Source organism: Ascidiaceihabitans donghaensis, assembly GCF_900302465.1.
In the GTDB taxonomy this organism is placed as follows: Bacteria; Pseudomonadota; Alphaproteobacteria; order Rhodobacterales; family Rhodobacteraceae; genus Ascidiaceihabitans; species Ascidiaceihabitans donghaensis.
In genome coordinates, this window is record NZ_OMOR01000003.1 from 57,672 (window position 1) to 115,342 (window position 57,671).

42 protein-coding genes (2 of these 42 cut by a window edge) are annotated in these 57,671 nt (G+C 57.3%); 18 read left to right on the forward strand and 24 right to left on the reverse strand.

The annotated features are described in order from the left end of the window. The 4 genes in view from ASD8599_RS19495 to ASD8599_RS19510 are tightly spaced (at most 19 nt apart) and all read left to right on the forward strand, a layout consistent with a single transcriptional unit that may run on beyond the window. On the forward strand, positions 1-504 hold the 3' portion of the coding sequence (locus tag ASD8599_RS19495; protein WP_108830453.1) for a MotA/TolQ/ExbB proton channel family protein. The gene continues 126 nt to the left of window position 1, outside the view; only the last 504 of its 630 coding nucleotides appear in the window; its start codon lies beyond the left edge, outside the window; it ends in the stop codon at positions 502-504. Between the two features lie 19 nt (positions 505-523). Continuing rightward, positions 524-970, forward strand: coding sequence for an ExbD/TolR family protein (locus tag ASD8599_RS19500; RefSeq protein ID WP_108830454.1), 447 nt, complete (start codon positions 524-526; stop codon positions 968-970). Between the two features lies 1 nt (position 971). Beyond that, a complete protein-coding gene (locus ASD8599_RS19505) occupies positions 972-1,376 on the forward strand; it encodes an ExbD/TolR family protein (protein ID WP_108830455.1) in 405 nt (134 codons plus the stop codon). After that, entirely contained in the window at positions 1,373-2,641 is a 1,269-nt protein-coding gene (locus ASD8599_RS19510) for a hypothetical protein (protein ID WP_108830456.1), read from the forward strand. The genes ASD8599_RS19505 and ASD8599_RS19510 overlap by 4 nt, the downstream gene beginning before the upstream one ends. Positions 2,642-2,674: 33 nt before the next feature. On the opposite strand, the gene ASD8599_RS19515 is transcribed toward ASD8599_RS19510, so the two are convergent. The 10 genes from ASD8599_RS19515 to ASD8599_RS19560 all read right to left on the reverse strand — a co-directional run bounded on the left by ASD8599_RS19515 (position 2,675) and on the right by ASD8599_RS19560 (position 23,606). Beyond that, the gene (locus ASD8599_RS19515; protein WP_108830457.1) at positions 2,675-4,900 is read right to left on the reverse strand and encodes a serine/threonine-protein kinase; all 2,226 of its coding nucleotides are present in this window, start codon (positions 4,898-4,900) and stop codon (positions 2,675-2,677) included. Positions 4,901-4,902: 2 nt separating this feature from the next. Beyond that, a complete protein-coding gene (locus tag ASD8599_RS19520; protein WP_108830458.1) occupies positions 4,903-5,661 on the reverse strand; it encodes a PP2C family protein-serine/threonine phosphatase in 759 nt (252 codons plus the stop codon). Continuing rightward, positions 5,658-6,428 carry a type VI secretion system-associated protein TagF gene (tagF, locus tag ASD8599_RS19525; RefSeq protein ID WP_181364571.1) on the reverse strand — a complete coding sequence of 257 codons (771 nt, stop codon included), beginning with the start codon at positions 6,426-6,428 and terminating at the stop codon, positions 5,658-5,660. Before tagF ends, ASD8599_RS19520 begins: the two co-directional genes overlap by 4 nt. 7 nt (positions 6,429-6,435) lie before the next feature. Further along, positions 6,436-10,065, reverse strand: coding sequence for a type VI secretion system membrane subunit TssM (gene tssM, locus ASD8599_RS19530; protein ID WP_108830460.1), 3,630 nt, complete (start codon positions 10,063-10,065; stop codon positions 6,436-6,438). A gap of 8 nt (positions 10,066-10,073) precedes the next feature. Then, positions 10,074-11,864, reverse strand: coding sequence for a type IVB secretion system protein IcmH/DotU (icmH, locus tag ASD8599_RS19535; protein ID WP_245926168.1), 1,791 nt, complete (start codon positions 11,862-11,864; stop codon positions 10,074-10,076). Further along, positions 11,864-13,195, reverse strand: a complete 1,332-nt coding sequence (gene tssK, locus ASD8599_RS19540; protein WP_108830498.1) for a type VI secretion system baseplate subunit TssK — start codon at positions 13,193-13,195, stop codon at positions 11,864-11,866. The genes icmH and tssK overlap by 1 nt, the downstream gene beginning before the upstream one ends. A 436-nt stretch (positions 13,196-13,631) precedes the next feature. Beyond that, the gene (locus ASD8599_RS19545) at positions 13,632-13,943 is read right to left on the reverse strand and encodes a type II toxin-antitoxin system RelE/ParE family toxin (protein WP_181364572.1); all 312 of its coding nucleotides are present in this window, start codon (positions 13,941-13,943) and stop codon (positions 13,632-13,634) included. Then, positions 13,918-14,178 (reverse strand): type II toxin-antitoxin system ParD family antitoxin, encoded by a 261-nt coding sequence (locus ASD8599_RS19550; protein ID WP_108830462.1) that lies wholly within the window; start codon positions 14,176-14,178, stop codon positions 13,918-13,920. The genes ASD8599_RS19545 and ASD8599_RS19550 overlap by 26 nt, the downstream gene beginning before the upstream one ends. 112 nt (positions 14,179-14,290) lie before the next feature. After that, positions 14,291-22,240, reverse strand: a complete 7,950-nt coding sequence (locus ASD8599_RS19555) for a beta strand repeat-containing protein (protein ID WP_181364573.1) — start codon at positions 22,238-22,240, stop codon at positions 14,291-14,293. A 172-nt stretch (positions 22,241-22,412) separates the two neighbouring features. Then, complete coding sequence (locus ASD8599_RS19560) at positions 22,413-23,606, reverse strand: replication initiation protein (protein WP_108830464.1); 1,194 nt, start codon at positions 23,604-23,606, stop codon at positions 22,413-22,415. Positions 23,607-24,076: 470 nt separating this feature from the next. Here ASD8599_RS19560 and ASD8599_RS19565 point away from each other — a divergent pair, with 470 nt between their 5' ends. Together ASD8599_RS19565 and ASD8599_RS19570 are read left to right on the forward strand one after the other, a co-directional pair. Then, positions 24,077-25,522 carry an AAA family ATPase gene (locus ASD8599_RS19565; RefSeq protein ID WP_108830465.1) on the forward strand — a complete coding sequence of 482 codons (1,446 nt, stop codon included), beginning with the start codon at positions 24,077-24,079 and terminating at the stop codon, positions 25,520-25,522. Next, positions 25,515-26,606: a ParB N-terminal domain-containing protein gene (locus ASD8599_RS19570; protein WP_108830466.1), complete on the forward strand. Its 1,092-nt coding sequence runs from the start codon at positions 25,515-25,517 to the stop codon at positions 26,604-26,606. The genes ASD8599_RS19565 and ASD8599_RS19570 overlap by 8 nt, the downstream gene beginning before the upstream one ends. A gap of 119 nt (positions 26,607-26,725) precedes the next feature. Here the strand turns inward: ASD8599_RS19570 and ASD8599_RS19575 are convergent, their stop codons facing one another. The 3 genes from ASD8599_RS19575 to ASD8599_RS19585 form a co-directional block, all read right to left on the reverse strand. After that, positions 26,726-26,983, reverse strand: coding sequence for a PAAR domain-containing protein (locus ASD8599_RS19575; RefSeq protein ID WP_108830467.1), 258 nt, complete (start codon positions 26,981-26,983; stop codon positions 26,726-26,728). Positions 26,984-27,039: 56 nt separating this feature from the next. Further along, positions 27,040-29,097 carry a type VI secretion system Vgr family protein gene (locus ASD8599_RS19580; RefSeq protein ID WP_108830468.1) on the reverse strand — a complete coding sequence of 686 codons (2,058 nt, stop codon included), beginning with the start codon at positions 29,095-29,097 and terminating at the stop codon, positions 27,040-27,042. A gap of 219 nt (positions 29,098-29,316) precedes the next feature. Beyond that, positions 29,317-29,538, reverse strand: a complete 222-nt coding sequence (locus ASD8599_RS19585) for a hypothetical protein (RefSeq protein ID WP_108830469.1) — start codon at positions 29,536-29,538, stop codon at positions 29,317-29,319. On the opposite strand from ASD8599_RS19585, the gene ASD8599_RS19590 reads away from it, so the two are divergent. Together ASD8599_RS19590 and ASD8599_RS19595 are read left to right on the forward strand one after the other, a co-directional pair. Further along, complete coding sequence (locus ASD8599_RS19590; protein ID WP_108830470.1) at positions 29,530-38,781, forward strand: DUF7933 domain-containing protein; 9,252 nt, start codon at positions 29,530-29,532, stop codon at positions 38,779-38,781. The two genes, ASD8599_RS19585 and ASD8599_RS19590, sit on opposite strands and share 9 nt — an antisense overlap. Positions 38,782-39,069: 288 nt before the next feature. Beyond that, a complete protein-coding gene (locus ASD8599_RS19595) occupies positions 39,070-39,894 on the forward strand; it encodes a bifunctional allantoicase/(S)-ureidoglycine aminohydrolase (RefSeq protein WP_108830471.1) in 825 nt (274 codons plus the stop codon). Between the two features lie 16 nt (positions 39,895-39,910). Here the strand turns inward: ASD8599_RS19595 and bhcR are convergent, their stop codons facing one another. After that, positions 39,911-40,759, reverse strand: a complete 849-nt coding sequence (gene bhcR / locus ASD8599_RS19600) for an HTH-type transcriptional regulator BhcR (RefSeq protein WP_108830499.1) — start codon at positions 40,757-40,759, stop codon at positions 39,911-39,913. Positions 40,760-40,928: 169 nt separating this feature from the next. Between bhcR and bhcA the strand changes: the two genes are divergently transcribed. From bhcA to bhcD, 4 genes are all read left to right on the forward strand, one after another. After that, positions 40,929-42,119, forward strand: coding sequence for an L-aspartate--glyoxylate aminotransferase BhcA (gene bhcA, locus ASD8599_RS19605; RefSeq protein ID WP_108830472.1), 1,191 nt, complete (start codon positions 40,929-40,931; stop codon positions 42,117-42,119). Continuing rightward, positions 42,119-43,084, forward strand: coding sequence for a beta-hydroxyaspartate dehydratase BhcB (gene bhcB, locus ASD8599_RS19610; RefSeq protein ID WP_108830473.1), 966 nt, complete (start codon positions 42,119-42,121; stop codon positions 43,082-43,084). Before bhcA ends, bhcB begins: the two co-directional genes overlap by 1 nt. Before the next feature lie 14 nt (positions 43,085-43,098). After that, positions 43,099-44,262, forward strand: coding sequence for a 3-hydroxy-D-aspartate aldolase BhcC (bhcC, locus tag ASD8599_RS19615; protein ID WP_108830474.1), 1,164 nt, complete (start codon positions 43,099-43,101; stop codon positions 44,260-44,262). Between the two features lie 97 nt (positions 44,263-44,359). Then, a complete protein-coding gene (bhcD, locus tag ASD8599_RS19620; protein ID WP_108830475.1) occupies positions 44,360-45,325 on the forward strand; it encodes an iminosuccinate reductase BhcD in 966 nt (321 codons plus the stop codon). Positions 45,326-45,404: 79 nt separating this feature from the next. Here the strand turns inward: bhcD and ASD8599_RS19625 are convergent, their stop codons facing one another. The 3 genes from ASD8599_RS19625 to puuE are packed head-to-tail and all read right to left on the reverse strand — an operon-like array spanning position 45,405 to position 48,812. Further along, positions 45,405-46,838, reverse strand: a complete 1,434-nt coding sequence (locus ASD8599_RS19625) for a uracil-xanthine permease family protein (RefSeq protein WP_108830476.1) — start codon at positions 46,836-46,838, stop codon at positions 45,405-45,407. 55 nt (positions 46,839-46,893) lie between these two features. Then, on the reverse strand, positions 46,894-47,379 hold the full coding sequence (locus ASD8599_RS19630) for an ureidoglycolate lyase (RefSeq protein WP_108830477.1): 486 nt from the start codon (positions 47,377-47,379) through the stop codon (positions 46,894-46,896). Next, entirely contained in the window at positions 47,376-48,812 is a 1,437-nt protein-coding gene (gene puuE, locus ASD8599_RS19635) for an allantoinase PuuE (protein WP_108830478.1), read from the reverse strand. The genes ASD8599_RS19630 and puuE overlap by 4 nt, the downstream gene beginning before the upstream one ends. A gap of 145 nt (positions 48,813-48,957) precedes the next feature. Here puuE and uraH point away from each other — a divergent pair, with 145 nt between their 5' ends. After that, entirely contained in the window at positions 48,958-49,311 is a 354-nt protein-coding gene (uraH, locus tag ASD8599_RS19640; protein WP_108830479.1) for a hydroxyisourate hydrolase, read from the forward strand. A gap of 5 nt (positions 49,312-49,316) precedes the next feature. Here the strand turns inward: uraH and ASD8599_RS19645 are convergent, their stop codons facing one another. Then, entirely contained in the window at positions 49,317-50,228 is a 912-nt protein-coding gene (locus ASD8599_RS19645) for a LysR family transcriptional regulator (RefSeq protein WP_108830480.1), read from the reverse strand. A gap of 99 nt (positions 50,229-50,327) precedes the next feature. Here ASD8599_RS19645 and ASD8599_RS19650 point away from each other — a divergent pair, with 99 nt between their 5' ends. Further along, positions 50,328-51,566: a urate hydroxylase PuuD gene (locus ASD8599_RS19650; protein WP_108830481.1), complete on the forward strand. Its 1,239-nt coding sequence runs from the start codon at positions 50,328-50,330 to the stop codon at positions 51,564-51,566. A gap of 9 nt (positions 51,567-51,575) precedes the next feature. Next, positions 51,576-52,394, forward strand: coding sequence for an aspartate dehydrogenase (locus ASD8599_RS19655; protein ID WP_108830482.1), 819 nt, complete (start codon positions 51,576-51,578; stop codon positions 52,392-52,394). A gap of 28 nt (positions 52,395-52,422) precedes the next feature. Here ASD8599_RS19655 and ASD8599_RS19660 read toward each other — a convergent pair whose 3' ends face one another. Then, positions 52,423-53,565, reverse strand: coding sequence for an alanine racemase (locus tag ASD8599_RS19660; RefSeq protein WP_108830483.1), 1,143 nt, complete (start codon positions 53,563-53,565; stop codon positions 52,423-52,425). 167 nt (positions 53,566-53,732) lie between these two features. Here ASD8599_RS19660 and ASD8599_RS19665 point away from each other — a divergent pair, with 167 nt between their 5' ends. Together ASD8599_RS19665 and ASD8599_RS19670 are read left to right on the forward strand one after the other, a co-directional pair. Further along, positions 53,733-54,128 (forward strand): c-type cytochrome, encoded by a 396-nt coding sequence (locus ASD8599_RS19665; RefSeq protein ID WP_108830484.1) that lies wholly within the window; start codon positions 53,733-53,735, stop codon positions 54,126-54,128. 71 nt (positions 54,129-54,199) lie between these two features. Further along, complete coding sequence (locus ASD8599_RS19670) at positions 54,200-54,628, forward strand: c-type cytochrome (RefSeq protein WP_108830485.1); 429 nt, start codon at positions 54,200-54,202, stop codon at positions 54,626-54,628. Positions 54,629-54,661: 33 nt separating this feature from the next. Here ASD8599_RS19670 and ASD8599_RS19675 read toward each other — a convergent pair whose 3' ends face one another. From ASD8599_RS19675 to ASD8599_RS19690, 4 genes are all read right to left on the reverse strand, one after another. Continuing rightward, positions 54,662-55,099 carry a DUF6691 family protein gene (locus ASD8599_RS19675; protein ID WP_108830486.1) on the reverse strand — a complete coding sequence of 146 codons (438 nt, stop codon included), beginning with the start codon at positions 55,097-55,099 and terminating at the stop codon, positions 54,662-54,664. Between the two features lie 3 nt (positions 55,100-55,102). After that, positions 55,103-55,534, reverse strand: a complete 432-nt coding sequence (locus tag ASD8599_RS19680; protein ID WP_108830487.1) for a YeeE/YedE family protein — start codon at positions 55,532-55,534, stop codon at positions 55,103-55,105. 3 nt (positions 55,535-55,537) lie between these two features. Next, positions 55,538-55,750, reverse strand: coding sequence for a YgaP family membrane protein (locus ASD8599_RS19685; protein ID WP_108830488.1), 213 nt, complete (start codon positions 55,748-55,750; stop codon positions 55,538-55,540). A gap of 96 nt (positions 55,751-55,846) precedes the next feature. Next, a complete protein-coding gene (locus tag ASD8599_RS19690) occupies positions 55,847-56,515 on the reverse strand; it encodes a Crp/Fnr family transcriptional regulator (RefSeq protein ID WP_108830489.1) in 669 nt (222 codons plus the stop codon). Between the two features lie 96 nt (positions 56,516-56,611). Between ASD8599_RS19690 and ASD8599_RS19695 the strand changes: the two genes are divergently transcribed. After that, a complete protein-coding gene (locus ASD8599_RS19695; protein WP_108830490.1) occupies positions 56,612-57,328 on the forward strand; it encodes a VIT1/CCC1 transporter family protein in 717 nt (238 codons plus the stop codon). Between the two features lie 56 nt (positions 57,329-57,384). Here ASD8599_RS19695 and ASD8599_RS19700 read toward each other — a convergent pair whose 3' ends face one another. Continuing rightward, positions 57,385-57,671, reverse strand: the 3' portion of a protein-coding gene (locus tag ASD8599_RS19700; RefSeq protein ID WP_108830491.1) for a hypothetical protein. It continues 130 nt past the right edge of the window; 287 of the gene's 417 nt are visible here — the last part of the coding sequence; its start codon lies beyond the right edge, outside the window — the gene reads right to left on this strand; it ends in the stop codon at positions 57,385-57,387.

Consider the following 57,671-nt stretch of genomic DNA (forward strand, 5'->3'; position numbering starts at 1 on the left):
AAAACCGCCGAAGCGATCATCGACAGCTGGTTGAACGGGCGCCCCGAAGAAGCGATGCGGGCTGCAAGCGAACGCGAAACCGTGCTGGCGCGGGTTTTGCAGGCGGTGCTGTCGGGGTTGCGGGCGCGCCCATCGGATTTCAGCTACGCCGAAGAACTGGGGCGGCAAACGGCGCTTGTGGAACTGTCGGCGATGTCCACACGGATGCGATTGCTGGAAGCGGTTGTGCAAGCGGCACCTATGCTGGGTCTGCTTGGTACTGTGATCGGGATGATCGACGCCTTTGGCACATTGGCATCCGCCCAAGGCGCTGTTGATCCCGCGCTGTTGGCAGGGGGCATCTGGACAGCGTTGACAACAACCGCCGTGGGCCTTGCCGTGGCACTGGTCGCGTTCTTCATCGCCAACATTTTCGAAAGCCGGATCGAGGGCGAACGACAATCCATCGAAACCCTCATATCGGCGGCCATTCATGGGCGTGTAGACACCTCGGCCCCACGCTAATCGGCGTCGGGCGCGAGATATGACACAGTCACGCATAGAACTGCCGGGGGCCAGAAAACGGTCTTACGTCTTTGCATTGACGCCTTTGGCCGATGCGATGTTTCAGCTGTTGATTTTCTTCATGCTGACCTCATCGCTGACGCCCTATTCCTTGCTGACCTTGGCCAGCGGTCCAGGCACTGCATCGGGCGACACCCAAGAACAGGTGCAAGAAGAACCAAGTGGCGCAGACAGCGATCCGGCAGCCACATGGACTGTCGAAGATGGTCAGGTTCTGGCAAATGGTCAGGCCTTCGGGTTCGACAGCCTGCCGCAACTGGCCGAAATTCTGGTGGCGGCCGACACCCCGCGCGTCATGCTGATCTCGTCCCCCCGCGCCCGGGTTCAAGACCTTGTGACGGTGCTGGAGATTCTGGCAGCCGCACAAATCACATCCGTGCAAATCGTATCCATGGGGGGGCCGTGACATGACCCGTCCCCTGCCCCGCCCCAAGAAAGCCACGCAACTTGATGTGTCTTTGGCCATCGTCAACATCGTGCTTTTGCTGATCTTTTTCTTTTTGGCAACGGGGCGTCTGCTGAACCCGGTTGGCCCTGATCTGGAGCTTGCGGAAACCTCTGAACTGCCGCTGGACCAACTGCCATCCCCTATTTTGGTGGTGGCGTCAGATGGCACATGGGAATTGGACGGCAACCCGCTGGCCCCTGATTTTCTGGATATTGCTTTGCAAAGCATGCCCCAGCCCGTGGTTTTGCATGTGTTGATCAACCGCGCGGCTCCTGCCAATGCGCTGATTGGCATCCTCAACCGTCCTGAACTGGTCGAAACCGAAGTGAAACTGGTCACGCTGCACAGGCGGAGCGGCCAATGATTCTTCAACCTCACCGCGAACGCACCTCAAGCTGGTTGATTGCGCTGTCCATGTCGACAGCTGTGCATGCCGGCGCCTTTGTTTACGCCTTTGATTTGCTGCCCTTTGGTGTGGCCCCTCCCCCGATTCCTGCGGCCTTTCCACAGATCGAAATCACCAACGTGGTCATGCAGCCTGAAACGCCGCTGGCCACCCCCGAGGTCGAAACCCCCGAACCGGTCGATCCGTCAGCAGCCGAGGCTTTGCAACCAGAAGCGCTTGCTGCTGTAGAACCCGATCCTGTGGAAGCGGTTGAACCAGAAACCGCAGCCCCTGTTGACGAAGCCGAACAATCCGATCTGGAACCCGAAGCTTTGGCAGCGGTAGAGCCCGAAGACACAGCAACAGCCATTGAACCGGAAGACACAACCGCAGCCCTTGAACCCGAGAACCTGAGCCCGGTTTTACCCGAGGACGGCGCAGTTTTGCAGGGGGCTACTGTGGCCCCAACCACCCCCATCGCGCCTGAACGGATTGCAGCGGTGGCGCCCGCAGCCGGCGAAGCGGTTGGCGTTGTCACAACGGCCCCGCGTGTTGGTGCCGTGAACGCCATTCCTGACAGACCCACCCCGACCCCGGTGGCACAACCGGCTGCAGAACCGCCCTCTCCCGAGGATCTGGCCCTGCTTGAGGTCATCGACCGTATTCGCACACGTTTTGGCGATCGCTGTCTGGTGGCTTTGCCCCAGTCGGGGGGCGCAACCCCCAGCGTTGTTTTGGTGTCCGATCAGGACCGCACCATGGCCACCTTTGAACGCGAGGTTCTAAGCGACCCGAACCTGCCTGTTGATGTGCAAAACCTGCTGGTGGACGCCCGCCAATGTGCCGCGGTGGAATTTGCCCGCGCCCGCGCCGCCTATCCGCTGTTCAAGGTTGATCTGCAACTGCGCAGCCGCGATGTGGCATCCGGAGAACGCTTGATCGGCACCATCGGGAACGTCGGCGGGCGCTACACATCCTTGTTGCTGGTAGATGACAACGGCGTGGTTCAGGACTTGCGCCGCTTTACGCGGTTTGTGGGGTCCAGCGCCGAATTTGACATCCCCGTCACCCGTGACGGATCCGCCCGCGACACCAGCCAGCTTCTTGTTGTGCTGACCACCCCGGGCCGTCCGGAAACAGTCACCAACCTGTCAGGCCGCTTGGCAGAGGACTTTTTCGGGCCGCTGGACACGGAACTTGGAACACAGGGCCAAATCGCCATCCTGCCTTTCTTTGTCAGATAGGGCAGCCAAGGCAAACGCCGCCCCCCGCAGTTTTCAGTTCGGTTGCAGTTCAAAAAACCCTGTGCCAGCCGCTGCTGTGCCACCATTTTTGGCAATTTCCTGCAATAACAAAGGCATGACTTTTTGCACATCGTCACCGTCTTTGATCGCCGCCAGCGTCAACAAAGGGTCGTTGGACGCCAAAGCGATCAGCATTTGCGGCGCGGCCTCTGACCCTTCGCCAAGGCTCATTCCGAATTCGAAGGTTTGGGACCCGTCGGGTTGCGCCTGCAGTCTGGGCGACAGGTTGTAAACGCCACCCGCAGCACTCACGATGCTAAGCCACACAGTCCGACCGCGCACATCACGCACGCGCCCCAGAACAGTACCGCCACTTTGCACCGCATCAGTGTCCAGCGTCACCACAGGTTCCACCGCTTCACGCCCCTGCAGGGCCCGCGCAAAGTCCAGCGCTGCACATTGGCTGTCGTTGATCTGGCGGTTCACCGTCGCAGGTTCCGCGCCAAATTTTTCGCCATAGGCTTGCGGCAATTGCGCCAATGCCCCTTCGATGGCTGCAAAAACCTCAAGCTTGCCGGAATTTTCACCCGATGTGATCCGCGTGGCAAAGGTGCAGGCCGATCCCGCATTGTAGCCTGCCAAAAACCCTTGGCGCGTGTCTGCATCGGGCGCAGGCATCGCCGCTGCCGCAGTTTCGGTTTCCGTGGGCTCTGTTGCGGTTTCCACCACTTCGGCACTGTCGAACATGCCTGATTGCCACGCGCCTATGCCCGCTCCTGCAACGACCAATGCCAGCACCGCCGCAATCAGCCCCGTTTTGCTTTTGGGCGCATCAGCTGTGGTCGGCGCCATCGTTTGCTGGGGCGGAATGGTCTGTGAAAATGGAACTTCCGTAGAACCGGCCCCAAAGGGGCTTTGCGACACGTCACCCGTCCCGATACCAATCCCCGTTTGCGTCATCGGGGCCTGCGTCTGTGGAAAACTGGTGTGTTGGGTAGAGCCGGGCGGTTGCTGCAGCCCGGTTTGGGCACCGAACCCGCCCGTCTGGATAGGCGCACCCGTTTGTTGCGGGGCCATAGTACCGGGCGTCATTGTGCCAGGGGCCATGGTCCCCGGCGGCATAGATCCCGCGATCATGGTTTGATCCATGTCACCGCCACCCGGTAAAGGTGCCGCACCTGTGTAGCGCGCTGGTATCGCTTGGCTGCCTTCCACCATCGCGGCCACGTCACTCATGCGGGCGGGGCGGAACTGCGGATCAGGTTCAAGCATATGCGCCAGAAGCGGCTGCAATTCGGGATAAATATCACTGAGATCAGGAATGGTGCGGCGCGCGTTCACGGCCTCGACAACGGACGATCCCATGTCGATGGGCGTGCCCCGCACCGCCGCTGCAATCAACAAGCCAAGCCCATAAATGTCGGTGCGCGGACTGATGACACTGTCAAAGTGACCCAGTTGTTCAGGCGAGATATATTTGAACTTGCCCGCCAGCTGGCCGTGCAAGGTGCCTTCGGTCATTTCAGTGGATTTGGCGATGCCAAAATCGATCAAAACCGCATTGTCGACGTTCCCTTCCGGCAACATCACATTGTCTGGCGACAGGTCACGGTGGGTGACTTCACGCGCGTGCGCCTTGTCGAGACCCTTGGCCAATCGCACCAGCAAACGCAGGGATTGATCCAGCGAAATGGGGCCGCTTTTGGCGACCATATCCGACAACGGCACCCCGTCGATGAAATCCATAATCAGGCAGTAACGGCCCAATTCGGGATCAGGGATAAAGTTGAAATAACGTACAATGGCCTCGTCGGCCAGTTGGCTTAAAATACGGGCTTCGCGTTTGAAAAGGGTCAGAACCTTTTCGTCTTTGGACAGCGATGGCAGCACAATCTTGATGGCCACAGGGTCGCCAGTGTAGATGTGTTCGCCGCGATAAACTTCGCCCATCCCGCCGGCGCTGATCAGTTGCTGCACCTTGTAGTTGTTGTTGATGACGGCGCCAATAATGGCGTCGGCTTCAGAATCCGCAGGGGTTTCTTCAGGGGCGGCGTCCTGCGCCGGAGCTTGGGTTTCCGCATTTCCGGCTGCAACTTCGGCAGGCTGTTCGGGGTCCTGAGGCGCGTCCTCGGCAGGGCTTGCCGCCGGTACAGGCGGAATTGGCACTGGCGGAACGGGCAAAGGTGTATTGATGCCAGCGATACGGGTTTTGTCGTCGTCGTCCTCAGGTGGGGGCGCGGTGTTGTCGGGGCCAGACATGGCTACACCCCACCATCTTGCGCCATGCACTGCATGACAACGCAGGTGACGTTGTCCTTGGCGCCGCGGTCCAACGTCACGGTGATCAATTCATTGCAAACATCTTGCGTGGCCTCGCCAGAACCAATGCCTTCGAGATGGTCGTGGATGTCGCTGTCGGACAGGTGTTCCGTCAATCCGTCAGAGCACAGCAAAAACACGTCACCGTCTTGCAACTGCCCTTCGATGATGTCGCAGCGTGGATCGTCCCAGACCCCCACGGCACGGGTGATGACGTTTTTGCGGGGCCATGTTTCGGCTTCGGCCTCTGAAATGGCACCGTTGGACAGCAGTTCCTGTACTTCGGTGTGATCCGTGGTTTGCTGCACAAGCTGGCCGTCGCGCAGAAGATAGATGCGGCTGTCACCGGACCACACACAGGCGTAGGTGTCTTCAAAGGTCAAAAGCGCCACAACTGTCGATCCAACCGTGCCGCCCTGCTGCACAGAAGGATGGGCGCGGATGGTGTCGTGGGCGCGGGTCAGGCGCTCCATAAAGCGGGCAGTCAGGTCTTGCAAAGACGATGACATACCGACAGAGGCGACTTCATGTGTAATGGCCTGCGACGCGAAATCACCCGCGTCATGGCCGCCCATGCCGTCCGCGACAACCCACACGCCAAAGTCCTGACGGGTCATCAGGCTGTCTTCGTTGTGATCGCGCACGCGGCCTTGGTCTGTGGCTTTGCCTGTGCTGAAGCGGAAATATTCGTTCTCGATCATGTGTCCTCGTCCCCTGTTACCAGGTCGGTTTCTTGTTGTTCTGTATCTTGTATGGCGCTTTCGGCCACGGGGTCAGCCACGTGTCCAGGCTGTGGCTCGGGTGCGCCTACGCCTGTGATCATCCACGCCAGCGCATCGGGGCCGGGCATGCCCGCCGCCCCCATAAAGGCCGTGGCACGCACACCGGGCACACCCGCTGACCACCAATAGCTGCGGTGGGACACCGCGCGGACATGATCCACCGGCCCCGCGGCCTTCAAAAGTGCAGTGGGATCAGGTTCGGGGTTCACAGCCCAATAAAACGCGGGTTCGGGGTCTTGCGCCGCTGCAGGATGCCCGCCAGCCGCAGGTATCAATGCCCCCAAGCTATCTGGCACAATCCCGAGGGCTGCCCCTGCCATCTGTTCAGCAGCCGCATAGAACGTCTGGTCGTGGTCCAAAACAGGCGGGCTTTGCGATGCGCCACCCTGATCCACCAGCGTCAAGGGAAACCGCCGCCCCACCTTATCGCGGCTGGGACAAATGACCCCGCGCACAGGCCACGGTGTGTCCAGCACCGACGGGCCGATCCAAAAGCGGATGGGTTGCATCGCATCATAAACCGGCTGCCAATCGTCGCCCACATATTGACGGATGTGGCTAAGGCTTGGGACCAACCAGCTTTCAAACGCCGATTGCATGACACCCGACATCCCGTGGCTGACAAAATCCCCAAAGGCAGGGTGTTTGCCGAACCAACCCAAGTGGGGAAAGATATGACCCGTCATGACGCGATCAGTCCAGGCTGGCGGGGCATTTGAAGTCCCGCAATTCGCGCATGGTAAAAGGGTTGGCGATGGCGTTGATCGTGAAATCATAGGTAATGTTGCGCCCGCCGATGGTGTAGGTGGCCCGCAACGTATCGCCCCGTTGGTTCCGTGCCGACGCAGAGCGCAGAAATTCGATGAACGTCCAGCTTGATCCACGCAACTGCAACCCGCTGTCGCGGTCCAGCGTTGGCGTCAGTTCCAACACTGTCGCTTTGCCCGGTCCCGGCCACACAACCGTTTTGGGGCTGTCGCCGCGCACTGTCGGGATCTCCATATCGTTGATCGTCAGCTTGGCGCTGTCGATGGTCGGATGGCTGTCCACATGGGCCACCGTGATTTCGACCTGTGGCGCTGTCCCGCCTGCGAAAAAGGCTTGGCGGATGCGTTCTGCACGCTCAAACTGCCGCAGGGTGGATGTGGACAGGCGCGACGCAAGTGGGCGGTCCTGCACATACCGCAGCCCCTCGGATGTGCGTTCCACATGTTCGTTCAGATAGGTCGCAAAGAAGCTGTCCATATCCCCGCCCGGCCCGAAGAACTTGGTGAAGTTGTCCATGGACACCGACCGCTGCGCATTCGCAAAGGGATAGGATGATGTGATGGTCTGGCGGCAGAAGAACGTGATCTGATCGGTCAGCGCACGGTTCATCGTGGCCAGATTTGCGTCGGATGCCCCTTTTTGGAAATCGCTTTCCGCCTCGTTGATCAGCCCCGCCAAAGTGGGCGGCATCTGACTGTTGTATTGTGTGAGGTTGGACAAAAGCTGCGGCATCATCACCGCCGATTGGCCCGGATTGCTGACAGACAGGCGCAGGTTGTTCCAGACTTGGCCCAGATTGCCCAGCACCGCGTCAATAGCGCGTTGACCGGATGGACCTTCCAGCAGCTCATGCCACATGACGAATTCTTCTTCGATGCGCTCGATGGGGCGCGTGATGGAATCGCCGCCTCCCCCGCCGCCGCCGATGATCGCACCACCTGCACCGCCGCCTTTGCCCAAAACCGCATCCATCAAAATACGCTGAACGCCAGAGGACCGGGACCGCACGCGACCAATCACCGAATTGGACACGCTGGCCCCAACGGACCCCGCGTCGGTGTTCAGCGCGGCACCCCCCGCCAGCATTTCAGGTGTGAGCCCTTCCATGCCTTCAAATTCACGGGTCAGTTTGGTTTCCGCATCGACTTCGCGCACCAGCATCAAGATAGGCGAGGCCGAAGCGGAGGCCGCCGCCCCAAGCGCATTGTAGCGCGGCTTGTCGGCGGCCATAGACGCCAATGCCAGATTGTCGAACAACCCGTCCCACGCCTTTTTGAAATCGGCGCGGTAACGTTCCTGCAAGGCGCGGTCGAGACGGTTGATCTGGTCGTCGATTTCCGTGCGTTGGCCTTCGTCGTCGCTTTCTTCACCCAAGACCCATTGGTCGTCGCGCAAGCGTTGGGCCACGACTTCAAGCTGCGGGAAGAAATAGGACCAGAAGCCTTCGTAAGTGAAAATGCCATCCACTTTCAACGCGCTCAGGTCGCTGCCGTCTTTGGCTTCAAACACCAGTGACGATGTTGATCCGGTGCGTTCTGTCAGCACCCAATCACGCAGGCCCGCGCCCTTGGCGCCGTCCATCACAAGCGCATAGGCCTGATCCACGATAGGCAGTTGCACGATGGCGGCACGGGCAGTTGTTACGGTTTTGCCATCGGTGGACACCAGCAGACCCCGCGCATCATCCAGTTCCAGCATGGCAGTCAAATGGTCGTTCAACTGGTCGCGTGTGTTGATGCCGTCACGGCCCTGAAAGGCTGCACGCCACAACTGGTCAAAATAGGATTTGATGGCCTCGTCGTTGTCGCCTTTGCCCTGACCACCCAGCGACATATACACTTTCAAGGCGCGGTAAATTTCGGTCGTTTCACCAGAATTGATGATGTAGGGCATTTGCTGTTCCAGCGCCAACATCATGCGCGGCCGCAACATTTTCTCAAGCGCGTCAGAGTATGACTTTTCCGCCGCCGCTTGCAGACGGTTCCGTTGACCCAGCCCCAGCCCTTCCCAGACTGTCGCGTCTTCACTGTCGCCGTAACCTGCGGGCATGTCACGGATGTCGTTCAAAAACGGCAGGATCGGATCAAGCTGGATGTCGCCAATCAGCTCGCGATTGATTTCGGTGACGGCTTCGCGTTCGTAGGTGTCAGCTTCTTTCTCGGCGATTTCGACCAGCGATGCGTTCTGCCAATAACTGTACCCAAGCGCACCCAACAATCCCAAAGTGCCCAAGACAATTGTGCCGATGGCCAAGCCGCGGAAAATAGCAGTGCGGCGGATGGCCTTGCGGTCATGGCTAACCCAATCGCGTTCTTCAAAGATCACCTTCTTCAGCAGATCATGGATGAAAAAGCTTTTGCCTTTGCCGGACATAAACGACGACGCAAACCCGCCGCCACCTTCGCCAATGCGGCTCATGGCGCCAAGGACCTGATCGATGGGCGTGCCTTCCTGCGTGCCAGAGGTGAAATAAAACCCGCGCAGCATGGCGTTGGTTTTGTAGCGTGTCGGTTCAAACACGCGGCGCAGGAATTCACTGACGTTGTCGCGCATCAGGGCCATCTGCCCCGGCAAACCAAAGATGGAAATGCGTGCGATGCCGTCAGGTTCTTCGGTCAAGCGGTCAATGACCTCGTCAGACATCCGCGCCACAAGCGCATCAAATTCGTCAGCGACCCCTTCGTGGGTCAGCGCCTTGCGGTCTTTGGTCTGGAACGTAACACCCCAAACGCCATTGCGGCGCGCCATGGAAAAGCTGGAAAAGAACTCGCGGAAACCCGAAATAAGATCCGCCTTGGTGAAAAGAACATAAACCGGGAAATCAATCTTGAGGGTCTCGTGAACCTCCGCCAGACGCGCGCGCACCGTTTCCGCGTGCCGCGCCAGCGTTTCCTCATTGGCCGTCATCATGTCTTCGACAGAGAAAGCCAGAATCACGCCATTGATCGGCTGATTGGGACGGCTTTTCTTGAGCAAATCAAGGAAGGATTGCCAGCTGGCTTCATCTGCCGCCGCGTCGCTGTCCTGTGTCGTGTAGCGCCCCGCCGTGTCGATCATGATCGCATCTTCGGCAAACCACCAATCGCAGAACCGCGTGCCGCCAAAGCCTTCAAGGCCAGCCGCCGCATCACCCGCCAAAGGAAATTCGATTCCGGAATTGACCAAAGCCGTCGTTTTGCCGGCACCGGGGGGGCCGATAATCACATACCAGGGCAGATCATACAGATAGGTCGAACCGCCCGACTTTTTCAGGGTCGCCAAAGCGCCTTGCATCCGTTCTGCCAGAACCGCACCATCGCCTGTGGGCTCTTCCGGCATGATGGCGTCTTCCAGAAGGTCCGCCGCCTTTTTGCGCCGCCGCCAGCGTATGAACCAGATCGTGCCAAAGACCGCGACCAGAATGCCGATAATCAGCAAACGGAACCAGACCGTTGCAATAAACAGGATCGGCGTCATGGGCGGGATCACCCAAATCGCAACGATCAAAGCAAGGAAACAAAACACCAGTAACGTGGTGCGCAACCATGGCCGTTCAGCCAGTTTCAACTTCGGCATACGCAGTCTCAAAATGAGCCCTCCCGGGCAATCAGAACATCAACGCGGCGGTTTTGCGCGCGCCCTTCTGCAGTGTCGTTGGTGGCGATGGGTTCGGCTTCGCCTTTGCCTTGCACAGTGACACGGCTGGGGTCTGTCAGCGTGCTGCGCAACACTGTTGCAGCAGCTTCAGCGCGCGCCACCGAAAGGGCTTCGTTTTTGGCAAAAGACCCTTGGGCATCGGTGTGACCAATGACCAGTATCGGCCCCGGTTCTTCGTTCAAAACTTCGGTAAGACGCGCGGCCAATGGCACAAATTCGTCGCTGACGCGGCTGCTGCCAACCCCGAACAACAGCTTGTTACCGACACGCACATAGATGTATTCACCCTGCTGGCCGACTTCGACTTGTTTGGCGCTGATTTCCAAAGCCAAGCCTTCCTGAATGCGTTCCAACTGACTGGACTCTGCCACGAAAACAGGTCCTGCCGTGCGTTCCAGTACAACGTTAAACTGCGTCGGATGCATTTCGCGCAATTGCGTGGCGACTTCGGACCCTTCGCCGTTGACCAATGTGGACAGCGTGACAAAGAAGCCTACCAGAATAGCGGCCGCCATTCCTGCAATGGCCCAGATCGGCACCACGCCAAAGCGGCGCTTGCCACCAAAGATCACCGGCAGCCAGCGCACCGACATGTCTTCGTCGGGGCGCTGTTTCACGCGACGCAGGGTTTCGTAGATGGCGTTTCTGATCCGCGCCAGCTCCACGGACCCGTTGGGCATGGTGCGATATTGCCCTTCAAAGCCCAGCGACAAGCACGTCAGCATCAGTTCCAACAGCTGATAGCGTTGGCCCGGCGCTTGCATCGCTTTGCCTGCTTCCTCGAAGAAACCCACACCGGAATCGCGTTTCTGGAAGAACCGCGCAACCATCGAATACTGGATCCACATGCCACGGTCCGCGCCGGGCAGGTTTTGCACAATGTCGTCGGCAGTGCCACACAGCGCGTATTTCGCCACCAAAGCTTCGTGCGGGTCCACGCCCGCGGCCACCGCGTTGCGTTCAAAAGCGTCGATTTCGCGGGTCACGTGCTCCATCAGCGGGGCCGCTTCCATTTCGACCATGCCGGTGCGCAAACGCCCGAACAGGATCAACAGGTTTGCGGCAGCCGCCACCAAGGGGTTCGATGATCCGCCTTTGCCAAGCCCTGTCGCCTGCAACGCCTGATGCAGGGAAATACGCGGCGTCGCGGCAGGTTGTTGCTGCGGCTGGGCTTGTTGCTGCGGCATCTCGGGAAAAAAGCCTTGGGCATTTGGCCCGCCGGGTGATCCGATGGCGGATGTGCCAATAGCGCTGGGTTGCGCAGGTGCGGCTTGCGGCAAAGCGCCGCCAAGCCATGTGTTGCCACCCGCTGGTGGTTGCGGCGCGGCGGCAGGTTGTGGCGCAAAGGCAGGGGGGTGTTGGGGCGGCGCATCAAAGGGGGAGGCCCCCGTCGTAGGTGCCACACGCCCCGGCTGTGCGTAGGGTGACGGTTGTGGCGCGGGTTGTGGGATGGGGGCCGGTTGCGGGATCGGTGCCTGAGCGGGCGGCACAGGCAACGCGCCCCCAATGACCGTGCGATCATTGTCAGCAGGCGGTGCGCCAAACGGCGATGCACCGGGTGCCGGCGGTTGCCCCAAAGGCTGGCCCGGCATCCCGCCCGCGTTGTCGAAGGGGCTGCTGCTGGCGGGCGCTTGTCCGCCCGGCCCTGATGGGTTGCGCAATTGGCTGGGGTCCGGCAGCTTGCCTCCAAACACCGTTTTGTCGTTGTCGTCAGACATCACAATTTCTCCGGTATCGCCCACAGTTCAAGTTTTAGTTCCGGCCAGTCGCCTGCAAAATGCATCCCGATCGCAGGGGCGGTGGAAAATTCCTTCCACAGCGGCGTGTTCTTATCGAGCAGGAAATACACGTTCGTCGCCACAACGCGGATCTGACGCGGCGGGTTGGGCAAATGTTCCAGCCCGATGCCGGGCAGGTTGTTTTTCACAATCTCGGACATGCGCGTGTTGGGGCCAACCTTGGCCAGTTGCGGGAACTGCTGCTGCACTTGGGTGCGTGGCTTGCCGGTTTCCACCTCGATCACAAAAGTCGCTTCGCGGAACAGATTACGGTCCGCAACCTCGGCCAAGAACGAGTTCTGACGCACTTGGTTCAGGTTCAAACGCACGGCACGGCCCACATCGCGCGACAGCAAATGCTGGATGTCATTGACGATGGGCGCGATGGTGCCTTTGGGATCGGTATGATCGTAGGGTGGATATTCGGGCGCCATACGCGTTGTGTTGTTAAACGTCGAAAGCTCACCTGCGATGCCGATGAACTTGCGATATAATTCTTCTGGGTGGACAGCGTGCAACGCATTCATGTGGCGCAGAATACCAATTTCGCGGTTCAGCGTCATCAGCATCAGATAATCCAACGCCTGCATGCCACCACCGGCAGAGGGGTCAGCCGCAAAGCGCGCAAGGTTTTGCAGCTTGGCTTCAATCCAGCCGATGACATTGGTCAGATAGCCCTGCAACGTAGGGTGCGCGGCCAACACCAGCCCGGCGGGGGGGACCGTTTCATCAAAGGTGATCACGCCATCACGGATTTCGGCAATGCGGGCCAAACGGATGTTCTGATAGCCGGGCTTCGGGGTCTTGCGCACCGAAAGCTCAAGACGGGGCACGGCGATTTCCAGATCATGTTCGATGCGCATGGCGGACGCATTGTTGACGACTTTTTCAGAGGCCAGCATGAAACGCGATGTGGCGCCTTCTTCATCAAGACCCACGTCCTGACCGTTTTGCGACGGTTCTGGAAGGGTCAACCAAACGAACAAACCAGCGGCGTCTTCGGCAACTTCAACTGGCATGGGCAACGGATCGTTGGTGGGGGCGTCAAAGGCCAAACCATCGGCCATGATGCCTGCGACACGGCGCAGCCCGATTTTGGATTGTTTGGCCTGATCGGTGTCCAGTGCCAATGCCGTAATGCCCCAAGGGTAAGGGGTCAAAACCTGCGTGCGCGCTTCAATCAACTGTTCCAGATAGCGGTCTGCCTGCTGCAAATGCTGGGGTTGCAGGAACAACCCTTCTTTCCAAGCGACTTTGCTGAACAATGACATTGGTTTCCAATCTTCAATCTTACAGTCGAAAGGCACAAAAGGGCGTCCAAACGAAGACACCCAAAGGCATGCGCCTTTTCACAAATTCAGTTAACGCAATCTTGCGGCCCCTGCCCGCCGGGGTCAACCCAAAGGGGTGGGTTAGCATCGGAAATCGGCACGATACATCCGCTTAGGCTCAGGACCCACTAATTCTACATCGTCAGCGACAATTTCACAAAACTTCAGCGGTTTGGGACGTGCAGGGAATAGTGGTTCTATTTAAAAACGGCCCAAGACGCTGAAAGGAAGTGAAATCGTCACCCTGCGGGTTCGCCGGATTTTCTCTCTCACTGTGTCACATCTGCTTGAAATAGAACCACTATTCCTGCGCAGACCCGCCTTGTCAGAGAAAAAATCTGGTGAACTGACGATGCAGAATTAGTGGGTCCTGAGCCTAAAGATGCTGCGCAAACTCCATACGGCTGTGCAAAATCCGCAAAACCTGAACATGACCATCCGCGTCGCGGCGAAAAAAGATGATGTGTTTGTTGCAAGGACACGACAGCACACCGGGCTTGATGTCGTTGCGCGGGCGTTCATACAAGATGCCGTCGGCGATGTTTGCGAATGTGGTCGCGATGGCATTCAGATACGTATTTCGTTGCGCGATGCCCCATGTCGTTTGTGTGTAGCGACCGATGCCTTTCAAATCTTCACGCGCCATAGGCGTCAGTGTCAGCTTAGGCACGCTTTCGGGCTTCTTCATCCAGCTCGCTCAAAACACCGTCCAGATCAAACGGCACGGTTTCCCCCCGGTCGGCTTGTGCCCATGCAGGGTCGATAGCATCGCGCAATTTCTGCAGCTTGACGGCGTGTGTTTCTTCGGCGGCGATCTTGTCACGCAAAGCTTCGCGGATGACTTCGGAGGCGTTGTTGTACAGGCCGGAGTTTACTTTTTCGCGGACGTAATGATCCAGGCGATCCGTCAGGGATACATGCATTGAAGAACTCCTTTACGAGACAACAGAGCGCAAAGGATACAAAGATTGTCAAAGTTTGTAAATCAGAGGTGCTTCAAGGCCGGCACATGATGCCCGGCCTTGGAGTTTTGCATCAGAACTGGAAGCGGATTTGTCCGGTCAACGCGGCACTGTTCAATGTGCTGGACCCACGCAGGTCAGCACGGACAGACGCGTTAAACTGGCGCAATGGCTTGCCTGTTTCGGATTTGTCGAAAACTTTGATGTAGTTCATGCCAAAGCTGATTTCCGCATAATCCCCGATCGTTGACGACGTCAGCGGGTTCACCGTTGGCACGCCACGACGGTCGGTAAAGGTCGTGCCCAGATCGTCAGACAGATCGGCATAGTACGTGCCTGTCGCAAAGTAGTTGCGCGCGGATTTGCCATCGTCGGCCACAGACACTTTGGAAACCGTGCTGCCCAGGAACAGGATTTGCGACAGGTGATCGTCGATTTCCAAAGTCGAGGTATCTGCAAACAGAACATCGCTGGTTTCAGAATCGGTCAGCGAGAAGCCAATCGTCGGCACCACGTTCCACCCATCCGCTTTCAGCGGAATGGAATAGCTGACCGCACCGGAAACCGTTGTGCTTTTCACGTCAAACGGAACATCCGTCAAACCCAGACCCGCAAAGCCGTTCAAGCCGACGTTTGTCAGTTTGAAGTCGGTTTGTTCAGACCGCACCTGCAAATCCATCGTCCAGCGATCTTTAGATGCTGTGATGTAGGCCCCTGCATAGCGTTGGTCGAAGTCCGCCGTTGTCACGCTAACCGCGCTGTTGGAAAACAGCCCTGTCACCGGATCAAGCGCAAAGACAGGCTGTGTGCTTGTCCCGCTGTTGATGCCTGCGATCCCGCCAAAGGCCAGATCCCAACCGCTGTAGTGACCCTGGAAGCAGCCAAAGTCGCCGCCAACCTGCAAACCATAGTAGTTGGCGCTTAGGTCACTTGGGGTCGTCAAGCCGCTGGTGAGGTCCGTGGTTGTGCCTTCTGCATCAGCTGTACCGCCCGTGGCCCGTGTCCAAACCCCGTACCCGCATTTGTCTTCTGTCGGCAGCGCCAGACCGGACACAAACGGGCTTGTTGGACGGTTTACAACCGCGCCGATCAAGGACTGTGACAAGGCCACGTTGCCCGCAATGCCGCTTACGCCCGGGTTCACCGCATCTTGCAAGACCAAGTCTCCGAAGGTCGGTGATCCGCCCGTGGTGTCTTTGGTCAGGAAGAAGATTGTCAACGTGTCGAAGGGCAGAATGGATGCCGGATCAAGGCTAAACGTATAGTCGTTGGCCGCCCCAAGGGACCCGTCCACATCAATCAAAACGATGTCATTGGTTTGCGCCCCAAGGCCTGTGCCCAGATCGTTGATCACGATGTTGTAGTTGCCAGACACTGCGCCGCTTGCCGTGATGATATCGGCTTGTGTGCCTGCCCCACCAGCGCCTGCGCTAAAGTCTACGTCAAACGCCAGCGTGCCGCCGTTGCCAGTCAACCCGCCTGTGATGCTCATGGCGTCGCCGGCTGTGCCATTTTGCAACGACATGGTGCCAGCCCCGATGTTCACGTTGCCGCCCACGGACGCGCCATTGGCCACGTTGATGATGCCATCGTTGCCACCGGTTGTGACGTTGTTGAGGTTTCCGGCCAACGTGCCCCCAAAGGTCAAGGTACCGCCTTGGTTGTTGAAGTTGGCCGTTGTGATCGTTTGACCCGCTGCAATCGTTGTATCCAATGTGGTGTTGATCGCCGTTGTCACCGTCACATCGTTCACAAAGTTCAACGCACCGTTCGTGGCATTCAGCGTGCCTGTGATCGTGCTGCCGGTCAGCGTTGTTGTGCCTTGGCTTGTCACGTTGCCCGCGATGTCACCCAGCACATTCAATTCAGACCCGACGCCGGTTGTCACGCCACCTGTTGCCGTCAGCGTTTGGCCCGCGTTCACAGTCATGGGATTGGCAGCGCTTGTTCCATTGTGCGTCACCGCACCTGTAACAGTTGAATCGCCATCCACAATAACCGTGCCAGTCGACGTCAGGTTGCCAGTGATCGTGCCTGCCAGATTGGCAGCGCCCGCGTTGGTCACGTTGCCGGTGATGTTGCCATCCATATCCAGCGTTCCTGTGGCAGAGTTTGTCACACCGCCAGCCGCTGTGGTCGTGCTGCCTGCGCCCACGGTCAGCGCCCCGTCATTGGCAAGGCTTGCCGCTGTGGTGTTGCCGTTCAAGGTCATGGTGCCACCCGCCGCGTTCGTGGCCGCACCGGAGGCCGTCAGCGACCCGGTTCCACCAACAGTCAATGTGCCACTGTTCGAAAGCGTGCCTGCTGTGCTTGCGCCGTTGATGTTCAACGCCCCTGTGCCAGAGTTGGTGATGTTGCCAGCCGTCAACGCGCTGTTGGTGGTCATAACGCCAGCGCCGGAATTTGTGATGTCTCCGGTGGTCGCAGCCCCCGACACTAAGATGTTGCCGGTGTTCGATGTGCTTGCCGCGTTATAAGTCCCCCCAACCTGAAGGCCGCCGCTGTTGGTCACAGAGCTCGTCGCACTCAGGTTGTTGGTTACAATCAGATTGCCGCTGGTTGTGATGGTGCCTGTTGTATTCAAAGACGCCTGCGCCGACAAAACACCGGTGTTGGTGATCGACCCCGTCGTCGCATTCCCCGTCACGGCCAAGCTGCCCTGGTTGTTGACATCGCCTGTGGTCAGCGTGCCGCCAAAGGACGTGCCGTTCAGGTTGGTCAGGGTGCCGCCGATTGCGGCGTTGCCGGCTACATTCGTAGTGCCGGTGGCCGCGGTCGTCAGATTGCCAGAAACCGCCAGAGAGTCGCCTGTGTTCAGGGTCCCCGAGTTGGTCATGTCGCCATCGACATCAACAGCGCCCGTCGCAGTCAAGGTGCCCGAACTGTCCAGATTGCCGTCAATGTCCGTGGTTCCGGTCACCGTCAGGTTGCCAGAGTTGTCCGCCGCACCCGTGTCCAGCGCCCCGCCCACGGTCATCGTGCCGTCGTTGTCCAACGCCCCGGCCGCAGTGGCATTGCCCGTCACATTGAGGGTGCCCGCGCCCGAGTTGTTGATAGCCCCGCTTGAGGTCAAAGCCGCATTGGCCGTCAATGTGCCGGAGTTGTCCAGCGTGCCAAGATTTGCGTCCCCCGTCACCGTCATGGTGCCAGAGTTATCGGTGTTGCCTGCGGTCAACGTGCCGCCAAAGGTCGCGGTGTTGTCATTGTCCAACGTGCCACCCAACGTGGCATTGCCCGCAACGTCCAAAGTGCCTGCGCCCGTGTTCGACACATCACCTGTTGTGGTCAAAGTGCCATCAAGGTCCGCCGTGCCGGTGTTGGTCAAGGTGCCAACGCTGGTGTTGCTTGTCACATTCAACGTGCCTGTGTTTGTGGTATTGCCCGCCGTCAACGTGCCACCCAGATTTGTCACAGCGCCGTTGGTCAACGTGCCGTTGATCTGCGTGTTACCCACCACATCGACCGTACCAGACGTGGTTGTGTTGCCTGCGGTCAATGTGCCGCCAACATCAAGGTCACCCTGTGTATCCAGCTCGCCAAAACCCGCGTTACTGGTCACATTCAATGTGCCTGTGTTGGTGGTGTCACCCGCCGTCAATGTGCCACCCAGATTTGTTACAGCGCCGTTGGTCAAGGTGCCGTTGATCTGCGTGTTGCCGGTGACGTCAACAGTGCCAGACGTGGTTGTGTTGCCTGCGGTCAACGTGCCGCCAACATCAAGGTCGTCCGATGTGCTCAACGTGCCCGCAACGCCAAGATTGCCGCCCAGGTTCATCGTGCCAAGGTTGTTCAAAGTGCCGCTGGCCGTCAGGTCCACACCCGCGCCGCCCGTCATGTTGCCGGAATTGATAACATCTGTCGTGGTTGTGTCATCTGTCAAAGTCATCGTACCCAAGGAGCTGTTGGTGATGCCGTCGCCAACGTTGCCTTCCAAGGATGCCGTGCCAGAGTTGTTTACCGATCCGGTAATCCCACCCGTGCTGACCAAGGTGCCGCCGGTAGACACGGACACATCTGCGTCTAACAATCCGGCTGCATTCAATGTGCCTCCATTGGACGTGCCGATTGAACCGTTGCCACCATTGACTGTCAGTGTCTCACCCGCGTCGGTGTTGATTGTGCCGCTGTTGCCGACGTTGCCACCTGTGCTCAAATCACCCGTCAGGTTCAGGGTGCCGCTAGAGTTGTTGATGACAGTACCGCCAACCGATCCGGACACATCGGCCACACCGCCGTTGCCCGTCCCGCCTGAGTTCCGCAGGTTGCCTGTGATGGTGCCGTTGCTTGTCAGGGTCGCACCCGACGCGTTGTTCACGTCTCCGTCCAGCGTGCCGCCTGCATTGGTCAGCGTGCCGCCTGAGTTGTTGTTCATGGTGCCTGCACCAAGGGTGGTGCCGCTTGCCAGATCAATAGTGCCGGTGTTGGTCACGGTGGTGATGTTGGTCATGGACCCCGAATTAAGGTTCACGTCACCCGCGTTGACCAGTGAATTGTTGTTGAAGTCGACATTGGCCGTGGTGTTGACCGTGCCTGTGCCAAGGTTGTTCAGGCCACCGTTCAGGGTCTGATCCAAGCCGTAGTTGATGATGCCTGCGTTGGTGGTGTTGCCTTGCAGCAAAACACCCGCACCGACGTTGGATCCGGTCCCCAGAACAATGCTGCCCCCATTGACCGTAAAGGTGCCGGACCCTGTGGAATTGTTGATGGCGCTGTTGTTGGTGAACGTGCCGCCCACGGTCAGCGTCGAGGTGTCCACACCGTTGACTGTTGCGTCGTTGATGAAGTTGCCTGTGACGTTCACGTCCGAGTTGACGTTGACGGTGCCGTCGTTTTGCACGTTGCCGCCAATGGTGCCGCCGGACATGTTCAGGGTGGACGTCGCCGCCTGGTTGTCGACATTGCCGGTGACAGAGCTGTTGGCCCCCATCGTCGTGGTGCCGCCCGCTTCGTTGTTCAAAGCCCCCGCCGTGCCATTCAGCGTCAAAGTGCCCGCGTTGTTGGCTGTGCCTTGCAGCGTGGCGTTGGCGTTGATCCCTGCCACATTGTCGTTATCCAGATTGCCTGTGACCACGGATGTGCCGCTTAGGGTCACTGTGCCTGTGTTGGTCACAATGTTGCCTGTCAATTGTGCGTTGCCGTTCACGTTCAGAACCGCACTTGCGTCGTCGTTTGTGACGTCACCTGTCAGGCCCGCCCCATTTTGCAGCGTGACCGTGTCGTTGTTGTCCACGGCCCCCGTCAAGGCGCCGCCGTTTTGAACAATCAACGTGTCGTTGTTCACAACGCCATTGGTGGCTGTGACATTGCCGCTGCCTTGCACCCGCGTTGTGCCATCATTTGTGACAACGCCTGTCAGTGTGGATGTGCCGTTCAGGTTCAGGTTTGCGCCTGCGTTGTTCTGCGTGGTGCCGTCGATGTCGCCATCCACGTTCGCGGTGTTGCTGTTGGTCAGGTTGCCACCGATGGAACCAGTACCCGCGACATTCACAGTGCCCGTCGTGTTATCGACGTTGCCGTTATAGTCGCCGTCGACATTCATTGTGCCTGTGTTGGTTGTGTTGCCCGACACGGTCACATTCGCGCCGTTGCTCACAGCCAATGTGCCGCCGTTGTTGACGTTGTTGCCCACAGTCGAGGCCCCTGCCCCGGTTGCCGTGCCTGTGAAGTTCAGGTTGCCGCCGGATGCGTTGTTCACCACCGAAGACACGTCGCCTGCGATCGTTGCAGTGGATCCGCTTTGGTTGGTCAAAACAGCACCCAACACGCCATCCGCGCCAATGTTCACATTGCCTGCCGTGCTGGTCAGGTTCGTGGTCAATGTGCCGTTGATGTTGGTCGTGCCGCTGTTTTCCATGTTGTTGACGCCAGTGACATTTGCCCCTGTGTCCACTGTCAATGTGCCTGCGTTGTTGGTTTGCGCTCCGTTCAGCACGCTTGTGCCGTTCAGCGTCAACTGTCCGCTGGCGTTGTTCGTGACCTGGCCGCCCACGTTGTCACTGACCGTCAGCGTGCCATCGTTGGTCACTGTGCCAGTGATCGCGCCCCCCACAGAACCCGTCGCGCCGCTGTCCACATCGACGTTGCCGCCAACTGTGCCGCCGACGCTTGTGTTGCCTGCGGTGACATTCACATCACCGCCCACATTGTTGTTAACGGTCGCTGTGCCTGCGCTGTTCACGTTGCCCGTCACATCATCGACAGTCGCCGTGCCACCCGATGCGACATCTAGGTTCGTGCCAACCGCGCCTGTCAGCGTCGTCGTGCCACCTGTGACGTTCAACGCGCCGCTGACGCCAGCGCCACCGGTGAAAGTACCCGCCGTTGTGACGTTGCCAGTGATCGCGCCGCCAACCGTGCTGGACGAGCCTGCGTTCACGCTCACACCATTGCCGACAGTCCCAGTGACATTGCCTGCGCCATTTGTCACAGCAAGGTTACCTGTCACATTGTCGTTTATCTGCACCAAAGTGCTCGTGCCCGTAGCCGTCACATTGCCTGTCACCTGACCGCCCACTGTGGTGCTGCCGCCAGTGGACGTAATATTGCCACCAACGGTGTTCGTCACAGTGGTCGTGCCGTCAGACACCCCAAGCGTGCCACCAATGCTATTGGCGGAAAGCGTACCGCCGCTGGTGACATTGCCACCAATCGCACCGCCAACTGTGCTGGACGCGCCAGAAGCCACATCAACCGTGGTGCCAACAGTGCCTGTGACATTGGTGGTGCCTGTCGTCGCATTGACGCTGCCGGATACATTGTCGTTGACCTGCACCAGTGTGCCGCCACCCGCAACGTCCCCTGTCACCGCGCCACCAATGGTCGTGCTGCCGCCTGTCGCGGTGACGTTGCCGCCGACTGTGCCGGTCACATTTGTCGTGCCATCAGACACACCCAACGTACCGCCGATGTTGTCTTGTGCTGTCAGCGTGCCGCCGCTGGTCACGTTGCCGGTGATCGCGCCGCCAACCGTGCTGGTTGCACCCGACGCCACATCAACTGTGGTGCCGACAGTGCCTGTGACGTTGGTGGTGCCTGCCGTCGCATTCACGCCACCCGTGACGTTGTTGTTGATTTGAACCGTTGTGCCACCACCCGCAACGTCGCCGGATACCACGCCGCCCACCGTGGCGCTGCCGCCTGTGACGGTGACATTGCCCCCTACGGTGCCCGTGACTGTGGCCGATCCCGCAGACACATCCAAAGTCGTGCCCACATTGCCGCCTGCCGTGATGGTACCCGCATTGGTCAAGCTGCCGCCGATGTTGCCATCGATGGACCCGGTGCCGTTTGCGGTATTGACGACATTGCCCGACACGCCCGTGTCGATGTCGATAACGCCATCGTTGTTCAGATTGCCGGTCAAGGTGGCCGCAGCATCCGCGTTCATTGTGCTGCCGTTGGCGTTGGTGGTGTTGCCCGTCAAAGTGCCATCGACGTTCAAGGTACTGTTCTGGTCATTCACAACGTCATCGGTCAGGGACCCGGTCACGGTCAAATTGCCGCCAGCCTGATCGACATCGCCGGTAAAGTTGCCTGTGATGTCGATGACACCTGCGTTGGACAGGGATGCGGTGGAGTTCGCGCTTAACGTCAAAGAAGTGCCGCTGCCGCCAGTGACGTTAAACAGACCCGTCAATTCGTTGTTGATGATGACGGTGGCCCCAAAGTTCAACGCAAGGGCGGTGCCCGCACCACCCACGATGGTGGAGTTTGAAAAGATGTAGTCACCGTTGATGGTTATGGACAACGGGTTCACAATGCTGGTGACGTTAATGGTTGTGGCGCCGCCCGGATTGCGGAAGGTGACGCTGTCGCCATCTGTGAAGGTGGATTGGACAGGGCCCACGCCTGTGGTGCGCCAGTTGTTTGTGGTGGTGTCCCAGTTCCCTGCACCAAGCTGGACGCCGCCTGTTGCCGGATCGCTGTCCCAGGTCAGGTCTGCGGCGATTGCACCCGACGACAAAACCATTGCGACACACACCAGCGCAGTTGTACCGCGCAAACCTGCTTTAGACCCAAACACCTGAAACATCCTGTTCCCCAATCACTTTTAACGCAAAAACGCGAATCCAAACTTTTGGCAAGAATTCGCTCAATGCGGCGACACATCAAGAAAAAACTACCTAATTTAACACAAATTAACACGGCGTCGTGATATTACACCACCCCTTGCGTGCATTTTGACGCTTGGACTGTTAGGCGACCTCGAAGGCGCTTGGGGCCAGGTCTTCCCAGAACGCTCGGATATTGGCCGCATTCAGGGCGGACATCCAACCGTGGCGTTCAAAATCAGCGCGGGCGGCAGGATCATCCAAAGTGTTCAAAAACAGCCGGCGGTCGGCATCGCGCTGCGTGGGACTGCGGGCGGCAGCCAGATCACGAATGATTTGCAACTGGGCAGCACGGGCTTTGATTTGTGGGGCAACGTCTGTTTGTGATGCAGGCTCCGCTTTGAAATCCTCTTTCAACGCGGCCGTCAGATAGCGTACCGGATTTTGCACGCCGGATTGCCCTGCAACATAATCCATCTTGGCCAACACATAATCTTCGCCATGTTCCGCAACCCACTGCCGCGCCAATCGGTCGCTGACGCCCAATGCGCGCAGACGGCCATAGACCGGTGCGTTGCGCACCCCTGCCCCGTCATCCAGATCCAGAATTGCCAGTTGCGGGTTGTCTTCGATCAAAAAACGAATGTCGGACACTGTGCGCCCCCGTTTACGGATTTCGGGGCGGATCACAATGTTGGACGTCTTGTTCACCTCGGCCACCGCCGGTTTGATGATCTTGGCGTTCAGGTGTTTGTAACTTTCGTAATAGGCGCTGTCGGCGACGCCCATCAGACGGCGAAACGTGTCCAGTGGCCACCACCCTGTCGAACCGGTGCGCACAAATCGATAACAGTTTTCATATAGCGCCAAAGCATGGCCACTGGTGAAACGCCGCTGGATGTTCAAATTGATAAGCGCGAACACTTTGGGGTCGCTCAGCTTGTCAGCCAACGCGGGGGAATAGGCATATTCACACACGCCACCCTTCAGCTTGGCATAGGACAGCAAGCTTGAGACTCCCCACTCCTGTTCACCCTCGGCATCCAGCATGTCCCATTCTGCCACCGTTTCCGCCAGCCCCCGCAGCGATCCCTTCAGCGTGTCCATGTCGTTGGAATTGTAACCGATCATCATGCACAACGTCCGTGCATCTATCAGATGGGTCGCTTGACTTGTCAGGGTATCGTAGGCGTTCAACAGCAAGACGTTGCTGAGCTTTCGTTGCAGCAAAGTCAGTTTGCCCGACACATGGATCGCCGCCACATGCTTTTTGACAGCACTGCGGCGCAGCGCACCGCTTAGACCGTCTTTGTCGATATCATCGGAAAAGTCTGGCATCAGTTAAACGACATTGTATGTGGCCCTGCTCATGGCTCTGTTGCGGGCAGCTTACCCTGCAAAGGCACCCGCACGCAACATCAACTTGGGTGCTTTTGGGCTGCGTCTGGCAGAACCGGAAACGGGTACCTTTCCGGTCATTGCCACCACGAAAGGGACCCGGATACAGGATTGCCACATTTTCTAGAGTCTCATTTAGACCCTAAACCGCCCGATACCGCAGCACGGTCCCTGTCTTCACGCGAATCGGCACCTTTCATCCTGTATACAGGTGCCTTTGGGCCTGCTTTCAGGCACCCTTCGTCCCGTATAAAGGCACCCTAAGTTGCTTAGTATTTTGAAATTATTCATTTATTACAGCGTAAAGATTCTAAAGATCTAAAAGATTCTACAACCTTTATTGTCGTCGTTTTCCTGATTTCTTTCGAAATTACTCATTTTACGTGCGCTGCGTTCATCCTTGGCTTACGATGTACGAGAAAACTAAGAACATCGCCAAAACTGGCGAACATCCTACAGGAACCACGCCCTTGTCTTCAAAGTCTGACATACCGTCCTATTTCAACATCGACCCAAAGGCAGCTGCAGGCCGTCTGGGTGATCCTATAGATACCGCGCGATTCGCCAAGGCCGCAGCTTTCGGGGCCAAGGGCCGCGAAGATCTGGCCAAGCGTGGATACGCTCCGGATGGCCGCAAGCGGTTGCGCAAGTTTTCCACTTGGGAAGTCTGCCGCTATTTGATCCCCGTCGCCGCTGCCCATTTGCGCCGCGTGTTGAAAGCCAATCCAGATTTGCCGCAGGGCACAGGCGAGGGAAATTCAAAGTGGTTTACACTGGAAGAAGTTCTTGTGCTGCGCGATCATTTTGCTGCCGAAGGGGCCGCCAACAAAGAATACAAATCTTGGCGCCCCGAAGGATTGCCTGCGAAGGTCATCTCTGTTGCCAATTTCAAAGGCGGCGTTGGCAAAACTTCAACAGCGGCGCACCTGTCCATGAGCGCCGCACTGGACGGTTACAAAGTCTTGGTGATTGACCTGGATAGTCAGGGGTCAATGACGTCGATCATGGGCGGGCAAGTCGAAGATGAATGGTCCACAGCGTTTCCTTTGCTTGCGAAGGATTTTGCCCAACATCTAAAAGCCGAAAACGAGGTCCGTGCCGCCAAAGGCCAGCCGCCGCATCCCTTTGACGAAACCTTGTCAGAAGCCTTGGAGGTTTCGCCGCGAAACCTGATCCAGTCGACCCATTGGCCAAATATTGATCTGATCGGCGCACAGCTGAACCTTTATTGGGCCGAATTCCAGGTGCCCGTCTGGCGTTTGCAAAGCCGGTCTTGGCCCTTGTGGGATGCCCTGACAAACGCCTTGGACAGCGAAGGCATTCTGGACGACTACGACATCATTTTCCTCGATACCCCCCCTGCCCTTGGCTACCTGACCATCAACGCCCTTGCGGCTGCCGACATCCTGATTGTGCCCCTCGGCGCCAGCTTTCTGGAATTCGATTCCACAGGGCGGTTTTTTGACATGCTCTATTCCACTTTTGCCTCCATTGAGGACGGCGAAAACCGGGCGCGGCGCCGCGACGGATTGCCGGAAATGAAGTTCGAATGGGACGCCGTGCGGGCGCTGATCACGCGGTTTGATGCGTCCCAACAAACGGATATGGCGAACATCATTCAGGCCTATTTCGGCGATTTCATGGCGACCTACCGGCAGGACACCACCGCGATGGTCGGGCAGGCGGGCGAAGAGGTGAATGGCATCTATGAGGCCGATTACCGCGCCTTCAACCGCGACACTTACGTCCGTGGCCGCGAGACATTTGACCGGACCTGGGCCGAGATCAAAGAGGTGCTTTTGGGCACGTGGTGGCGCGATCAGCAGATGATGGAAAAGGATCAGAACGATGGCTAAGCGCAGACGCCTAGAGGCCCCGTCAACGGCAGATATGGACAAGATCGAAGAGGAGTTTCGCCGCGAAACCCCCGCCCGACCCTCGGCGGGTGCAGCCCCGATTGCACAAGTGGCGGCCGACGCTGCTGCCGCCTTTGACCCTATCGACCCCGAAGCGCGTGCGGCCTTGGCAAAGTTGCAAACGGCGGAAGAGAAGGGGTTGTTGCTGCTGGATTTGCCCTTGGACGTCATTGACCCCGACGCCATGATCCGCGACCGGTCGATGCTGGATCAGGCCGAAATGACAGAACTGCAAATCTCGATCGCGGCGAATGGTCTAAGGCTGCCCATCGAGGTGTTTGAGGTCGCAGGGGAGGGGCCGCAGAAATACGGCCTTCTGTCGGGCTATCGTCGCTTCAGGGCGGTACAGAACCTGCGTGCCTTGCGGGGCGCAGAGGATACGACATTCAGCACCATCAAGGCCATTTTGCGCCGCCCTCAGGCCGATGCGGATCGCTTTGCTGCTATGGTCGAGGAAAACGAGGTCAGGGCGTCCCTGAGCCACTATGAGCGTGGCAGGATCGCAGTGATTGCGGCGCAACAGGGCGCCTTTGCCAACGCGGAAGCTGCGGTTGAGGCGATGTTCCCCGTGGCGTCGAAGGCGAAGCGCAGCAAGATCAGATCGTTTGCCTTGATCTTTGAAGAATTGGGCGACCTTTTGGTCTTTGCCGAAACCATCCGCGAAAAGGACGGGTTGCGTTTGGCAATGGCGCTGCGTCAAGGCGGCGAGGCGCGGTTCCGTGAGGTTCTGGGCACAGGGCAAGGCACTGATCCTGCCAGCGAATGGGCGCTTCTGGAGGCCGTTCTGGATGAAATGGCCGACTTGCCAAAAGTAACCCGTAAAGGCGGACGGCCACGGATAAATGTGCCAAAACCGGGATGGCACGGCGACGATACACTGGTCTTGTCGAATGGGATCAAACTGCGCAAAGACAGCGATTCACACGGGTATCTGATCCGCTTGTCCGGCAAAGAGCTGTCGCCTGACTTGATCGATAGTTTGATGGAAGAAATTCGGCATCTTCTTGAGCGACCAAAGCTGTAGGGCAGGGGGTTTCGCCGCGAAACCCATCCAAATTATTGCTTAATCTCAATGCCTTAAAATTAAAACGGCGCGAAACATAAGGTTCCGCGCCGTTTTGCATTATTCAAAGAAATTCAGGTTTAAGGCAGCGTTTTCGCCGTCGGTGACCCTTGAACGATCACGCCGCCGTGTGATGTCGCAGACCCAAGATAGGCCACGGGCTTACCGTCGTTGGTGGACATGGATGACCCTACAACGATCGTCGCGCCACAGCCGCATGCGTCACCCACACGCGCCACGGGACGATTGTCGACGAGGGCGGTGCCGCCTGACACGATCGCATTTGGACCGTGGGCGGGGCATACGTGTTTATCTCCGAGACGGGCAACTGGAAGCATTATCTATTCCTTTTCTGAGATGACAAAGTCGCAAGCTATTAATGAAAGCTTGGAATTTATTCTTTCTGTTTCACGCATTCCTCGACCAAAGGCAGCGCGTCGTTGGCTGCACCTTGTAGCGTAGGCACTTGTGCGCCGCCGCCACCACCCATGGATACCATGCCCTTGAGGTTGATTTTTGCTGCTTCCAACGTGATCCCGGACGCGTCGATGGTGATCTTGCCACCCGGTCCCTTGATCACGAATTTCTGGAACGCCATCAACGTGTGCACCTTGGTGTTGTTGGTGATCGATTCATTGACGTTCAGGGTATATTTGCCCTTCACGGTTTCTTCGTAGTGCCGTCCAACTTGCCGCAAATGATCCGCATAGATGTCTTGTTTGTGGGTGTTGCCCACAACATGAATGTGGTCTTTGCCGTAGCGTTCCTGTTGGTTCCGCCCAACCTGATAGGACACATCTTGTCCGACATTTTCGGTTTGGTTGCGGCCAACAGACATGCTTTCGTCTTGCCCCACAGCCTGAGAGCGGTCGACGCCGATGGTATTGGTTTCATTACGCCCGATGTCTTTGGCGCGGTCGTTCAGGATGGTGATCTGCTGGTCTTTTTGACCGTGCATATAGATCAGTTCCTGATCCTTCTGGTCCTCAAACGACAGCTCGTTAAAACCAGACCCTTGGTGGGTGTCGGTCTTGAACACAGACTTGGTTTTGTTGTTGGGAAGCGGGTAGGGCGGGTCATTGTGCCCGTTGTACACGCACCCTGTGACCAACGGTTTGTCGGGATCGCCTTCAAGGAATTCAACGACGACTTCCATGCCGATGCGCGGAATAATCATCCCGCCCCAACCTTTGGACGCCCAGTTCTGGCTGACGCGACAGCGCATGGACCAAGCCTTTTGCAGATCCCAGTGGAAGTGCACCAGAATGCGGCCGTATTCATCGCAGTCAATTTCGCCGTCGCCCACCACAACTGCCGTTTGCGGACCTTGCACGATGGGGCGTTCTGTCTTCATGTCGGGTGCCATGGGCGCCGAGGTCGGCGTCAGCACATAGGACCCTTTGTAGGCGTATCCGTCGCTGGCTTCGCCGCCTGTTCCATAGCTGTCGGACACATAAGAATGGTGGGCTGCAAGACACAGGTAGGTTTCGTCTTTTACGCCGGGCACTTGGTCGCCGGTTAATCCAACAGTCATACCCGCCGCAAAGGCTGCCGTGTCTCCGACGGCGCGCTGGCGGCGGTCTTGTCCGCGTTCCTGTTCGATGCGCAAGCCAACCATCGGGTTGCCTTCGCCTTTGTCCAGATAGTCGCCGGGGTAGTCGTAGCTTTCGATCTGCCCTTGTTCGTACCGCGCATCCCCTGGACGTGCCACTTCCATCGCCGCGTTCGGCTTTTTGAAGTTGTAGTCCGTCAGTTTGATTTTGCCTGTCGTCAGATTGCGTTCCGGGTGCCATTCCCAGAAATGTTCGCCCTCAGACTGGTGATGCCCGTCAAAGCCGAAATAGTCGCGGGTTTTGCCCGGCACCGGATCATGTTCGTCCACGCTGTCGGTCAGCACCATCGTGTGGCCGCCTTTTTCGTGGATGAAGTGATAGCTGATCCCAAAGCGTTCCATCAAACGGCAGGCAAATTCCAGATCGCTTTCGCGGTATTGGACGGTATATTCCAGCGTAGGATAAGAATTGGTGACGCGCAGTTTCATGGCCGGATTGCCCAGACCGGCGTAGTCGCTGAGCAATTCTTCGAGGATGGCGATCACGGTCATGTCGTGAAAGATGCGCTGGTTGCGGCGTTGCCCTGCCAGCCACGTCCATGGCCGCAGTTCGAAATTATACTTGTTGCCGTTTTCGCCGACCCCAACCCATTGCGCTTGGGTGACGATACCGTCGTAGAATTTCGGCCCATCGTTTTTGGTTTGCAATTCGATGGTGACATGTGTGCCGATCAACTTGTCAAAGTCGATGTCTTGTTCCGTCGAGAGCGCCTCGACCCGATATTCAAACAGATCGTTCATATAGTCCGACCCGGTAAAGCGCATCAGGACAAGCGTGTCCTTTCCGAGGTCGGTGTGCAGCTTACCTAAGCGGTTGTCTTGACTAAATACGGTGCTCATAACGCGAGTCCTTCAATAAAGTGACCTGCACATAGCGTAGCGCAGGCCTAACGGCGAAGAAAGACCGATTCTTGTTCCCGGTGTCTCAGCGCATGTGAATGCCTTGTTAACCTGTCTAAACACTCTTTGCGTGTAACGAAAGTAAGACATTCCAGCATTTATTGCGGGGGTGCTGTGCTTTGAGATCCGGGAAGGGGACACTTTTGTGGATACCTTGGATCACACGCCAAAATGCTGTGGTGCCTCGTTCGCAACGCTTTGACGTTGTGCATTTGCCGCAACTGGAGCGTGAAAAACGACTTTTTCACAAAGATTTGTTGTTTTTTGATGGCTGCCATGCAAAATCAGGCCGAATTTCGCCGACATTGCGGCACGTGTTTTACTGAGTTTTTTATAAGTCTTTTTAGACAGTTGCAGACCGAAGGGGTAATCATGCAGCATATTTCATTGGCGAAAGCCCTAGGAATTTCAGCGCATATTCGCGCATTTTTCCTAATGATCTTGATGCTTGCAGGCGGGGCAGGGGCTGCGATGGCCCAAGTTCTGCCGTCGGTTAATTTGTCGCCCAACACGATCGCCCCCAACGGCACATCGCAAATGACGATCACGTTGAACAACAGCGGCTCTTCCGGTGCGCGTGAACTTGCATTTAACCTGTCGTTACCCTCAAACGTCACACTGTCCTCGCCGGCTCAAACCGATTGTACCAATGCAACTCTGAGCGGGGCTGCAGGCGGCAGCACTATTTCGTTCAGTGGCGGGCAATTGCCGGGGTCTACTTCGTGCACAGTACAGACAAGCGTGACGTCGTCTGTGGCCAATTCGTATACAATCCCTGCGTTTAATCTGTCGTCCGACATCGGCATAACAACATCTTCTTCTACCGGCTTCACCGTCGCCGACAGCACGGCCAGTTTTTCGAAAAGCTTTTCGCCCAGCACGATCAACGCCGGTGAAACGACGCGCCTGACGTATTTGATCGACAATACCTCGCAGGCAAATGGTGTTGGATCGATAAGCTTTAGTGAAACTCTGCCAAGCGGCATGACAATTTCGGATACGCCGGTGCTTGAATCGACATGTGGCAACGCGACGTTTCAAGCGACTGTGACGGCGGACCCGGGCGGGTCATCTGTGTCCTTGTTTGCCAACGGTTTCTTGCCGTCGTTTCCGGCACTTGATGCTGGCGCAAGCTGCGTTTTGGCGTTTAACGTCTCGGCCCCAAATCCCGGATCTTATGTTGCAACATCGGGCAGTTTGTCAGCGGGTGGCGCGAATCTTGGGCCATCCACCGCCACGTTGAATGTTGTGCGTTCTGATCTGCAAATCTTGAAAACATATGCTGGGATCGCGGTTCCAGACAGCCTGTCGCGCGTCACCTACACCATCAGCAACAACAGCCGCCCGGATGACGTGACGGCCATCGCGTTTACGGATGATTTCAGCACGTTGTCTCCGGCCTTGGCAGGCGCAAGCATCAACGGCTTGGTATCACATGATTGTGGCGGTTCGCCTGCGCTGGGTGGGCTTCAGCAGTTCCAATATAGCGGCGGCACCTTGGCCTCGGGGGCAAGCTGTACGGTTGTTATCGATCTGTTTGTGCCCGCAAGTGCTGCCCCAGATACGTATACCAACCAAACCGCCGATGTGACGGGTCTTTTGTCTGGCACACCAATTTCCGGAAACGGATCGACGGCGACGTTGACGGTGCAAGGTGGTGCGGCACCTACTGTGACCACCAGCTTCACAGATGCAGTGCGCGGCGGCACCACCGACTACGTTATTACAATCACCAACCCAAGCAGCGCCACGTCAATTTCTGACATCGCGTTCCGAACTGAATTGCGGTCGGGTATCGTTTTGACATCGGCCAATTCGACCCCTGTTGCCGGTGCGTGTGGTGCGGGCAGTTCCTTTACCTTTAACAACGGCTTCAATCCGCCACCCCCCAGTGATGCGACACCTGCCAATTTCTCGATGTCGGGCGGGTCCTTGGGGCCGGGTGCCAGCTGCACGCTGACTGTGACGCTGCCCATTCCGGCTGATGCGAATTCTGGAACCTACAGCTACACCTCTGATACCACGACAGCGACATCGGGCGGTTCCACTGTTGCGGTGCCTGCGTCAACGGCGTCATTGGTTGTGACAGGGGATGCCAATCTGTCTTTCTCGAAGTCTTTTGAGAGTGGTACGGCCCCGGGTGGCACGGCAAACTTGGTCTTTGACTTGGCCGCCGGAGCGGAAAACCCCGTTACGGCAACGAACATCACGTTCTCGGATGACCTGAGTGCAATGCTGGCGGGGGCCACGGCCAATATCGGCAGCGCGTCAAATTCCTGTGGCGGTAATCTGACCGGATCCGCAGGTGACACGCTTATTTCTTTGACGGGGGCCTCTTTGGCGCCGGGTGCGAATTGCCAAATCACGGTGCCTGTCAGCGTTCCGGCCGCGGCGGCTTCTGGTACATACACCAATACCACAAGCGCTTTGACAGCCAGCGATGGCACAACAACAGTCACCTTCCCTGCGGCCTCTGCGGATCTGACGGTATCGTCGATCAGTATAGATATGGCGATTTCGTCGACGCCTGTCTTGCCGGGGTCTTTGGTGCCTGCGATTGTCACCCTGACCAATGATGATCCAAGCAATGCGGCAACGAGTGCATTGTTTACGTGGAACGTGAGCAGCGCATTGTCCGGGCTTGCGGCAGAAAACATTGCGGCTGCGTCCAACACATGTGGGGGTAGCTTGTCGGGAACGACTTTTGTCATTTTCTCGGGCGGCACCATCAACGCAGGCAGCAGTTGCCAGATTGATATTATGTTGCGGGTGCCGGCAGGTGCTGCAGAAGGTGACTATGGAACCACAACCGGCAATGTTCAGGCATCGGTGAATGGTGCATCTGTGGTTGGCAATACTGCGTCCAGTCGCTTGTTTGTAGAAACAACAGCCCTGAATGTGACCACGTCGTTTGCGGCGGCAAGTGTGGCGGCGGGTGGCACTGTTGAAGTGTCCATCGCCATCGAAAACACCAATACAACCACGGCTGCGACAGGCATTTCAATCTCTGACAACCTAAGCAATTTTATCCCCGGCGCTTTGCGCGACAACACCGGCACGGCGAACCTGTCTGGCTGTGGCGGTGGTGGCATTGCGGCCAGCGACACCGTTAACATCACCCCGAATTCGATCGCTGCGGGTGGCACCTGTACGATTCGCTTTGATGTGATTATTCCTGCGGGCACACCACCTGCGGAATACACCAACACCACCAGCACAGTGTCCGGCACCATTGGCGGGGTGGCGATTTCAGGCCCTTCGGCGTCTGCGTCCATCCTTGTGTTTTCTGCGGATGCGCCATCTTTTGTAAAAACCATTGCTCCAGACCCTGCGAATGCGGCGGAAACGACGGTTGTTACCTATACCATCAACAACCCTGTTGGCGGGGCGTCTTTGTCGAGCATCGGATTCAGTGACGACATCACGACCAACCTAGGGGGGGCGACCGTAAACGCCTTGCCTGGCGCAAATGCCTGTGGCGCAGGAAGCAGCGTCAGCGGTTCTGGTGTGATCCAACTGACAAGCGGTGCGTTGGCTGCTGGTGAAAACTGTAGCTTTGACGTTACGGTGAATATTCCCGCATCTGCCGCAGGCGGCAGCTTTACCAGCACAACATCCGATCTGGTTGCCAATGGTTTGACTGCAACAAACGGGGCCACGGCATCCTTGACCGTGAATGATTTGCCGCCGACCTTTGCCAAAGCCTTTGCGCCTGCCAGCATCACTCAGGGCGGCGCATCGGTTCTGACCTATACAATCGACAACTCTGTGGCCGCCTCTGCCGCGACCGCTATGAGTTTTGCAGATGTCATGCCAGCAGGCGTGACCCTGACAACCCTCGCTTCAAACACATGTGGCGGAACGCCAGTACCCGCAGGAGACAACGCGTCGTTGGCCTTTTCCGGGGGCAGCGTCGGGGCGGGGGCATCGTGTGTCATCAGCTATAACGTCACATCCACGACAATCGGCGCAAACGGATCAACCACAGGCGCGCTGTCGACATCACTCGGCACCGCTGCGGGCGCGTCCGCAAGTTTGACTGTGACTGCCGCGCCGGTTCCAACACTTGCCAAGGCTTTCGCACCTGCATCTATCGCGCAGGGCGACATTACCCGGGTGACGTTCACCGCGGATAACTCGGCCAGTTTCCTTGACGCGGCGGCTTTCGCGTTCACCGACAACTTGCCCGCAGGCATGGCGATTGCGCCGACGCCCGGCATCACGAACACTTGCGTGGGTGGTACAGCAACCGCCGTCGCAGGCAGCGGCAGTTTCGCCTATAGCGGTGGCACCATCGCGGCTGGCACGACCTGTGCGTTGGGGGTGAATGTCCGCGCGATCACGGCAGGCGGTCTGGTTAACACAACCACCGCGCCCACATCGTCTTTGGGCACCAGCCTTGCAGCCACAGATACGCTGACGGTGACAACGGCGCCCGCGCCAACGATTGTGACATCTTTCAGCCCGACAACTGTAGATCAGGGTGATTCATCCGTTTTGACCGTGACTTACACCAACCCGTCGCTGTTGGAGATGACGGGCGGTGCAAGCACGACCAGTTTGCCAGCCAATCTGGTGATTTCCTCAACGGCAGCAGCGCCAAGCACCACCTGTTCGGGCGCAAGTCTTGTCGCGGCAGGCGGCGGCAGCAGCTTTGCCCTAAGCGGTGTCACCCTTGCGCCAAGCGCGTCCTGTCAGGTGACCGGCACCGTTGTGGCGGGTGCCGCCACCACCTTTAACGTGACAGGCGGCGATCTGACGTCAGCGAATTTGCCAACAGGCACAGGTACAGCCGCAAGCCTGACTGCCACAGCACCGACGCCTCCTGTCTTTGCAGGTGTCGCATCGCCAAACAGCTTTGTGCAAGGTGCCGAAACCACAGTCGTTTACACAATCACCAACACCGACAATGCGTTGGCGGCTGGCAACCTTGCCTTCAGCAAGACGATGCCAGCAGGGGCCACAATCGGAACGGGATCAACCGCTGCAACAACCTGTACAGGCGGGACGTTGACTGCGGCCGCCGGGTCAACCAGCTTCAGCCTAAGTGGTGCCACTGCTCCGGCGCGTGGGTCGTGTACCGTCACCATTCCGTTGAAATCCATCACGGCGGGTGCGGCATCGATTGCTGCGGGCGATCTGACGTCCGACTTTGGCAACAGCGGGGCAGGGGCCGTTGGCTTTACCGTCACAGCCGCGCCATTGCCCACCTACACAATGGTCCTGAACCCGACTTCTATCGCACAAGGCGCGGAAAGCCGCATGACCCTGACAGTGACCAATGTGTCACTGGTGGATGCCACTGGCTTTGCCTCCAGCTTGATCTTCCCGGCCGGGGTTTCCTTTTCGTCCACTCCGGATGCGACAGACAATTGTGCCAACGGCTCTGGCACCCCGGTTGCAGGCGGTGCATCGCTGGCGATCAGTGCCTTGGCAGCGGCCGAGGTATGTTCGGTGTCGTTTGACATTGTGGGAATAAATGTAGGCGACACGCTTGTGTCAACTGGCGTGCTGACCTCATCGCTTGGTACGACTGCTGCGGCGTCTGCGACATTGAATGTGACCGCCGCAGGGGCGCCCGCAGTATCTGCATCGTTCAATCCGGCCACGGTGATTGAAGGCAACGGGTCCACTTTGACCGTCACAATCGACAACAGTGCAAACTTAGTGGAGGCAAACACAGGCGCATTTAGCACAACATTGCCATCCAACCTGATTGTGGCGACGCCGGCGAATGCGGGTGGATCTTGCACAGGGGCAGGGGTGACTGGCACGGTTCAAGCCACGGACGGTGGCACCACAATCGGTCTTAGCGGTGCGACAGTCGCGGCGGGCGGATCGTGTACCTACACCTATGATCTGCAAGCTGTCGTGGATGGCACCGATAACTTGTCGGTCAACTTCACCTCCAACCTTGCAGCCAGCGGGGCGGCTTTGGCCACATTGGTCACGCAAGCGGCCCCTCTGCCCACGATCGCTGCGGCCTATGCGCCTGCCACGATCACGCAAGGCAACGTGTCGACGCTGACCTACACATTGGACAATTCCACGTCCCTGATCGCCAGCACGGGGGGCGCTTTCACGCAAACCTTGCCTGCAAATGTGGTTATCGCGGATACGCCGAACCTGGCCACGACCTGTAGTGCAGGCGGCGGGGCAGGGACCGCAGGCAGCGGCAGCTTTGCAGGCTCCGGTCTGGGCATTGCGGCGGGGGGCAGCTGTACGGTGTCTGTGGATGTGACATCTGCCACGACCGGCACGGCGACAGCCACATCCAGCGTTCTGTCCACGGACGAAGGCAGCAGCGCCACAGGGGCCACAGCGTCCTTGACGGTGACTGCCGCACCGGTTCTGAGCTTTACGAAACTTTACACGCCGGACACAATCACGCAGGGTGAGACAACGACCGCGAGTTACTCCATCTCGAACGTAGCGGGGATCGAGGCGACATCGGTGAGCTTCCTTGACAGCCTGGCGGCGGGTATTTCCATCGCTCCAACACCCAATGCGACCTCAAGCTGCGGCGGGACCGTTATTGCCACAGGCGCTAGCATAAGCCTGAACAACGCGACCATCGCGGCAGGCGCGAACTGTATTGTTGATGTGACTGTTGTGTCCACAACGGTGGCCACAACCAATCAGGCGACAGGTGATCTGACATCATCGCTTGGCAATTCGGGCACAGCGGCAGCATCGTTGACAGTGAACGCAGCCCCCGCGCCGACCTTCACGGGTGTCTTTGCCCCAACAACCATCACGCAGGGTGAAGTTGCGACGCTGACCTATACCATCGACCATTCCACGGCGTCCTTTGGTGTGGCGGGCTTGCGGTTTGAGACCTCTTTGCCTGCAGGCATGACCGTTGCGCAAACGCCAAACACGTCAACCACATGTACGGGTGGCGGGTTTGTAACCGGGGCAGGGGCGAATGCCTTTACCTTCCTTGGGGGTCAGATTGATGCGTTTGGCACATGCGACGTGTCGATAGACGTCACGGCGGTCACCGTCGGAACGCAGACCCTTGTCACAGGCGATCTGACGTCTGATCTGGGCAATTCCGGCACGGCAACGGCGGTTCTGGAGGTCACAGGCGCGCCTGTGCCTGTCTTCACCAAAGCATTTGCGGCGGCGTCTATCAGTCAGGGCGATGTGACAACGCTAACCCTGACGGTGGATGCTTCGACCAGCTTTATCGACGTTGCAGGCGTCACCTTTGCCGATCCTTTGCCGTCTGGCATGACTGTTGCGGCCACGCCGAATGCGTCCACGACCTGCGCTGCTGGGACAGTTACAGCCACGGCAGGCGCATCCAGCATCACCTTTGCAGGTGGCACTGTGTCTGCCGCGACAAGCTGTGACATCCGCGTTGATGTGACGGCAAGCTCCACAGGCACCTACAACAACGTCACGGGGCTATTGGGGTCTGATCTTGGATCCAGTGCGGCGGCCACGGCGTCTATTGATGTTCTGGCGGCAGCTGCCCCTGCCTTTTCCAAAGGCTACGTGCCAAGCACGATCACGGAAAGTGGCACAAGCCGCCTGGCCTATGCCATCGACAACACCGCCAACATCGAAGCCACTGGATTGGCCTTTACCGATCTTTTGCCCGCTGGTGTGACGGTGGCGTCACCGTCCAACGCATCGACGACTTGTTCGGCCGGTAGTATCTCGGCCAGCGGTGGGTCCATCAGCTTTAGCGCGGGCACAGTTGATGCAGCGACCACCTGTGCCATCAGCGTTGATGTCACATCCGGCACAGTTGGCACCGTCAACGGCGCATCGGGTGATCTGACATCGTCGCTTGGCAATTCGGGTCCAGCGGCGGCTGCTTTGACGGTTGAGGCGGCGACAGTGCCGCTGTTCAACCAAGAATACCAACCACCCCAGATCGTGCAGGGCGCTGTGACAAACCTTGTGTTCACGGTTGATAACTCTGCCAATGCGATCACAGTGGGATCGCTTGGATTTACGGCTAATTTGCCTGCAGGCCTGACTGTGGCGGGGGGTGGTGCACGCAGTGTTATCGGCATGAACGCATCGTCGTCTTGCGGCGGCACCGTGACTGCGACGCCGGGGGCCAGTTCCGCCAGCTTTGCAGGCGGCAGCATCGCACCCGGAACAACATGTGCGGTCAGTGTTCCGCTGACATCGACAAGCGTCGGCACACCGGGCACTGTCAGTGCAACGCTGACATCTTCCGTGGGCTCAGTCGCTGCCAGCGCACCGACAACGCCTTTGGTTGTTGTTGTGAACCCCGATGGCAACGTCACCTTTGTGCAAAACAGCGATGATGACGGGACATTCACCTTTGCGTCCACAGCCGTATCGTTGAACACGTCGATTACAACATCGGGCGGCACAGGGTCGGTCGGGCCGCTGGATGTGCCGGTGGGAACTTACACCGTCACGCAAACGCGGCCTTCGGGCTTTAGCAACACAGCGCTAAGCTGTTCGGACAGCGACAGTACCGTGGATGTGGCAACGGGCGCATTGACGCTGGTGGTTGGCCCGAACGAGGCGATCACCTGCACCTACACCAGTTCAAACACCACGGCGCAAACTGTCGAAATCATCAGCGACTTTCTGGCCCGCCGGAACAACCTGATCCTGTCCAACGGCCCCAGCAGCGGCCGTCGTATGGACCGTTTGAACCAAGGTATCGGGACATCCGAGACGTTGTCCTTCCAACGCGGCGATTTGAAAGCCATCAATCCGGTGAACTTCAACCTGCTGTCACTTGGGTCAGGCAGCTATTCTTTGTCCACGTCTTTGGCCCAAGCAGAACGCGCAGCCGTGATGTTCCAGCTGGCCAGCGATGGCGACGACACCTACACCACGACGTTGAAAAACCGTCGTTTCGATGTGTGGTTTGAAGCCAGCTACAATGAGTTCGATGGATCAAATGGCTCTGGCGGTCACTTCGGGATTGCCTATGTGGGCGCGGATTATCTGTTTAGCGAAGACTTGTTGGCGGGCTTTCTGGTGCAATACGATACCATGGAAGACAACGGGGCGACGTCGTCCATCAGCGGCACGGGCTGGATGGTCGGACCCTATCTCACCACACGCTTGGCGCCGAATTTGGTACTGGACGGGCGGTTGGCCTATGGCCGCTCGACCAACGACATCAGCCCGTTCAACACCTACACGGACAAGTTCGACACAGAACGCTTTCTGATAGATGTGTCCTTGTCTGGTAACTACGAGTGGGGCGACTGGACAGTGGCCCCGAATGTCGGCTTGTCTTATATCGAAGACACGTCGGATGCTTACATCGACAGCAACAACAATCTGGTGCCGTCGGTGAAGGAATCTTTGGGCCAGTTGAAATTCGGTCCGACGTTCTCAACCAGCTATGTTGCGCGGAACAATCTGCAGGTGCAGCCTTCGTTTACGATCAACGGGATCTATAACTTTGGTCAGAAAACCCAAGCAACGGGCGGCATTGCTGACGGCGCAGAAGAAACCGATGGGTTCCGGGCGCGTATCGAGGCCGGTGTCAAGCTGACCAACCGTTACGGAACGCGTGTCGAACTGGGTGCCAACTACGATGGCATCGGCAAATCCGATTTCGAAGCGTGGGGCGTCAAAGCGCAGATTACGATCCCGATCGGTCGGAAATAATCACGCATCCAAGGGGTGTTCGCGCCCCTTGGACCGCGGCCTGAAAACAATGTGCCTACTTTGTCCCATAATTAACATTATGGTAAATGAATTGCGTTTGTTTGCGCCATGTCCTGTGCAGCTATAGCCCGCCAGTTCCTTTTCCAGTGTCAGCGCCATACGTTTGTAATTCCAAAGAAGTGCTGCAGATTATCAAAAAATTCAGAATACATTTGTGTGTGAGTTCGCAATGGAAACTTTGAAAACTCCGCTTACAATCGCGCATATTCTGCGACGCTAGGAGACATCATGCCCGCAAGCTACTATGCGCCAAAAGGCGGTCACCCCGGTCAGGACCAACTGCTTACGGATCGCGCCGTCTTCACGGACGCCTACGCTGTCATCCCCAAAGGCACGATGCGCGACATCGTCACCAGCTTTCTGCCCTTCTGGGACCACACGCGTCTGTGGGTTCTGTCCCGTCCCCTAAGCGGTTTTGCAGAAACTTTTTCGCAGTACATTATGGAAGTGGGCCCCGGCGGCGGGTCTGATCGGCCCGAAACCGACGCTGGCGCACAGGGCGTATTGTTTGTGGTCGAAGGCGCCGCCACGCTGGTTATGGATGGTCAAAGCCACGTTTTGACGCCCGGGGGCTACGCGTATTTGCCGGCTGGCAAACAGTGGACACTGCGCAACACGACAGACGAGATGTTGCGGTTTCACTGGATTCGCAAATCCTATGAGGCTGTTGAAGGTTTGGATCATCCTGACGTCGTTATTGCGAACGAAAACGATATAGCCCCGACCGTTATGCCTGACACGGATGGAAAGTGGGCGACGACGCGCTTTGTTGACCCATCCGATCTGCGCCACGACATGCATGTGACCGTTGTCACGTTTGAGCCGGGGGCGGTGATCCCGTTTCTGGAAACCCACGTGATGGAACACGGGCTTTATGTGCTGGAAGGCAAGGCCGCGTATCGTCTGAACCAGGATTGGGTTGAAGTCGAGGCCGGCGATTACATGTGGCTTCGGGCGTTTTGCCCGCAAGCCTGTTATGCGGGCGGTCCCGGCAAATTCCGGTACTTGTTGTACAAGGACGTGAACCGGCACATGGCGCTGCGGTCGGTCTAAATCAGGACTGTCTAGATCAGGATTGTGGTGTTTTCGCCGCGCCGCCGATGGCGACGGTCAGGGTTTGGGCCGCCGCCACAACCGCTTTGCTTAGGTCTGCAATCTGTTCCAGACCAACACGCGATGTGGGACCCGAGACCGAAATACCGGCAACCGCTTCTCCGTGGACATCAAAAACTGGCGCCGCAATGCAGCGCATTCCCAGATTGCGTTCTTCTCCGTCAATCGCGTACCCGCGAGCGCGTGTTTGCACCAGATCTTCCAGCAGCAATTGCGGTTGGGTTAAGGTAAACGTGGTGAACTGTTCAAAGGGTGCATCTGACAGGAACTTGTCGATGCGCCCTTGATCCATTTCCGACAGCAGTGCTTTTCCAATCCCCGAGGCATGCAACCGCGACAAGGTGCCCGGCGGAAAGAAGGCCCGAATGCTGGCGTGCGTTTCGACCTGACTGACAAAAAGAACATGTCCGTTTTGTTCAATGCCAAGGTTGGCGGTTTCGCCGGTGTCTTCCATCAGATTGCGCATGATGGGGCGGGCGCGATCCACCAGGCTGGTGCGTTTTAGAAACCGCGAACCGATGATGAACGCCTGCGAACCGATGTGCCAGACCTGTTCGGTTGCATCAAATTCGACAAGGCCCCTGCCCTCTAGTGTCACCAGAACGCGATAGATCGTTGCGGGGGATTGGCCCAGATCAGTGGCAAGTCCGGTTAGGGTTTTGCCCTGTGCCTCGCTTAGAAATTCAAACACCTCCATCGCGCGATCCAGCGATTTAATCGTGTTTTGGGCTGTTTTGTCATGCCAGTCGCGCGGACGCCCACGGGCTTTGCGACCTTGGCCGGATTCGTTGTTTTGGCTGTCCATCAAATGCACCACAATATTTTTCGGAATAATATTTCATCATATGAAAAATGCAAGCAACTGACAACACACAGTTATTACTATTTCTTGCCAAACGAAAAATGATTTCAAAAAAATATCATGAAGCGATCAGGACGGGTAAAACAAGGTCAACGATGCAAAGGAGACGACAATGAGCTTTCAGAATCCTGTATTCATTCCCGGTCCGACCAATATGCCCGAAGCCATTCGCCAAGCCTGCTCCATGCCGACGATTGATCATCGGTCGCCGATCTTTGGAAACATCCTGCATCCCTGCCTTGATGGTGTGCGCAAGGTTCTGAAGTCCGAAAGCGCCCATATCTTTATTTTCCCCTCGACCGGCACAGGCGGTTGGGAGACTGCCCTGTCTAACACGCTGAACAGCGGTGACACCGTGCTGGCCGCGCGTAACGGCATGTTTTCCCATCGCTGGATCGATATGTGCCAGCGTCACGGTCTGGACGTTCAGGTTGTCGAAACGCCTTGGGGTCATGGATTGCCTGCCGATGAATACGCCGCAATTCTGAAAGCCGACACCAACCATAAAATCAAAGTCGTGCTGGCCACCCACAACGAAACAGCCACTGGCGTCAAATCCGATATTGCCGCTGTGCGGGCTGCCCTTGATGCGGCAAACCACCCTGCGATGTTGTTTGTTGATGGTGTCAGTTCTATCGCGTCGATGGATTTCCGTTTTGACGCATGGGGCGTCGATGTTGCCGTGACCGGCAGCCAGAAGGGCTTCATGCTGCCTGCGGGCCTTGCCATTGTGGGCTTTTCTGACAAGGCGATGACGGCAAGCGAAACGGCGACCCTGCCGCGCGCATTCTTTGACATCAAGGACATGCAAAACGGGTACGACAACAACGCCTTTCCCTATACGCCTCCTGTTGGGCTGATGAACGGCCTGAAGCATGCGTTGGATTTGCTGCTGGACGAAGGCATCGACAACGTCATTGCCCGTCACACGCGCATTGCTACAGGTGTACGTTTGGCGGTTGCGGCATGGGGGCTTGAACTGTGCGCCGCGTCGCCTGACGTTTATTCTGATACAGTCAGTGCGATCAAAACGCCGGACGGTTTCAACGCCACCGACATCGTCACCCATGCGGATCAGGTTTACGGCGTCGCCTTTGGTGTGGGTCTGGGTGATGTCGCGGGCAAGGTGTTCCGCATCGGCCACTTGGGCAGTCTGACCGATGTGATGATGCTAAGCGGTTTGGCGACGGCTGAAATGTGCATGGCCGATTTGGGGCTAAATATCAAACTGGGGTCCGGGGTTGCGGCGGCGCAAGAATATTACCGCGCCAACCCTGCCGCCATCATCAAGGATGCAGCATAATGTTGGACGATGACCTTTATATCCCGACGTATCAGGACATGCTGGAGGCGCATGAGCGGATCAAACCGCATATCATACGCACCCCGATCCGAACCTCTGCGTTTCTGAACGAATTGACGGGGGCAGAGCTGTATTTCAAATGCGAGAACTTTCAGGAACCGGGTGCTTTCAAGGTGCGTGGCGCCAGCAATGCCGTGTTTGGGCTGGACGAGGCGCAGGCGAAAAAAGGTGTGGCCACACATTCTTCGGGCAATCATGCTTCTTGCCTTAGCTACGCTGCGATGCGGCGCGGTATTCCATGTAATGTGGTTATGCCGCGCACGGCCCCGCAGGCCAAGAAAGACACCGTGAAACGCTACGGTGGCAACATCACTGAATGTGAACCGTCCACGACTTCGCGCGAAGAAACCTTTGCCAAAGTCCAAGCCGCCACTGGGGGTGATTTTGTACACCCCTACAACGATCCGCGCGTGATTGCCGGACAGGGCACCTGTTCCAAGGAATTCATCGAACAGTTGGATGGTCTGGATATGATGGTCGCGCCTATTGGTGGGGGCGGCATGATTTCAGGCACTTGCCTGACGCTGTCCACATTGGCCCCCGAGGTGCAGATTATTGCGTCAGAGCCTGAACAAGCAGACGACGCCTATCGCAGTTTCAAAGCGGGTCACATTATTGCAGATGACGCGCCCAAGACGATTGCTGACGGGTTGTTGGTGCCGCTGAAGGAACGGACATGGCATTTCGTTTCCAACCACGTCACCGACATCTACACCGCGTCCGAAGAAGAAATCATCGACGCGATGAAGCTGTCCTGGAAACATTTGCGCATGGTCATCGAGGCAAGCTGCGCAGTGCCACTGGCCACCATTCTCAAAAACAAAGACCGGTTCGCAGGCAAGCGCATCGGCGTCATCATCACCGGCGGCAATGTCGATCTTGACACGCTGCCATGGCTTAAGTGAAGGGAAGTTATGATATGAACACGCACACAAAATTCGACGATTACGAGGTCGGCTATGACATTCCTGCCAAACCCGGCATGGACGAAGCGGACATTCAAACACCCTGCCTTGTGCTGGACCTTGATGCGCTTGAGCGCAACGTCAAGAAGATGGGCGATTATGCCAAATCCCACGGCATGCGCCACCGCGTCCATGGAAAAATGCACAAGTCCGTCGATGTGGCGAAACTGCAGGAAAGCCTTGGCGGCGCCTGTGGCGTCTGCTGTCAGAAGGTGTCCGAAGCCGAGGTGTTCGCCCGCGGCGGGATCAAAGACGTGATGGTGTCCAACCAAGTCACAGAGCCTGCCAAAATTGACCGCCTTGCCCGTATGCCAAAATTGGGCGCTCGCACATTGTGCTGTGTGGATGATCCGGAAAACGTCGCCAACCTGTCAGAGGCCGCGCAGCGTCATGGCACCCAGATCGAATGTCTGGTCGAAATCGACTGCGGCGCGGGCCGGTGCGGTGTGACCTCCACCCAAGAGGTGGTCAACATCGCCAAAATGATCGACGCGGCAGAGGGTCTGAAATTTGCAGGCATTCAAGCCTATCAGGGCGCTATGCAACACCTTGATTCTTACGACGAACGCCAAGGCAAAACCCAAGTGGCCATCGACATGGTGCATGATGCCATCGCCGGCCTTAAGGCCAACGGGCTGGAGTGTGACATCGTTGGCGGCGGCGGCACAGGGTCCTATTACTTTGAAAGCAATTCAGGCGCGTTCAACGAACTGCAGTGCGGATCCTACGCCTTCATGGACGCGGACTATGGCCGCATTCTGGACAAGGACGGCAACCGCATCGACGAAAACGAATGGGAAAACGCGCTGTTTATCCTGACCACAGTCATGTCCCACGCCAAAGCCGACAAGGCCATCGTGGACGCGGGTCTTAAGGCGCAATCAGTGGACAGCGGCCTGCCTTTCATCTTCGGGCGCGATGACGTCGAATATGTGAAATGTTCGGACGAACACGGCGTTGTTGCCGACCCGGATGCCGTCTTGAAGGTCAACGACAAGCTGCGTCTGGTCCCCGGCCACTGTGACCCGACCTGCAACGTGCATGATTGGTACGTGGGCGTGCGCGGCGGCAAGGTTGAGACGGTCTGGCCTGTTTCTGCACGCGGCAAAGCCTACTGAGATTAAGGGGTCTGACCACGGGTCGGACCAGATCACGCCTGGGCGTGCGCTTGTCATAAGCGCGCTCGTCCGGGCGCATTTTTTATGGGAGACACCAATGCTGATCGTACCTGAGCGTGAAATCGCAAACCTGATGACGCGCGACGCCGCGTTTGATGCCGTTGAAGGAGTCTTTGCTGCCATGGCTTCAAAAGACGCCTACAACTTTCCGGTCATCCGCGAAGCGATTGGCCATGAAGAAGCCCTTTACGGGTTCAAAGGCGGGTTTGACAAAGCCGGTATGGCGCTTGGCCTGAAAGCGGGTGGCTACTGGCCCAACAATCTGGAAAAGCATGGTGCAATCAATCACCAGTCTACTGTGTTTTTGTTTGATCCCGACACCGGCATGGCCCGCGCGATGGTTGGGGGCAATCTGCTGACGGCCCTGCGCACCGCGGCGGCGTCCTCTGTGTCGATCAAGCATCTTGCGCGTCCGGACGCCAAGGTGATGGGCATGGTGGGTGCGGGCCATCAAGCGACATTCCAATTGCGCGCCGCCCTTGAGCAACGCGCCTTCGAGAAAGTCATCGGCTGGAACTACCACCCCGAAATGTTGCCCAACATTGAAAAGATCGCCAATGAAGCGGGCGTGCCGTTTGAAGCGGTCGACCTTGAGGGCATGGTTGAGGCGGATGTTGTGATTTCCATCACCTCTACTTTTGCGCCCACAATCATGGCCGATCATGTAGCACCCGGCACGCATATCGCCTGCATGGGCACCGACACCAAGGGCAAACAAGAAGTCGAAGCCACCCTGCTCGCCAAATCCACGGTGTTCACAGACGAAGTTGCGCAATCCATCAGCATCGGCGAAGCGCAACATGCAGTGGGGTCCGGTTTGATCGCGGAAAGTGACGTGCATGAACTGGGCGCAGTGATCAACGGCACCCATGCGGGCCGCACATCAGACGATGAGATCACGTTGTTTGATGGCACTGGCGTTGGCCTGCAAGACCTTGCAGTGGCAGCACGTGTTGTCGCGTTGGCTGTGGAAAGCGGCGTGGCCATAGAGGTGGATTTTTAAGACCTGCCACCCGGCATCTGCCTAAGGCAATCAGTTAGAATAGCACCCCACCGCTGATCACAGCGGTGGGGTGTGTCGTTTACTTGTTGTTCAAGGACCCTTCCCCATGCCCCTGCATTCCCCCCGAGACTTCCTCGGTTGCTTCATCAGACAGCTCTTCTGGCAGGATCAGGTTCAAAACGATGGCAATCAGCGCAGCAGGTAACAGGCCTGACGTCATCAGAATACGCAGTGTGTCTGGCAGATATTGAACCGCTTTGGGGTCAAGTTGCAAACCCAGCCCAACCGACAGGGCAATCGCAAAGATTACCATGTTGCGGCGGTTCCAGTTCACGTCTGACAGCATCGAAATACCAGCTGCCACAACCATGCCAAACATCACGATCACACCGCCACCTAGAACTTCGATGGGGATTGTGCGGATCACAGCACCCACTTTTGGGATCAAACCGCAGATGATCAAAAAGACCGCGCCGATGGTCACGACATGGCGTGACATCACGCCTGTCATGGCGATCAGGCCCACGTTCTGGCTGAACGATGTGTTTGGAAAGCCGCCAAAGATGCCAGCCACCGCAGACCCCACACCGTCCGCATAGGTCGCACCAGAAATCTCTTTGTCTGTTGCTTCGCGACCCGCGCCACCTTTGGTGATGCCGGATACGTCACCGACAGTTTCTACCGCAGACACAAAGGCCATCAGGCAGAAACCGACAACCGCAGCGATGCTGATTTCAAAGCCGAATTTGAAAGGCATCGGGAAGGCGATCGGCGCCGCGCGGCCCCAGCTTGTGGCGATGCCCTCAAGTGTCACCATGCCCATCGTCATGGCATAGAAGTACCCAACGATGATGCCGATCACGACAGCAGAAACGGCCAACATGCCGCGCGCGTAAAACTTCAGACCAAGCGTCACAAAGATCACAACCAGTGCGGCGGACCAGTTCAATAGCGATCCGTATTCGGGCTTGTTGATGGCGGGCACACCGCCCGCGGCGTATTGAATGCCGACTTTGACAAGGGCCAGACCGATCATCGTCACAACCAGCCCGGTTACCAGAGGCGGCAAAGCAAAGCGGATTTTGCCGATGAACGTCGCGATCAAAGTGTGAAACAGGCCCCCGATGACAACACCACCAAAGAGCGCAGGCAGGGCCTCGACGCCTTTGCCCGCGACCAGCGGAATCATGATTGGAATAAAGGCAAAGGACGTGCCTTGAACGATCGGCAAACGCGCCCCAACCGGTCCCAGACCGATTGTCTGAAACAGCGTGGCAATGCCCGCAAACAGCATAGACATCTGGATAAGGTAGGTCATGTCAGGGAAACCCTGTGCGCCTGCGTCGGACCCGAACCCGAACCCGGCCGCCCCCGCGATGATGATCGCAGGTGTGACGTTTGACACAAACATCGCCAGCACATGCTGGATGCCCAGCGGTACGGCCTTGTGCAAAGCCGGTGTGTAATTTGGATCCCGAAGCTGTTCCGGTGTCCCGATGGATGCATCTGTCATGGTGACTGTCCCTCCCTAGGTGATGCTTTGCGCTGGCGTTTGGCCTAGCTGTTTTTTATTCTTCGATGATGTAGGGCGTTTCGAACCAATGCTCTTGCAGGTTTGCGCCGTCTCCGATGCGGTCCACAACGGCAAACAATCCCGGTTCGAACAAAGGGGTCAAAACGCCGTGCCATGTGCCACGGTGAAAGTTGATCGCTTGGCCCGGTGCTGTGATGAACGCGACTGGATCCTGCGGGGTGCCATTGTCATCACGTGCCACAACCACCAGAAACGGGTCGGCTGACATCGGCACAAAGGCCTGACTGCCCATCGGGTGTCGTTCGACCATTTCAAGCCGAAGTGGCAGTGTTTCCTTTTCGCCCTTGAAGATGCTGATACCTGCCTGCCCGTCCGTGAAATCCAGCTGCGCCTGATCGTGAAAGCGGCCGCATTTGCCCTGATTTATCATCTTGTCGGGGGCACCCGATGCCTGCATCACATCGCCGTAGGGCGCAAAGGCGTCTGCGGTCAGGGTGCTGGTTTTGATGCGGATTGTCATGTCGGGAACTTTTCGATCAGGCGCAATTGCGCGATGCGTTCCACCTGCACGCAGGCTTCGGCAAACTCCGCCGCGCGGTCGTTGCTGATGCGGCGTTCAAATGCCGCGACGATGCTGGCTTTGGTGTTGTCCTTGACGGCAATGATGAAGGGAAACCCGAACTTTGCGGTGTATGCGTCATTGAGTGCTGTGAATGTGGCACGTTCTTCGTCCGTGAGCATGTCCAGCCCCGCGCCCGCTTGTTCTGCGGTGCTTTCCGCCGTCAGCCGGCCTGCGGATGCAAGTTTGCCGGCCAGATCGGGGTGTGCGTTCAAAACCCCAAGCCGTTGGTCTGTGCTGGCACTGCGAAACACCCGTGCAAGCGCCTGATGCACACCGGCTGCGCTGTCATGGGTTGGACCAAGTTCGCCGTCATAGGCCGCTTCTGCGATCCATGCGCTGTGTTCAAAGATGCCGCCAAATTCCGTGACAAAGGTCTTGCGGTCCATTTCAGAAGGGCGTGTCATGGCCACTGGTGGGTGTTCCTTCCTCCAGTGTTCGGCAATCTGGAGCCGTGTGGCGAACCAGACGCCTTCGTGTGACTTCATATGATTGATGGCGCGGCGCAGGGCGGCGGCCCGTCCGGGGCGGCCAATCAGACGGCAATGCAACCCGATGGACAGCATCTTGGGGGCACCCGCCTGCCCTTCCTCATAAAGATAATCAAAGCTGTCTTTGAGATAGCTTTCGAACTGGTCCCCGTTGGTATAGCCCGCCTGAATAGCAAAGCGCATATCGTTGCAATCCATGGTGTAGGGCACGATCAACTGGTCGATCTTTTGTTCGGGCTTTTGTTCGGGTGCCTCAAATTGCATCCAATAGGGCAGATCATCGGCGTAGCTGTCCGCGACATAGGCAAATTGCCCCGTTTCAGCCGCCAATCGTACCGTGTTGTTGGAACACCGGCCTGTGTACCAGCCGCGCGGGGCTTCACCGGTGACTTCGGTGTGCAGGCGAATGGCTTCGGCGATTTGGTCCCGTTCTTCGGCCTCTGGCATGTCTTTGTGTTCGACCCATTTCAAGCCGTGGCTGGCGATTTCCCAGCCGCTGTCTTTCATGGCTGCGACTTGTTCGGGCGCACGTGCGAGGGCGGTCGCGACACCGTAAACTGTTACTGGCAGGGCGCTGAGCATCCGGTGAACCCGCCAAAACCCGGCCCGCGCCCCATATTCGTAGATCGATTCCATGTTCCAGTGGCGCTGACCGGGCCAGGCTGCGGCGCCAGTGATCTCTGATAAAAATGCTTCGGATGAGGCGTCCCCGTGCAGGATGTTATTTTCGCCACCCTCCTCATAATTAAGCACAATCTGGACTGCGATCTTGGCGCCATTCGGCCAATTCGCTGCGGGTGGCGTCGCACCATATCCGGTCATGTCGCGCGGGTATCTTTGCACTTTGGGTCTCCTTGTTAGGGATCTTGTATTTCAAAACAATAGATATGTTTTTCAAAAAAAACACGAAGGAGCGTTTGGAAGGTCAGGGTTTGCGTATTTTGCATTCTATTGTCAGATTGTGCACAAAAATGAGGAGGAAATTAGAGTGTCCGGTTATCTCACGACCCACGTTCTTGACACGGCGCGCGGCTGCCCTGCGCAAGGCATGAAAATTGAGCTGTATAAGATCAATGGCGCAGATCGGGTATTCTTAAAGTCTGTCGCAACAAATGACGACGGGCGCACCGACGCACAAATCTTGCCTGCCGTAGAATTTGAAACCGGCATCTATGAACTGGTGTTTCACGCAGGCGATTATCTGGACCGCACAGGAACACCACCAGAAGAACCGCGGTTTCTTGATGTGATCCCGATCCGGTTCGGCATGTCAGAGGCATCACACTACCATGTGCCACTGCTGGTTTCACCCTTCAGCTATTCGACTTATCGGGGCAGTTGATGCGGTTATGCCGTTTCGTTGAATGATCCGGCAATGCGATCCGACACAAAGTCCATGAACAAGCGCGTCTTTGGGTCCTGATGCCTCCGGTGCGTAAACAAGCAGGCCATTTGAATGGGTTCTGGTGGCGTGTCTTCGCACACCACAACCAACGCGCCGGATTTTAGGTACTGGGCGACTTCAAACACGGGTTTCAGGGCGATCCCGTGACCTGCCAGCGCCCAATCCGTCAACACGTCACCATCATCGCTTTCATATCGTCCCGCGGCTGGAAACCGTTTCATTCCGGACGCAGTCATCAAAGGCCACTGAAATTCCTTGGCGCCTGGAAAGCGCAGATTGAGGCATTCGTGTTTGTCTTTCACAAGGTCTTTGCCTGATGAAGGGTGCCCATGTGATGCAATATATCGCGGGGCAGCGCAAAGAACGCGTTGAACATCGGCGATCTTTTTGATCCGCAAGTTGCTGTCTTCGGGTTGGCCCAGAAAATAGGCAAGGTCCAACCCTTCGGTTGTCAGATCAACCTTTCGGTCCGTCAGCCTAAGCCGCACACTGACGTCGGGATATTCTGCAAGGAACGCTGGCACCTGCGGCGCAATCAACCTGCGCCCAACCCCCAAAGGGGCCGCGACATACAAGGACCCGCGTGGGCTGTCCGTTATGTCAGTGACTTGTGCTTCGGCCGCTTCTATCGATTCCAGCACTTCGCAGGCCCCGCGATAAAAGGCTTCGCCTTGCTCGGTCGCATTCAGGTTGCGGGTTGTCCGTTGAAACAGCCTGACGCCCAGATGGTCTTCCAGCTGCGAGATTCTTGATGACGTCACAGCCGGCGAAATGCGCAGATCACGTCCGGCCGCGGACATGCTGCCAAGCTCGTAGACACGAACAAAGGTGCGGATGTTTTCGAAATAGGACATTATATTGCTTTTTTTGATACAGCTTGGCTTTTCATAGCAATACCAGAACAATATTACCTCGACTAGTATGCCTTCAAATCCGAATCTCGAGAGGTAGGAATGTACGATTTTGCAATAATCTGGGACTGGACCGCCTTCTCGGTTCGGTGGCTTCATGTGATCACAGCGATGGCGTGGATCGGGGCCTCTTTCTACTTTATCGCTTTGGATTTGATGCTGAAGCCAAGTGACACCCTGCCTGCGGGGGCGTCCGGTGAAGAATGGGAAGTCCATGGCGGCGGGTTTTACCACACCATCAAATATATGGTTGCGCCTTCGCAGATGCCTGCGCATTTGACTTGGCACAAATGGCAAAGCTATTCGACGTGGCTGTCGGGGGCTGCGTTGCTGATGATCATGTACTGGGTGGGCGGTGAGATTTTCCTGCTGGACCCGACCAAAGCGGATTTGTCGTTGTTTCAGGGCATTCTGATTTCAGGTGGGTCCCTGACAATTGGGTGGCTGGCCTACGACCAGATGTGCAAATCAAAGCTAAGTGACCATCCGACATTTTTGATGCTGCTTTTGTTTGCGATTTTGGTGGTCATGTCCTGGGGCTATAACCAGATATTCACGGGGCGTGCGGCCCTGCTGCATCTTGGGGCCTTTACGGCAACGATCATGACGGCAAACGTATTTTTCCAGATCATGCCAAACCAACGCATCGTCGTGCAGGACCTCAAAGAGGGCCGCACACCGGATGCGAAATACGGCAAGATCGCCAAGGTCCGGTCCACCCACAACAACTATCTGACTCTGCCCGTTGTGTTCTTGATGCTGTCCAATCACTACCCGCTGGCCTTTGGCACGCAATACGCATGGATCATCGCCAGCTTGATCTTTTTGACCGGCGTAACAATCCGCCACTATTTCAATACCATGCACAAAACGGGCAAAGGCCCACATTGGACATGGGCGGTCACAGTCTTGCTTATGATTGTGATTGCGTGGCTGTCTTCCGTCCGCCCGACGGTCACCCTCGAAGAGGCCGAAGCCCGTCCGCTGACCGCTTATGAACAAAAGTTCGCTTCTGCCGAAGGGTTCGACACGGCATATGATATTGTGCGCGGCAATTGTTCCATGTGCCATGCGCGCGAACCGTTCTGGGAGGGGGTCAGGTGGGCCCCCAAGCATGTCTATCTTGAAACGACAGGTGACATCGCACGGCAGGCCGAACAAATCTATCTTCAGGCTGGTTTGACCCATGCCATGCCGCCCCCGAATGCGATTTCGACCATGACACCGGAAAATCGGGAACATATCATCGCCTGGGTACAGGCTGCCCGTGCAACAGACTGAGATTTGACAATGTTCCTTGGGTTGATCGGGTATGGCGGTATTGCAAAAGGACTGTTGGACCTTGTGTCACGCACGGGCGTGCGCGAAGTGACCGTTCTTGTGCGCCCGTCGACAGATGTGGCTGCTCTGGCGGAAACGGCAAACAAGGGTTCAGACATTCCAGTCAGGTTTGTCACGGCACTTGATGCATTTGCCGCAGCAAAGCCATCGCTTGTTGTGGAATGTGCGGGGCACGGTGCGGTGGGCAGCCACGTTCCAGATTTGCTTAGGCAGGGTTTGGATGTGGTCATAGCTTCGATTGGCGCTTTGGCAGACGAAGACTTACATCAAAAGATCATCAAGGCCGCGCAAACCGGAAAGTCCCGCTTTATCCTGCCAAGCGGTGCGATTGGCGGTCTCGATATTCTGCGCACAGCTGCACAAAGCGGCAAAGTTGATGTCGCCTATTGCGGCATCAAGCCGGCACTGGCATGGACCGGAACTCCGGCCGGTGATGTTTTGGACCTTGCGGCTTTGACGACGGCCACGCCGATCTTTTCGGGGTCTGGTCGTGAAGCTGCAATCGCCTATCCGAAGAACGCCAATGTTGTGGCGGCTCTTGCTTTGGCGGGTGCCGGTTTTGACGATATGACAGTCGAATTGATTGCTGATCCGGACGCCACAAGCAACCAGCACAGCTACACGGCGGTATCGCCTGTGTGTCGCTTTTCGATGTCGATTGGGTCTGTGCCATCGGCGGGAAATGTGAAGACGTCCATGACAACGATCTTAAGCATTTTGCACGAGATCACAGAATTTGAAACGCGGCTCGCGTATTCGTCCTTGTAGGGAACATCTGTGACAGCAGTGGCCTGTGCTACCAGCCGCCGAACCGGTCCCAGACCATCAATGCGGCATCCGGGTCCTTTGGAACAACATGATAGCGCTGGTGTTGCGCAGCTGTCGCACACGCGTGATTTGGCAAGATACGCAAAAGCGTTCCCACAGGCAGGTCCGGCATGTCTCCGTTAAAGTCGGGATGCCGGGCAATGACGCCATGTTCCTGATTGGCCTGTTTCACATACAAGCCGCGAATGGGCGCACCCGATGCATCACATACCAACCCGTAACCCTGATCGACACGCTGGTTGGCGGTGCCACGATCGCGCGACATGGCCATCCATCCCGCGTCGCAGATGGTCCACCCTTTTGCGTCTTGATGGCCAATGACCGTGGTCAGTACGCTCAGGGCGATGTCATCGACCGTACACACCTCAAGACCGGCCATGACCAGATCAAAGAACACGTAAACGCCTGCGCGCAGTTCGGTCACACCATCAAGGTTTTGCGCGGCATGCGCCGTTGGTGTTGAACCGACGCTGACAACTGGACACGGCAGCCCCGCATCCCGCAAAATCGTGGCCGCATCGACCACAGCTTGCCGTTCCTGTTCTGCAGACAGCACCTGTGCGGCGTGCCCCACAGCGCCATAGCTTTCGCCTGCGTGACACAGCACCCCGACCAGTTCTGCCCCGCCGTCGTGTAGGATACGGCCCACTTGGGTAAGTGCCGGACCATGTGCGGTTAACCCGCTGCGGTGCCCGTCGCCGTCAATTTCGATCATCGCGGGGATGGCTATTCCCGATGCTTTTGACGCTGCCGCAACCGCCTCTGCCTGTGCGGCGCAATCCAGCAGAACCGTCAGCCGACAACCCGCGCGATGCAACGCAATGACGCGGTCCAGTTTGTTGGGGCTGATGCCCACGCCATAAAGAATATCGTTGATGCCTGCCTGTGCAAATGCGTCGGCCTCTGCGAGGGTGGATACCGTTGCCGGACCGTGTCCATCTTTAAGGACATAGCGCGCCGCTGCTACACTTTTGGTCGTTTTCAAATGGGGCCGCAAAGCCACGCCCAATGTGAGGGCCCGTTTCGACAGACGGTCAATGTTGCGCATCATGCGGCCCTCATCGACCAACAGGCAGGGTGTGAACAAGGCGGAAAGACGGGGATCGGTCATAGCGTGACCCTATACCGATAAAGTCCAACCTGAAAAGATATCCGGTGATGTTTTTGGGGCCATCGTACGGGCGACTAAATCGCTGCATCCGCTACACCAATTGAGGCAGATCAAAATCCACCGCCTGAAGGTCTGGTAAGTGTGATGTGTCCAACGAAAGAACCCATATGAAAAAGACATGTACATTGCTTTTTGCCCTGCTTGTGATCCAGAACCCTGCGATTGCGCAGGATGCGGCCATTGGTGCGGCGCTGTATGAGACGCATTGCTCCGATTGCCACGGCTTTGAGGCGCGTGGGAACGGACCATTGGCCCCTGCATTGATCCTGCAACCACCGTCGTTGCGCAATCTGGTGCAGCGCCATGATGGTTTTCCGATGGAACGCGTCGTCACCCGTATTGACGGGCGCGATCCGTTGGTCAGCCACGGATCGCCGATGCCGGTCTATGGTCCTTACTTTGAGGGCGATGACACCGCGCTGAAAACAGAGAGCGGACAGCCGGTTTTGACCAGTCGGCCTATTGCCGATCTGGTCGCCTTCTTGAAGGAAATTCAGGAATAGATGGCATGCCAATCATTTCGGTCCGGTGCTTTGCACCCCGAACACCTTCCCTTCATCAAGGAGTTATGCCCATGACTGTCAGAACGGTTATCATCGCCAGCGTTTGCACCGCCTTTCTTGGGGCATGTACGCAGACCCCGTCGCATAGCGCTGCCGCGTTCGCGTCCGAAACGGTGGCCCGTGGGAAAACTATCTATGGTCAGGAATGTGCACAATGCCATGGAACCGCAGGAGAAGGTGGTGGACCTGCATCGCTGGGACTGGGTGCTGCCCCGCCTGATCTGGTTGGACTGAAAATGCGCAATGGCGGGCAGGTTCCGCGCGCCTTTGTGCGTAAATACGTTCTTGGATTGACTGAAGAAAACGATCTGGCAGGGCCTATGCCTGATTTCGCGCGTGTCGGGTTACGACATGTTTATCCAAAAGGCGGCGCTGACGGTGAAGTGCTGGAAGCAGATTTCGAAAGCTTGCTGGATTATTTGGAAACGATACAGCAATAGGCCGGACGCATCAGGTTTGGCTGGGTTTGATGATCAACCGGTTTGTTGCGTACGGGCTGTGATCTGCCCCATAACAAAGCGCGTTGCCAACATGCCGCCCACAAGCGCTGCAACAAAGATGATCACGCGGGTGTCGAGCGTACCCAAAGCGGGCAGTGCGCCTCCCGGGCAAAATCCGGCAATGCCCCATCCGATCCCAAAAACGCCCGCACCTGTTAGAAGTTTTGCATCAAGTTTTTGGTTGTTTGGGATGTCAAAGGCTGGCTCAAACACCGGTGCAGGCCGTTTCAGCACAAGACGGTAGCCGATGAACGTCACGATCACGGCCCCGCCCATCACAAAGGCAAGACTTGGGTCCCATGTGCCTGCAATGTCGAAGAAGTTGATCACTTTGGCGGGGTTGGCCATGCCCGACATTGCAATGCCGGTGCCAAACAGCGCCCCTGTCAAGAATGTCAGAAAAATGCGCATAATTCACGCTCCCAAAAGATGGCGGACCACATAAACGGTCAACGCAGTGGTTATCATGAATGTGAGTGTTGCAGCGAACGACCGCGGCGAAAGCCGTGCCATGCCACAGACCCCGTGACCAGATGTGCAACCGCTGCCCAAGGTCACGCCGATGCCGACCAGAACGCCGCCAACGATCAACAAGGGCGTGGCTGAAGGCACGTCAATGGCAGGCAATCCACCTGTGAGTCCGAAATAGATCCAAGGTCCGGTGAACATGCCCGCCAGTATCGCGGCGCGCCACGTCCAATCGGACCGGCTTGCAGGCCAAAGTGCGCCCGCCAGAATGCCGGTCGCCCCCATGATCCGTCCGCGCAAAAACATAAGGCAAACGGCGGCCAAACCGATCAAAACGCCCCCTGTGAGGGACGCAAGCGGTGTAAACGATGTTTCCATGGATCAAATCCTGCAGGTTGAGATACCGATGATGCGGTATAGCGGGCAAAATCGGAAAAATGCAGTCAGAAAAAGCACGACCCCGACGCCCATGCTACCATAGGCCAAAGCGGCGCTGGACCAGATTGCGGGCATGTTCAGCAGGGGAAGAAAAAAGAGTGCGAGGCCTGCAACGGCCCTGATCAGGCGGTCGAAGCGTCCAAGATTTGCGATCATGTCGGTGTCCTTTCAAGGATGACCCAAGGGTTACGTTGTCTTGTCCCCTACCTTGGATGCGCCGTCTGTGATTTTGTCACAAGCTGTCGGGAATTTTTACGGCGCGTTTGCCAAACGCCCAATGGCCGCGACATCGCACAGTTCAATCACGCCGCGGCTTAGTGTCAGCCAACCCCGTCTTTCAAATTCTTTCAACTGCCGTGAAATGACTTCGCGGGCCGTTCCCAATTCAACCGCCATTTGCTGGTGTGTCAGGTGTAGCGTGTTTTGCGCGTCTTGCAGTTCCAGCAGTTTTTGCGCCACCCGGATGTCCATGCGTTTGAAAGCGATTTCTTCGATGACCATGAAAAGGTCCGTGATCCGTTTTGAATATGCTTCAAACACAAAGGCGCGAAAGTCCTTTGAAACCGACATAAGTTCATCGAAGGTGTCACGCGGGATCAGGATGGCTTCAACATCGGTTTCTGCAATGCCTTCGGCTGAATATTCTTCAAACGCCAGCAGGCAAGCCGTGGTCAGAACGCAGCTTTCGCCAGCATGGACGCGGTACAGCACGATTTCGCGGCCCGCTTCTGACAGCTGTTGCACACGTACGGTACCCGACACAAGCAACAACAGGTTCTGGGGCGGATTGCCGGGGCCAAAGATCACGGCACCGGCTTTCAGCGCAGCGGGCACGGACTGCCTATCAAGCAGATCGGAAACCGTCTTTGAAAGTCCGGTCAGGCCGGGGAAATGGCGCCGCCATGTCAGTTTTTCAAGCATGTTTTATCCCTTGTTCTGGGTGTCCTAGCATCTTGGTCGCAGGTGTTTATTGATCTCCATCAATGGCGCGGCACGACAGTCCGTTAAAATGCCCCTATGACATTGGAACACGGACACAGCCCGCAAGAAATTGCACGACGGTTATCACAAGGCCAGCAGTACAACCCACTAAAAGACATGATTTACGGTGGAATTGATGGTGCGGTTACAACCTTTGCCATTGTGGCCGGGGTCGCTGGGGCGGGATTGCCCCATAGCATCATCGTGGCCCTTGGTTTGGCGAACATTCTGGCTGACGGATTTTCTATGGCGGCCAGCAATTATTCCGGCACCAAGGCCGAACTGGACGACCGCAAACGCATTATCCAGATTGAAGAACGCCACATCGCCGATCATCCTAATGGCGAACGCGAAGAGCTGCGCCAGATCCTTGCACAGCGCGGGCTTTCGGGGGGTGTTCTGGAACAGGCAACCGAAGAGATCACACACAAAAAGCAAAAGTGGATCGACCTTATGTTGACGGACGAATACGGGTTGCCTCGCGAGGGTCCCAACCCTGTTCGCGCGGCCCTATCAACATTTGCGGCGTTCCTTGTCGCGGGTGCAGTGCCTTTGATCCCTTTTGTGTTCGATCTGCCAAACCCTTTTGTCGTGTCGATCTATGCGACGCTTGTTACCTTTTTCCTGATCGGAGCAGGCAAAAGCCACTGGTCGTTGTCCAAATGGTGGCGTTCGGGGACCGAAACACTGGTTATTGGCGGGATGGCAGCGTTGCTGGCCTATGGGGTCGGGGGATTGTTCCACGCTGGATGATCTTGTGGTCCGCCATGTGCCGATGAGGTCGCATGCTCGTCGTGGGCGCCAGCCTTCTAGCGATAGCCAGTCAACGGAGGCTCATTTTCGAATGCCTCCAGCCATTCCCGCCATGCGTCCGCATCATCACCAAAATCCAGAAAGGATATGTCCTTGAGGCGCGAAAGGATGTCTTGGCGGGTGCGCCGTGCGCTTCCCAATTGCCCGTATTCGTAACCGGGGTAGACTTTGACCCATATCAGGTCGACGGGCGCGGAGGATGATTGATCCAACGCATCGATCATTGCGCGGGCTTCGGGCAGTCCTCTTGCGACTTCGGCCAGCAGGCGCGGCATAAAGGTTT

Excerpts from the sequence above, each read along its gene's own strand:
- ASD8599_RS19500 (WP_108830454.1), top strand. The coding sequence starts at position 524 with ATGACACAGTCACGCATAGAACTGCCGGGGGCCAGAAAACGGTCTTAC.
- ASD8599_RS19505 (WP_108830455.1), top strand. The coding sequence starts at position 972 with ATGACCCGTCCCCTGCCCCGCCCCAAGAAAGCCACGCAACTTGATGTG.
- ASD8599_RS19510 (WP_108830456.1), top strand. The coding sequence starts at position 1,373 with ATGATTCTTCAACCTCACCGCGAACGCACCTCAAGCTGGTTGATTGCG.
- ASD8599_RS19515 (WP_108830457.1), bottom strand. The coding sequence starts at position 4,900 with ATGTCTGGCCCCGACAACACCGCGCCCCCACCTGAGGACGACGACGAC.
- ASD8599_RS19520 (WP_108830458.1), bottom strand. The coding sequence starts at position 5,661 with ATGATCGAGAACGAATATTTCCGCTTCAGCACAGGCAAAGCCACAGAC.
- tagF (WP_181364571.1), bottom strand. The coding sequence starts at position 6,428 with ATGACGGGTCATATCTTTCCCCACTTGGGTTGGTTCGGCAAACACCCT.
- tssM (WP_108830460.1), bottom strand. The coding sequence starts at position 10,065 with ATGCCGAAGTTGAAACTGGCTGAACGGCCATGGTTGCGCACCACGTTA.
- icmH (WP_245926168.1), bottom strand. The coding sequence starts at position 11,864 with ATGTCTGACGACAACGACAAAACGGTGTTTGGAGGCAAGCTGCCGGAC.
- tssK (WP_108830498.1), bottom strand. The coding sequence starts at position 13,195 with ATGTCATTGTTCAGCAAAGTCGCTTGGAAAGAAGGGTTGTTCCTGCAA.
- ASD8599_RS19545 (WP_181364572.1), bottom strand. The coding sequence starts at position 13,943 with ATGAAGAAGCCCGAAAGCGTGCCTAAGCTGACACTGACGCCTATGGCG.
- ASD8599_RS19550 (WP_108830462.1), bottom strand. The coding sequence starts at position 14,178 with ATGCATGTATCCCTGACGGATCGCCTGGATCATTACGTCCGCGAAAAA.
- ASD8599_RS19560 (WP_108830464.1), bottom strand. The coding sequence starts at position 23,606 with ATGCCAGACTTTTCCGATGATATCGACAAAGACGGTCTAAGCGGTGCG.
- ASD8599_RS19565 (WP_108830465.1), top strand. The coding sequence starts at position 24,077 with ATGTACGAGAAAACTAAGAACATCGCCAAAACTGGCGAACATCCTACA.
- ASD8599_RS19570 (WP_108830466.1), top strand. The coding sequence starts at position 25,515 with ATGGCTAAGCGCAGACGCCTAGAGGCCCCGTCAACGGCAGATATGGAC.
- ASD8599_RS19575 (WP_108830467.1), bottom strand. The coding sequence starts at position 26,983 with ATGCTTCCAGTTGCCCGTCTCGGAGATAAACACGTATGCCCCGCCCAC.
- ASD8599_RS19580 (WP_108830468.1), bottom strand. The coding sequence starts at position 29,097 with ATGAGCACCGTATTTAGTCAAGACAACCGCTTAGGTAAGCTGCACACC.
- ASD8599_RS19590 (WP_108830470.1), top strand. The coding sequence starts at position 29,530 with ATGCAGCATATTTCATTGGCGAAAGCCCTAGGAATTTCAGCGCATATT.
- ASD8599_RS19585 (WP_108830469.1), bottom strand. The coding sequence starts at position 29,538 with ATGCTGCATGATTACCCCTTCGGTCTGCAACTGTCTAAAAAGACTTAT.
- ASD8599_RS19595 (WP_108830471.1), top strand. The coding sequence starts at position 39,070 with ATGCCCGCAAGCTACTATGCGCCAAAAGGCGGTCACCCCGGTCAGGAC.
- bhcR (WP_108830499.1), bottom strand. The coding sequence starts at position 40,759 with ATGGACAGCCAAAACAACGAATCCGGCCAAGGTCGCAAAGCCCGTGGG.
- bhcA (WP_108830472.1), top strand. The coding sequence starts at position 40,929 with ATGAGCTTTCAGAATCCTGTATTCATTCCCGGTCCGACCAATATGCCC.
- bhcB (WP_108830473.1), top strand. The coding sequence starts at position 42,119 with ATGTTGGACGATGACCTTTATATCCCGACGTATCAGGACATGCTGGAG.
- bhcC (WP_108830474.1), top strand. The coding sequence starts at position 43,099 with ATGAACACGCACACAAAATTCGACGATTACGAGGTCGGCTATGACATT.
- bhcD (WP_108830475.1), top strand. The coding sequence starts at position 44,360 with ATGCTGATCGTACCTGAGCGTGAAATCGCAAACCTGATGACGCGCGAC.
- ASD8599_RS19625 (WP_108830476.1), bottom strand. The coding sequence starts at position 46,838 with ATGACAGATGCATCCATCGGGACACCGGAACAGCTTCGGGATCCAAAT.
- ASD8599_RS19630 (WP_108830477.1), bottom strand. The coding sequence starts at position 47,379 with ATGACAATCCGCATCAAAACCAGCACCCTGACCGCAGACGCCTTTGCG.
- ASD8599_RS19645 (WP_108830480.1), bottom strand. The coding sequence starts at position 50,228 with ATGTCCTATTTCGAAAACATCCGCACCTTTGTTCGTGTCTACGAGCTT.
- ASD8599_RS19650 (WP_108830481.1), top strand. The coding sequence starts at position 50,328 with ATGTACGATTTTGCAATAATCTGGGACTGGACCGCCTTCTCGGTTCGG.
- ASD8599_RS19655 (WP_108830482.1), top strand. The coding sequence starts at position 51,576 with ATGTTCCTTGGGTTGATCGGGTATGGCGGTATTGCAAAAGGACTGTTG.
- ASD8599_RS19660 (WP_108830483.1), bottom strand. The coding sequence starts at position 53,565 with ATGACCGATCCCCGTCTTTCCGCCTTGTTCACACCCTGCCTGTTGGTC.
- ASD8599_RS19665 (WP_108830484.1), top strand. The coding sequence starts at position 53,733 with ATGAAAAAGACATGTACATTGCTTTTTGCCCTGCTTGTGATCCAGAAC.
- ASD8599_RS19670 (WP_108830485.1), top strand. The coding sequence starts at position 54,200 with ATGACTGTCAGAACGGTTATCATCGCCAGCGTTTGCACCGCCTTTCTT.
- ASD8599_RS19675 (WP_108830486.1), bottom strand. The coding sequence starts at position 55,099 with ATGCGCATTTTTCTGACATTCTTGACAGGGGCGCTGTTTGGCACCGGC.
- ASD8599_RS19680 (WP_108830487.1), bottom strand. The coding sequence starts at position 55,534 with ATGGAAACATCGTTTACACCGCTTGCGTCCCTCACAGGGGGCGTTTTG.
- ASD8599_RS19685 (WP_108830488.1), bottom strand. The coding sequence starts at position 55,750 with ATGATCGCAAATCTTGGACGCTTCGACCGCCTGATCAGGGCCGTTGCA.
- ASD8599_RS19690 (WP_108830489.1), bottom strand. The coding sequence starts at position 56,515 with ATGCTTGAAAAACTGACATGGCGGCGCCATTTCCCCGGCCTGACCGGA.
- ASD8599_RS19695 (WP_108830490.1), top strand. The coding sequence starts at position 56,612 with ATGACATTGGAACACGGACACAGCCCGCAAGAAATTGCACGACGGTTA.